Below are 56,193 nucleotides of genomic sequence, written 5' to 3' on the forward strand. Positions count from 1 at the left end.
GAAGCGGGCTGAAGCTGCGCGCTTCGCTCGCTGCGGGGCCGCGCTCACGGGACATCCCTGTCCCTTCGCGCGGGCGCGGTCTCCCTGACCGCGCCCTTCGGCCATCCTTGCTCGCTCCAGTGCTCGCCGGCATCCAAGGGGGTGGAAGAACTCGTGTCTCTTCCTCTTGCCCCGTAGCGCGAGCCGAGCATCGCAGCGAGCAAGCCAAGCCGAAGGGCGCCGCCAGGACGGCGGCGCCTTCACACGCGAGGCAGGGATGCCTCGTGTGTGAAGCTGCGCGGCGAGCGAGAAGCGCAAGGCAGGTGCCGCTTCGGCACCCCGCGCTCCGGGTGAGCGGTTTTGGCGACTTTTGCCAAGACAAAAGTCGCCCGCCGCCGGGAGGCGGCGGAACGGATTTGGACAGGGATGTCGTTTCTCTTAAGCACCCGCCATGAAGACGGCGCGCACGCCGTCCACCACGTATTGCACCGCCAGCGCCGCCAGTATCACGCCGAACAGGCGGTCCATCACGTTCGCGCCCGTCTCCCCCAGGAACTTCATCAGCTTGCCTGCCACCATCAGGCAGGCCAGCGTCAACGCCAGGATCGCGAGCAGCACGCCGATGAGCGCGCTGAAGTAGGCCGGGTTGCCACGGCCCTCCCCCACCATGAGCAGGATGGTGGTGAGCGCGCCCGGTCCCGCGATCAGCGGGAAGGCCAGCGGGAACACCGAAATGTCTTCCTTGTGACGCGCTTCTTCCTGCTCACGGCCGGTGGTGGAGCGCCCGCCGGAGTGGCGCGCGAACACCATGTCTAGCGCGATCAGGAACAGCAGGATGCCGCCGGCGATGCGGAAGGCCGGCAGCGTGATGCCGAGGGTGGTGAGCAGCCAGTCGCCGATGAACGCGAACACCAGCAGGATCGCGGCCGCCAGGGCCGTGCCCTTGAAGGCCATGCGCCGCCGGTACAGCTCTCCGCCGCCGCGGGTCAGGGCGCCGAACATGGGGGTGACGCCCACCGGGTCTATGACCACCAGCAGCACCACGAACATGTTGAGGATCTTGTCCAGCGTCATCCGCCCCCCTGGAATCTCGAACCATTACACCAAGCTACAGGGCTTTTGTGAACCGGGCCTGAGCGCCGCATCTGTCAAATGCGCGGGAGGCTTGCAAGGCGCGCATTCTGGTCCTATAACTTTAGCAAGTGCAGCACGCGCTGCGGCCGATAACCAACACCGAAAAAGAGACCGCACCCCGCGCACGTCATCAACAGCAGGTCGGGGCCGTGGAAAACATGATCGAACAGGAACCGGTGACACCGCCCACGGTGGGCGAGTGGTATGCCGATCCGCAGGGCACGCTCTTCGAGGTGGTCGCTGTGGACCAGGACGACGGCACCGTGGAGGTGCAGTACTTCGACGGCACCGTCGAGGAACTGGACGCGGACTCATGGGAGGAGATGCGTCCCAAGCCCAGCGATCCGCCGGAGGACTGGTCCGGCTCCATGGACGTGGAGCGCGAGGACTACGGCGTTGACCTGGACGACAGCGACCGCGGCCTGTGGGCGAACCCTCTCGACAATCTCGATCTCTGACAACCTGCGGGTCGTTCGCCGCATGCGGCGAACCCCTTGGACAACTGGATCGTTGAGCTAGGCCGGTTCCGGCCCGTACACCACCACTTCACCATCTTCCACCGCCGCCGGCAGCCGCTCCAGCGTCTGCCCCAGCGCCGCGCCCGCGACGCAATGCCCATCGGCAGGGTCGAACAGCGCGCCATGGCCGGCGCACATGATGAGCGTGCGGTCCTTGGTGAGGAACGCATCCTCCTTCCAGTTGAGGAAGCGCCCGGCATGCGGACAGAGGTTGCGGTAGGCATGCACTGCGGCGCCGTGGCGCACCAGGAACCACTCGTCCGGGATCGCCGCGCCGGGGAAGGAGAAGCCGCGCGCGCCCGGGTCCGGGATGTCCTCCAGGCGGCAGACGACGTGGCGTGAGGGGCGCGGGGTATCCATGGTCATGCGGTCACGCTATTGGCAGGGACGGCGCTTTCTTCTATCGTCGGCATCCTGCTCGCATCAGGGAGGCCGCGATGTTCGCCACCCCCGACGAGGCGGAGGAGGCATTCTACACCGCCTTCGCCAACACCAATCTCGACGCCATGATGGCGGTGTGGCTCGACAGCGACGCCATCACCTGCGTGCACCCGGTGGGGCCGCGCATCGGCGGGGCGCAGGCGGTGCGCGCGAGTTGGGCTGAGATCTTCCGCAACAGCGGCGGCCTGCGCTTCAGGCTCGGCGAGGTGAACCGCACGCAGGACGCGCTGCTCGCGATACACGTGCTGCACGAGCACATCATCGTGCCCGGCGAGGCCGGCGAGCGGCCGCCGACGGTGGCCACCAACATCTACCAGCTCACCAAAGAGGGCTGGCGCATGATCCTGCACCACGCCTCGCCGGTGGCGACGGCTGCAGCTTCGCCAAAAGCGAAGCTGCACTGATCCGAATCCTGGAAATCCATCCCTGGATTTCCAGGATCGGCGGGTCCGGTACGGGCCCGTACCCGCTTTCTGTTCCGCATCCTGCTCCACAGAAAGTCCAGTCCCTACGTCCCTGTAGGGACGTTCGCGGCGGGCGCACTGCTCACCCGCCGAACCGAGCACCCCGTGCTCGGTTCGCGCGCGATGCTTCCCTGCATCGCGTCTCTCCATCATGAATTGTTGGATTCGGGCGCTGGCGCCGCAGGCACGGCCGGCCGGCGCAGCATCCACAGCACCAGCAGGAAAGCCGGCAGCCCGATGAGCGCGGTGTAGTAGAAGAACTGCCGGTATCCCAGCGCATCCACGATCTTCCCTGAGAACCCCGCCAGGCCCTTGGCGGGGAAACTCCACAGCGTGCCGAACAGCGCGTACTGGGTCGCGGTGTAGGCGCTGTTGGTGAGGGAGGACATGTAGGCGATGAAGGACGTGCCGGCGATGCCGTTGGCCACGTTGTCCAGGCTCACCGCCGCCGCGAACCAGGCCACGCCGGGCTGGATGCCGGCGATGTAGCCGTAGAAGAGGTTCGCCGCCGTCAGCAGGAAGAGGCCCAGCAGCATGGTGCGCAGGATGCCGATCTGCACCACCAGCACGCCGGCCGTGAGCGCGCCGATGAGGGTCATGATGATGCCGTAGAGCTTGGAGACCACGGCGATCTGTTCCAGGCTGAAGCCCATGTCGAGGTAGAAGGGGTTCGCCATCACGCCCATGGTCATGTAGTTCAGGCGATAGGTGACGATGAGCACCAGGATGGGCAGCGCAGCGCGCCAGCCGTTGCGGGCGAAGAAGTCCATGAACGGGCACACCACCGCGCCGATGAGCCAGGCCACCGCCTGGCGCGGCGCCTCGGGCCAATGGGCCGAGCGCGCCAGGAATTCCACCACCCGCTGCTCCCGCGCCAGCGTGCCCCGGTCCATGTGCGTCTCGGGTTCGGCGATCACGAACACCGTGACCATGCCCACCAGCACCAGCGCGGCCATCACGCAGTAGGCTGCGGTCCAGCCCGCCTGCGCGGCCGCGGTGAGCGCGCCGGCGCCGGCGCAGATGAGCGCGACCTGGTAGCCGGTCTGATAGGCCGCCGCCATGCCCGCCTGCTTGTCCGCCGCCACCGCCTCGATGCGGTAGGCGTCCACGGCGATGTCCTGGGTGGCGGCGAAGAAGGCGGTGCCCACGGCGAGCAGCGCCATGTGGGCCGGGCTCGCGGCGGGATCGGCGTAGGCCATGAGCAGGAGGCCCGCCATCACGCCGCACTGGGCTAACAGCATCCAGCTGCGGCGGCGCCCGAGGCGCGCGAGCAGCGGCAGCTGCAGCCGGTCCACGAAGGGCGACCAGAAGAACTTGAGGGAATAGGCGAAGCCGACCCAGGCGAAGTAGCCGATGGTGCTGCGGTCGATGCCCGCCTGCTTGAGGCGTGCCGCGAGGGTGGTGAGTACCAGCGCGAAGGGCAAGCCGGAAGAGAAGCCCAGGAACAGCATGGCGCGCACGCGGGGCTCGGCATAGATGGACAATGCCTCCCGCCAGCGCGCCACGAGCCCCATCACAGGTCGTAGTCCATGATGAGCGGCGCGTGGTCGGAGAAGCGCTGGTCCTTGTATATGGTGGCCTTGCGCACCTTGTCGCGCAGTCCCGTCGAGATCACCTGGTAGTCGATGCGCCAGCCCACGTTCTTGGCCCAGGCCTGGCCGCGGTTGGACCACCAGGTGTACTGCTCGGCGCGCAGGTCCACGACACGGAACGCATCCACGAAGCCGGCGGGACCGAACAGCTCGTCCAGCCAGGCGCGCTCATGGGGCAGGCAGCCGGAGTTCTTCTGGTTGCCCTTCCAGTTCCTGATGTCCTTCTCGGTATGCACGATGTTCCAGTCGGCGCAGATGACATACTCGCGCTTCTTCTTGCGCAGCGACTTGAGGTAGGGCATGAAGGCCTTGAGGAAGCGGTCCTTGGAGGCCTGGCGCTCGGGACCGGCGGAGCCGGAGGGCAGGTACAGCGAGACCACCGAGAGCTTGCCGAAGCGCGCCTCGAGGTAGCGGCCCTCGTCGTCGAACTCCTTCACGCCGAAGCCCTTGATCACCTCGTCCGGTTCCTCGCGCGCGTAGAGCGCGGTGCCGGCGTATCCCTTCTTCTTGGCGTCGAAGTAGAAACAGTGGTGGCCGTCGGGGCGGAACATGGGGTCGTCGAGCTGGTCTTCCTGGGCCTTGGTCTCCTGCAGGCAGACCACGTCAGCCTTCTGCTTGCGTAGCCAGTCGAAGACGCCCTTGCGGGAGGCGGAACGCACGCCGTTGACGTTGAGGGTGATGATGCGCATGGTTGGGCCCTGGAAAGCTCGGTGTATCATACCCGACCGAATTTCCCCGACGGATGCTCCATGAAGGATTACCAGCGAGAGTTCCTGGAGTTCGCCCTCGCGCGCGGCGTGCTGCGCTTCGGCGAGTTCACCCTCAAGTCCGGCCGCAAGAGCCCGTACTTCTTCAACGCCGGCCTGTTCAACAGCGGCGCGGCGCTCGCCGCCATCGGCCGGAGCTACGCCCAGGCGGTGGTGGATTCCGGCATCGGCTTCGACATGCTGTTCGGCCCGGCCTACAAGGGTATACCGCTCGCCACCGTCACGGCGGCGGCGCTCGCCGAACACCACGGGCTCGACCTGCCCTACTGCTTCAACCGCAAGGAGGCGAAGGACCACGGCGAGGGCGGCAACCTGGTGGGCGCGCCCTTGAAGGGCCGCGTGCTGATCGTGGACGACGTGATCACCGCCGGCACCGCGGTGCGCGAGGCGGTGTCCATCATCCGCGCCGCCGGCGCGGAGCCCGTGGGCCTCGTGATCGCGCTGGACCGCCAGGAGCGCGGCCAGGGGCAAGTCTCCGCGGTGCGGGAGGTGGAGCAGGAGCATGGCATGCGGGTGGCCGCCATCGTGCGCCTCGCGGAGTTGCGCGACTGGGTGGCGGCGCGGCCCGACATGTCCGCACCACTCGCGGCCATCGACGCCTACCGTCAACAATACGGGGCCTAAGGCGTTATACTTTTTCGCATGTCCCACGGGGATGACGCAGCCATGAAGACCTCACGCATCCTGCTCCTCGGCGCCGCCCTGCTCCTCGCGGCGGGCGCGGCCTACGCCGGCGGCAACTCCAAGACCAAGCTGTACAAGTGGGTGGACAAGAACGGCGTCACCCAGTACGGCAGCAGCATCCCGCCCGAGTACGCCTCGCAGGAGAGCCAGCAGCTCAACAGCCAGGGCATGGTGGTGAAAACGCAGGATGCGCAGAAGACGCCGGAGCAGCTCGCCGCCGAGGCCCAGGCGAAAGCCGAAGCCGACCGCCAGGCCGAAGCGCTCAAGGAGCAGAAGAAGCGCGACAAGGTGCTGCTGGACACCTACACCTCGGTGGGCGACATGGAGCGCGACCGCGACAGCAAGCTCTCCGCCATCGACGCCCAGATCAACGTGCTGAACGGCAGCATCACCAGCGTGCAGAACGCGCTGGCGGACTTCCAGGAACGCGCCAGCGAGCTCACCGCCAAGAACAAGCCGGTGCCGGCGGACCTGCAGAAGCACGTGGAGAGCTCCCGGCAGCAGCTCATCCTGAACCAGCAGCAACTCCTGCAGCAGCAGCAGTACAAGCAGCAGATGTCGGACCAGTTCAAGGCCGACATCGCCCGCTACAAGGAATTGACGGCACCCCAGCCCGGCGGCTGAACCGGACGTGTGAAAACAAAACGCCGCCTCAGGGCGGCGTTTTCGTCTCAGGCCTTGGGAAGCTCAGTGCTTGCCGGAGTGACCGAAACCACCTGCTCCGCGCTTCGATTCTTCGAACTCCGACACAACCTCGAACTGGGCATGGGCCACCGGCAGGATCACCATCTGCGCGATGCGCTCGCCCGGGTTCACGGTGAAAGCCTCCCTGCCGCGGTTCCAGCAGGACACCAGCACCTCGCCCTGGTAGTCGGAGTCGATGAGGCCCACTAGGTTGCCGAGCACGATGCCGTGCTTGTGGCCGAGCCCCGAGCGGGGCAACAGCACCGCGGCATAGCCCGGATCGCCGATGTGGATGGCGATGCCGGAGGGGATGAGCGCGCTGTCGCCGGGTTTGAGGGTGAGAGGCTCCTCGAGGCAGGCGCGGATGTCCATGCCGGCGGAGCCGGCGGTGGCGTGCTGCGGCAGCGGGAACTCCTTGCCGACCCGGGGGTCCAGGATCTTGAGCTTCACGATGGGCATGTCCGGTCCTACTTGCGTCGTTCGATGATGGTGCGCACGAGCTCGCGCGCCAGATCCAGTTTTGAAGCGGAACCGAGCTCCCGCTCACCGTCTTGCCAATAGAGGGTGAGCGTGTTGTCGTCCCGATCGAAACCCTTGTCCTTTCCGACCAGGTTAGCTGCGAGCAGGTCCAGCTTCTTTTTCTTCAGCTTCTCGCGGGCATGGGCCGCGAGTTTCTCGGTCTCCGCGGCGAAGCCCACGAGGTAAGGCCGCGATTTCAGCGCCGCCACCTCGCCCAGGATGTCCGAGGTGCGCGCGAGCCTGAGCTCCAGGGAGGCGCCCGTCTTCTTTATCTTCTGAGGCGCGGCGCGCTTCGGCGCGTAGTCGGCGACGGCGGCGGCGGCGATGAACACGTCCGCCTGCTTAACCCGCTGCATCACGGCGGCATGCATCTCGGCGGCGGTCTCCACGTCCACGCGCCGCACGTCGCGAGGCGTCACGAGGTGTACCGGCCCCGCCACCAGCGTGACCTCCGCGCCTGCCTCGGCGGCGGCACGCGCCACCGCGAAGCCCATCTTGCCGGAACTCCTGTTGGAGACGAAGCGCACCGGGTCCACCGGCTCGCGGGTGGGGCCGGCGGTGACCAGCACCTTCACGCCCTTGAGCGGCAACTCCGCGCCCGCGAGCGCGGCCACGATGTCGGCGGGCTCCAGCATGCGGCCCATACCCACCTCGCCTTCGGCGAGTTCGCCCGCCACCGGACCGAGCAGGCGCACGCCGCGCGCCTTCAATGCCGCGACGTTCTGCTGCGTGGCGGCGCTCTCCCACATGGCCCAGTTCATGGCCGGCGCCACCGTGAGCGGCGCCTGGGTGGCGAGGCAGAGGGTGGTGAGCAGGTCCGTGGCGAGGCCCTGGGCGAGGTGCGCGATGCAGTCGGCGGTGGCGGGCGCGACGAGCACGGTATCGGCCCAGCGGCCGAGCTCGATGTGGCCCATGGCGTGCTCGGCCGCCATGTCCCACAGCTCCGAGCGCACCGGCCGGCCGGTGAGGGCCTGGAAGGTGAGCGGCGTGACGAAGCGCTGGGCGCCGGCGGTCATGACCACCTGCACTTCGGCGCCCGCCTCCTTCAGGCGGCGCGCGAGGTCGGCGCTCTTGTAGGCGGCGATGCCGCCGCTCACGCCGAGGAGGATCTTGCGGCCCTTGAGCGCGCCCACGTCAGCCCGCCTTGAGGGTGACACGCGCGAACTTGCGCTTGCCGACCTGGATCACGTGGGTCCCGCCCGCCTTGAGCTTCACGCTGCGGTCCGCGGCCTTCTCGCCATCCACCTTGACACCCCCCTGTTCCAGGAGCCGGTTCGCTTCGGAGCCGCTGGCCACGAGCTGCGCCTGCTTCAGGAGTTCCACGATGCCGATGCCATCGGCAGGCGCGGCCAAATGCAGCTCGGGCATGTCCTCCGGCAGCGCGCCCTTCTGGAAGCGCGCCACGAACTCCTCCTGCGCCGCCTTGCCAGCGGCGGCGCCGTGGAAGCGCGCCACGATCTCCTGGCCCAGCAGGAACTTGATGTCGCGCGGGTTCGCGCCGTCCGCGATCTGCTTCTTGAAGCCCTCGACCTCCGCCAGCGGGCGGAAGCTCAGGAGCTCGAAGTAGCGCCACATGAGGTCGTCGGAGATGGACATGAGCTTGCCGAACATCTCGTTGGGCGGCTCGTTGATGCCGATGTAGTTGCCGAGGGACTTGGACATCTTCTGCACGCCGTCCAGGCCCTCCAGGATCGGCATGGTGAGGATGACCTGCGGCTTCTGGCCGTAGTGCTCCTGCAGGTGGCGCCCCATCAGCAGGTTGAACTTCTGGTCGGTTCCGCCGAGCTCCACGTCGGACTTCAGCGCCACCGAGTCGTAGCCCTGCACCAGCGGATACAGGAACTCGTGCACGGAGATGGGTTCGCCGGCCGCGTAGCGCTTGCTGAAGTCGTCCCGCTCCAGCATGCGCGCCACCGTGTACTTGGCCGCGAGCTGCACCAGGCCCGCGGCGCCGAGTTCGTTCGTCCAGCGCGAGTTGAAGTCGATGCGCGTGCGCTTCGGGTCCAGGATCTTGAACACCTGCGCCTCGTAGGTGCGGGCGTTGGCCTGAATCTCCTCCGGCGAGAGCGGCTTGCGCGTCACGTTCTTGCCGGTGGGATCGCCGATGAGGCCGGTGAAGTCGCCGATCAGGAAGATGACCTCGTGGCCGAAGTCCTGGAAGCGGCGCATCTTGTTGAGCAGCACCGTGTGGCCGAGGTGCAGGTCCGGCGCGGTGGGGTCGAAGCCGGCCTTCACCCGCAGCGGACGCCCTTCCTTGAGCCGCGCGGCCAGCTCCGCCTCGGGCAGGATCTCGTCGGCGCCGCGGGCGAGTTCCGCGAGCTGTTCGGCGGGGGTCGGCATGGTCCCTTGGTTCCTCAAGGCCCCTGGGGGGCGCTTTACCAAAATTTTACAGTTCCCTGAGGCGCATTTCCCGCGTAATTCAGGCACTTAGGGCGGATTCGGGGATTGACCCTAAACACTTAAACAGGCTACTGTCAGAGTCCATTTTCCGAGGGATGCCGCGGTGGACCAGCAGTTTGAATCGGGCGCCGATTATAAGCCAGGCCTGAAGGCCAAGCTGCGCGCGCGCCGCCGCTATTGGGTGATGCTGGGCGTCACCCTCGCCGCCGCCGGCGTGTTCCCCTATTTCGCGCCGGTACCGGCCACCGCAAGCTTCACCCCGAGCATCGCGCTCAGCCCCGTGCCGGCCCCGGCCAGCCTGGCGCCGCCGCTGCCGACGCTCACCAGCGTGAGCTTCAAGGTCGCGAACGGCGACACCCTGGCCCAGCTCTTCGCCGACCGCAACCTGGACCGCGCCGACCTCGCCGCCATCATGGCCGCCGGCCGCGGCACCGAGCGCCTGAAGCGCATCCTGCCGGGCGACGTGATCCGCGTGCAGTACACACCGGACGCGCACATCCAGACGCTGCGCGTCCAGTACGACGAAGGCCACATGCTGAACGTGGCGCGTGACGAGGCCGGCAACTTCGTCCCCAACCTCGACGTGATTCCGACCACCTACATCGACTCGTACGCCCACGGCGTGATCGAGAACTCGCTGTTCGACGCCGCCGGCCGCGCCGGCCTCGCCGACGGCACCACCATGCAGCTCATCCAGCTGTTCGCCTGGGACGTGGACTTCGCCCACGACATCCAGAGCGGCGACAGCTTCACGGTGCTGTACCAGAAAGTGCAGCGCGCCGGCCACGCCACCGTGGATGGCCCGATCCTGGCGGCCGAGTTCAAGACCGGCGGCAAGGACTACCGCATCGTGCGCTTCACCGACCCCGCCGGCCACAGCGGCTACTACACGCCGGAAGGCAAGAGCATCCGCAAGGCGCTGATGCGCGCGCCGGTGAGCTACAGCCGCATCTCCTCCGGCTTCACCACCCATCGCAAGCACCCGATCCTGGGCTACAGCCGCGCCCACCAGGGCGTGGACTACGCCGCTCCCACCGGCACGCCGATCAAGGCCGCCGGCGACGGACGCGTGACCTTCGTCGGGCTCAAGGGCGGCTACGGCAAGTGCATCATGATCGACCACGGCGGCGGCTACAGCACGCTGTACGGCCACATGTCGCGCTTCAGGAAGGGCATGCACGCCGGCCTGCACGTGAGCCAGGAACAGGTCATCGGCTACGTGGGCATGACCGGCCTCGCCACCGGCCCGCACCTGCACTTCGAGGTGCACGTGAACGGGGCGCCGCGCAACCCGCGCACCGTGCAGCTGCCGAACGTGGCGCCGGTGACCACCCAGTACCTGGCCGACTTCAACGCCTCCACCAAGAGCCTGTTCGCCCAGCTCTCCGGCGGCGACACCCGCCTCGCCGGCGCGCCCGCCTCCGCCGGCGCCGAGACCGCCGTCGCCCACTGACGGGCGCGGCTGCATGGCCGACCTCTACATCGGGCTCATGTCCGGCACCAGCGCCGACGGCATCGACGCGGTGCTGATGGCCTTCGATCCCGCGCCGCGCCTCGTCGCCACCCATTTCACGCCCTACGCCGGCTCGGTGCGGGAGAAAGTGCGCGCGCTCTCCCAGGGCCGCCACGCGGGCGATCCTGTGGACGAGCTGGGCGCGCTGGACACCGAACTCGGCGAGCTCTTCGGCGCCGCGGTGCTGGCGCTGCTCGAGGATGCGAAGACCGAACCCAGGGCCGTGCGCGCCATCGGCAGCCACGGCCAGACCGTGCGCCACCGCCCGCGCATCGCACACCCCTTCACCGCCCAGATCGCCGACCCCAACATCATCGCCGCGCGCACCGGGATCACGGTGGTGGCGGACTTCCGCCGCCGCGACGTGGCCCTCGGCGGCCAGGGTGCGCCGCTCCTGCCGGCCTTCCACCAGGTAGCCTTCGGCAGCGCGGCGGAACAACGGGTGGTGGTGAACGTGGGCGGCATCGCTAACGTGACGCTGCTGCCGCCCGCGGGTCCGGTGCGCGGCTTCGACACCGGCCCCGGCAACGTGCTGATGGACTGGGTGTGCCGCGAACGGCTCGGCCAAGCCTACGACTCGGACGGCGCACATGCGGCCCGCGGCGAGATCGACCGGCCGTTGCTGGCGGTGCTGCTGGAAGATGCCTACTTCAGCCTGCCCATCCCCAAGAGCACGGGACCCGAGCACTTCAACCGGGAATGGCTGGAGAAGGCGCTCGGCGGCAGGGCGCTGAAGACGGAAGATCTCCTGGCCACGCTCACGGAACTCACGGCCCGCAGCGTGGCCGAGCAGGTGCACGAGCACGCACCGGAGGCGAGGCACGTCTACGTCTGTGGCGGCGGCGCCCACAACACCCAGCTCATGGCGCGCCTTGCCTCGCAGTTCCCCTCGGTGCCGGTAGAGAGCACCGCCGCCCTGGGGCTGGATCCGGACTGGGTGGAGGCGGCAGGCTTCGCGTGGCTGGCGCAGCGCACCCTCGCGGGACAACCCGGCAACCTGCCCACGGTCACGGGTGCGGCAAAGGCGACGATCCTCGGCGCGATCTATCCTGCTTGAAATAAAAAAGCCGCTCGAAGCGGCTTTTTTATTTGAATCTCTTTTCTTCTCAGACCGTGAAAGATGAGCCACAACCACAAGTGGTGGTGGCGTTGGGATTGCGGATCACGAATTGCGCTCCCTCCAGGCCTTCGCTGTAGTCGATCTCGGCGCCGGCCAGGTACTGGAAGCTCATGGGATCCACGAGCAGCGTCACGCCGGAGTTCTCCACCCGGGTGTCTCCGTCCTCGCTCTTCTCGTCGAAGGTGAAGCCGTACTGGAAGCCGGAGCAGCCGCCGCCGGTGACGAACACCCGCAGCTTGAGGGCCTGGTTGCCCTCCTCGTCGATGAGCTGCCGCACCTTGCGGGCCGCGGCGTCGGTGAAGATCAGGGTCTCGGTCTGGGTTTCCATGTGGCCAATTATAACTCAGCCGCGCTTGGCTTCGGGTTCGGCGGATTTCTTGGGGTTATGCACCGCCAGCGCCGGGCCGGCCGGCTTGTGCACCAGCTTGCCGTTGACGGTGGCGCCCACCGCGATCTGGATCAGGTTGTAGTACACATCGCCCGTGATGCGCGCCTCGGGGCCGAGCTCGAGCCGCTTGTCGGCGTGCACGTCGCCTTCCACGGTGCCGTTGACGACGAGCACCGGTACCTTCACCTCGCCGCGGATGGTGCCGTGCTGGCTCAGGCTCAGCATGGAATCGGAGCCTTCCTCGGCGTGCACGTTGCCGCGGATCTCGCCGTCCACGTGCAGCCCGCCCTTGTAGCGCAGGTCGCCGTCGATGCGGCTGTTCTTGCCGATGAGCGTGTCGATGCGCGCCCGGGTCTGCTTGTTGTCGCCGCTGCTGAACATGACTGCTTGCCTCGCTATGACGTGACGGCGCCGGAGCCGCCGGACCAATCGAAATTCTGCTGCACGGCCTGGTGGCCGCTCTCCTGGGCGGTGACCTCCACGCGCCCGGGCGTAAAGCCTTGCGGCAGCAGCACGTCGCCCTCCAGGCTCTGGAAGTACTGGAACGCGAAACTGGCCGGGCCCTTGCCGCTGGGGGAGATCTCGCGCGCGTCCAGGGTCACGGCCTTGCCGTCCTGCACGCCGTATATCTTCAGGTAGACGCTGCCGGCGATCTTGAGCTCGCGGGTGCGTACCTGGGTCAGCACCAGCCGGTAATGCCACAGCCGCGGTGCGCCACCGTTGCCGAAGCGCAGGCTCTGGACCCTGAGGCCCTGTTCGCCTTCACCCGGGGAGACGATGCCCTTGTAGAAGGCCACCTCCTCCTGCAGGTCGGACTGCTTGCGCTGCAGTTCCTCGAGGGTGGCCTGGATCTCTTGGCGTGCGCTCTGGTCCACGTCGCGCTGGCGTTGCAGCGCGGTGATCTGGTCGTTGAGCGCCTCGGCGCGCTCCTGCGCGTCGTCGAGCGAGTCCTGCAGCGCCACCGCCGCCTGGCGGTCGTAGCCGGCGCGGTACTCGCCGTAAGCGAACGCGCCCCACAGCGCCAGCAGCATGGCGGCCGACCCGCCGGTGACGGCGAGCCAGGTCCGGTGCGGACGGTGGTGCTTGACGACGAGTCTGGTCATGGACGGAATCCCCAGTCGAATGACCATGTTACGCGCGGCCCGGGGACGGCGCCAGCGCCCCGCGGTGCTAGGATTGGCGCGGCCCGCACCGGGCCGTCCGACGCCTGAGGCCCCGCATGCTCTGGGTCAAAGCCCTGCACCTGTTCTTCGTCATCTCCTGGTTCGCCGGCCTGTTCTACCTGCCGCGGCTGTTCGTGTACCACGCGGACACGCGCGACGCAGTGGGCCACGCGCGCTTCACGGTGATGGAGCGGCGCCTCTTCATGATGATGAGCCTGGGCGCGATCGGCAGCGTGGTGTTCGGACTGTGGCTGATGTTCGGCTGGTGGTGGCCTGCGCCGCTCTGGCTGCACGCGAAACTCGGTCTCGTGGCGCTGCTGCTCATCTACCACATGCTCTGCTTCAAGCTGATGCGCGACTTCCGCGCCGGCAAGAATGCGAAGAGCGCGCGCTTCTACCGCATCTTCAACGAGGTGCCGGCGCTGATCCTGCTCGCGGTGCTGTTCCTGGTGGTACTGAAGCCCCTGTGAGGCGAGCGCTGCGCTGGACGGGCGTAGTCCACGCCGACGCCTCTCGTAGATAACGGTCCGGGGGCCGGGCGCGCGTAGAGTGATGGCGGCGCGCGGACGCCTTATATCGGCCCCCTCCGGACAACAGTCACGAGTGAGAATCATTGTCATTTAGGTTCTCTTAGGGTAGACTACAAATGAGAATTAATCTCATTTGAAACGAACCAGGATGCCCGTCATGATCCGCCGCGCCGCCCTCGCCGCCGCCCTCTTCGCCTTCGCCGCCCTGCCGGCGCTCGCGGACGGGCCGATCCGCATCGAGATCAGGAACCAGGCCTTCGCGCCGGCGGAGATCCATATACCGGCGGGCGTGAAGGTGCAGCTCCTGATCGCGAACGGCGACGACCTGCCGGCGGAGTTCGAGAGCACCGACCTCTCGCGCGAGATCGTGGTGCCGGGGCACCGCGAGGTGAAGCTGTTCATCGGCCCGCTCGACCCGGGCCGCTACCGCTTCTTCAACGACTTCCACCAGCAGTCCGAGGGCTGGGTGATAGTGGACGCCAAGCGGTAGAGCTGCACCCTCATGCTCGCCACCGCCATCATCGTGTTCCGCGAGGTCATCGAGGCCGCGCTCATCGTCGCGATAGTGATGGGCGCGAGCCGGGGCATCGCCGGGCGCGGCCGCTGGGTCAGCGCCGGCATCGGGCTCGGGCTCGCGGGCGCGGCGCTGGTGGCGGCCTTCGCCGACGTCATCACCGGCGCGTTCGAGGGCAACGGCCAGGCACTCCTCAACGCCGGGGTGCTGCTGGCGGCGGTCGGCATGCTGACCTGGCACAACGTCTGGATGAGCTCCCACGGGCGTGAGCTCGCGGCCGAGGTGAGGAGCGTGGGCCATGCGGTGCAGGCCGGCAACAAGCCGCTCACCGCGCTCATGGTGATCACCCTGGTCGCGGTCATGCGCGAGGGCTCCGAGGTGGTGCTGTTCCTGTGGGCGATCGGCACCGGCGGCTCCGACGGCAGCATGCTGCTCGGCGGGCTGGCCGGCCTCGCCGCCGGCGTGGCGGTGGGCACGCTGATGTACTTCGGGCTGCTGGGGATCCCGCTCAGGCATTTCTTCAGGGTCACGGGCTGGCTGGTGCTGCTCATCGCCGCTGGCCTGGCGGCCCAGGCGGCGGGCTTCCTGAACCAGGCGGGCCTCCTGCCGGCGCTCGGCACCAGCCTGTGGGACAGTTCACGTCTCCTGGACCAAGCCAGCACCGCGGGCAAGATGCTGCATACCCTCATCGGGTACACTGCGCGGCCTTCCGGCATCCAAATCTTGTTCTACCTGGGGACCGTGGTCCTCATCCTGGCGCTCATGCGCTGGGCCAGCCGGCGTCATGACGGCGCCGCGCGTCCGGCCTGAAGCCGCGAAGTCACGCACTAAAAGGTCTTGTCTTGGGGAAACGCATGTTCAACCGACCGCTACTGACCGCCCTGCTCGCCGCCGCCGCACTGTCCGGTGCCGCCGCGGCGCGGGCCGACGACTTCATCGTCTACTCCGCCTACGTCTCCGACGGACAGAGCGAGGTGGAGGTGCGCGGCCACCAGCAGTACGACGGCGACCCGGCGCTGGACACCGAGCGTGCCTACAACGTAGCGCTGGCCCATGCCTTCACGCCCTGGTGGCATGCCGAGGTGTATCTCGGCAGCTACGAGCGCGCGCCCGGCGGCGCCAACACGCTGGAAGGCTACGAGTTCGAGAACATCTTCCAGCTCACCACCCAGGGCCAGTACTGGGCGGACCTGGGGTTCATCGCCTCCTACGAGTACAACGCGCTGCCGGGTGAGCCGGGCGTGGTGGAGTTCGGCCCGCTGTTCGAGAAGCAGGCCGGCCCCTTCAACCACCGGCTCAACCTCATCTGGGAGAAGCAGGTGGGCGGCGGCGCCGAGGGACGCTACGAGTTCCGCGCCACCTACGCCGGCATCTACCGCACGGAGTCACACCTGGCGCCTGCCGTGGAGGCGTACTACCGCCCGGCGGACGACAGCCGCCAGATCGGACCGGCGCTGTACGGCGAGATCCCGACCGCCGGCGGCGACGAATTCGAGTTCAGCGCCGCATTCCTGGTGGGCCTGAACCGCGGCGCCGCGGACCGGACGCTGGTTTTCCGCATCGAGTACGAATTCAACTGATTTATACGGAAAAGCCTTTCTCGCTGCGCAGTCCTGCTCCGCGAGAAAGCCCTGAGCAGCCTTCCTGGCCGCTCGCCCGGCGCGATGCGCCGGCCCCTGGCTTTTCCTTGCACGCTCGTCGCGGAGTTAATCCGCGACGAGCGAGTCTTCTTCTCGTCGTGAGTCTTCTTCAAAGAAGGCAAAATCCCTTTACCTAACTTGCAGGCAGTCTTCTTTCGCCTGGCCTACCCACATTGATACATCTGGCCCGAGGCTTCATGCCGCCGAGGGTGGATAATGGCGTCCTGTTCGAGGAGAGTGCCATGTCCGACACCACCTGCATCCGTCCCGCCACCGCGGCCGACGTGCCGCTGATCCTCTCCCTCATCCGGGAGCTGGCTGAGTACGAGAAGCTGCTGCATGAGGTCACGGCCACCGAGGCGGACCTCAAGGCTGCGCTGTTCGGCGCCCGTCCCTCGGCGGAATGCGTGATCGCCGAGCATGCCGGCAAACCCGCCGGCTTCGCGCTGTTCTTCCACAACTTCTCCACCTTCCTCGGCAAGCCCGGCATCTACCTCGAGGACCTGTACGTGAAGCCGGAGCTGCGCGGCAAAGGCATCGGCCGCCGGCTGCTCGCGCACCTCGCCGCGCTCACGCTGCAACGCGGCTGCGGACGCTTCGAGTGGGCGGTGCTGGACTGGAACGCGCCGGCCATCAAGTTCTACCAGGGCCTGGGCGCGAAGATGATGGAGAGCTGGAAGATAAACAGACTGACTGGAGAACCACTGAAACGCCTAGCGGCAGAAGACGGTGCAGGGACGCACCGTGCGTGAATCAAGCACGTAGTGCTTGATTCAACGGAGGCGAGTCCGGGCCTGTACCGGACTCGCCGAGTCTGCAAACGCTACATGGAAGTGGCGTTTGCAGAGATAAATACGGATCAACCGGCTCACGGGCGAGCCGCTCAAGAAGCTGGCAGCGGAAGTCTAGCGCTTGCTGCGCCGGCGGCGCGCGACGCGCCGCACCACCGGAGCCGGCGGCGCTCCCTGGGGGAACAGCGCGGGCGCGAGTTCCGTGAGCGCATCCCGGTATACCGCGCGCTTGAAGAAGATCACCTCGCTCAGGGGGTGCCAGTAGTCCACCCAGCGCCAGTCGTCGAACTCGGGTTCGGGGCCCGCGTCGAAGCGCACCTTCGGCTCCGGGTCACGGAAGCGCAGCAGGAACCAGCGCTGCTTCTGGCCGATGCATTTGGGCTCGGTGTCATGGCGCTGGTAGCGCGGCGGCAGGCGATAGTGCAGCCAGTCGCGGGTGGCGCCGATGAGCTGCACCTGTTCGGGCTTCACGCCCACCTCCTCCTCCAGCTCGCGGTACAGCGCCTGCTCCGGCGTCTCGCCGGCGTGGATGCCCCCCTGCGGGAACTGCCAGCCGGCGCGCCCCACACGCCGCGCCCAGAACAGGCGGCCGTCGGCATGGCAGAGGATGATGCCGACGTTGGCGCGGAAGCCCTCCGCGTCGATCACCGTCCCGTCCGCATGCTGCTGGATGCCCATGGGCGTGAGTCTTCCACAAAGCCGCAGCTCCGGCAAAGCCGCACGGGGCCTTACGCTACAATCCGCCCGTGAAACTCGCGCTCTTCGACCTCGACCACACGCTGCTGGACGGCGATAGCGACGCCCTGTGGGGCCGCTTCCTGGTGGGCGAGGGCGCGGTGGACCCGGAGGAGTACCGGCGCGAGGGTGCGCGCTACATGGCCGAGTACCGCGCCGGCCGGCTCGACATCCATGAGTTCCTGGCCTTCGGCCTCAAGCCCCTGCGCGACAACACGCCGGAACGGCTGGAGGGATGGCGCACACGGTTCCTCGGCGAATGGGTGCGCCCGCGCATCCCCGAGGCGGCGCGCGCGCTGCTGGCGCACCACCGCGAGGCGGGCCACGTGCTCGCCATCATCACCGCCACCAACAGCTTCATCACCGCTCCCGTCGCCGCCGAGCTCGGCGTGCCGCACCTCATCGCCACCGAACCTGAGCGGGACGGCCCGCGCTTCACCGGCCGGGTGGCGGGTCCACCCTGCTTCCGCGAAGGCAAGGTCGCCAAGCTCGAGGCCTGGCTCGCGCACTCCGGCGCGGCGGCGCAGGAGACCTGGTTCTACTCCGACTCGCACAACGACCTGCCGCTGCTGGAGCGGGTGGACCATCCGGTGGCGGTGAACCCGGACGAAGTGCTCACGCGCGTGGCCGACGAGCGCGGCTGGCCCGTGCTCACGTTGCGGCGCGCGGCGGCCTGACATGCAGCAGCGTGCCGCGCTCCTCGCCTGGCTGCCCGCGCTGCTGGCGCTCGTGCTCGTGGCCTTCGGCGTCTCGCTCGCGGTGGGCAGCACCTCTCTCTCCTGGCATGAGCTATGGACCGTACTCACGGGCGGCGGCGATGACCTGAGCCGCACCGTGGTGATGGAGCTGCGCCTGCCGCGCGCGCTCAGCGCATTCGCGGTGGGCGGGCTGCTCGCGCTCGCCGGCACGCTCATGCAGGTGCTGCTGCGCAACCCGCTGGCGGACCCCTACATCCTCGGCGTCTCCGGCGGCGCCGCGGTGGGCGCACTCGGCGCCTTCCTGCTGGGCCTCGCGGGACTCTGGGTGAACGGCGGCGCCTTCGCGGGAGCGCTGCTCTCGACGCTGCTGGTGTTCGCGCTCGCCCATGGCCGCGGCGGCTGGACGCCGACCCGGCTCCTGCTCACGGGCATCGCCGTGGCGGCCGGCTGGGGTGCGGCCATCAGCCTGCTGCTGGTGATGGGCAGCGACGCCAGCCTGCACAGCATGATCTTCTGGCTGATGGGCGACTTCTCCTACCAGCCCGGCGGCAGGCTCGCGCTCGCCATGCTCGCGCTCGGCCTCGCGGTGTGCTGGCCGTTCGCGCGGCAGCTCAACGTGCTCGCGCGCGGCGAGACGCTGGCCGAGGCGCTAGGGATCGCGGTGCGCCCCTTGAGCCTCGCCATCTACACCGGTGCCTCGCTGTTCACCGCCGTGGCAGTGACGGAAGCGGGCGCCATCGGCTTCGTGGGCCTGGTGGTGCCGCACATGTTCCGCATGCTGGCCGGCGGCGACCACAGGCGCCTGCTGCCAGGCGCGGTGCTGCTGGGCGGCTGCCTGCTGATGCTCGCCGACACGCTCGCCCGCACCGTGGCCGCGCCGCGCCAGCTGCCGGTGGGGGTGGTGACCGCGGCGCTCGGCGTGCCGCTGTTCCTGTACCTGCTCAACCGCGCGCGGGGCCCGTTGTGAGTGCGCCGTTCCTTCAGGCACGCGGCCTCACGGTGGAGATCGCCGGCAAGCAGGTGTGCCGCGGCCTCGACTTCAGCCTCGCCGCCGGCGAGTGCATCGGCCTCCTGGGCGGCAACGGCGTGGGCAAGACCACGCTGCTGCACACCCTCGCGGGACTGAGGGTGCCCGCGGCCGGCGAGGTGCTGTTGGACGGCGCGCCGCTCACGGGCCAGCCGCGCAGGCGCGTGGCGCAAAAGCTCGGCTTGCTGATGCAACAGCCGGAGGACAGCCTGCCGGCCACGGTGCTGGAGACCGCGCTCATCGGCCGGCATCCGCACCTCGACTTCTGGCGCTGGGAATCCCACCGCGATGTCGCCATCGCGCGGCGCGCGCTCAAGAGCGCCGGGCTCGAGGGCCTGGAGCAGCGGGCGCAGACCGCGCTCTCCGGCGGCGAGCGGCGCCGGCTCGACATCGCCACCGTGCTGACGCAGGACCCGCAGGTGTTCCTGCTGGACGAGCCGGCCCACCAGCTCGACCTGCAGCACCAGATGGCGCTGCTCGGCCTGCTGCGGCGCCTCGCCGGGAACGAAGGCCGCGCGGTGCTGATGAGCCTGCACGACATCAACCTGGCGGCGCGCTTCTGCAGCGGCATCCTGATGCTGTTCGGCGGCGGAGAGGCGCTGTTCGACAGCTCGGAACGGGCGCTCACCGCCGAGAACCTGACCCGCCTCTACCGCACCCCGGTCACGGCGCTGCCCTGGGCCGGCGGGCGGGCCTTCATCGCGGGCTGATTCAGGCGGCCCGATACGGTATCCTTGGCCGCTGTCCTAGGGGCTTTCCTTCCATCCAGACCATGAGGCCTGAACGATGACCCGACTCCTCCGCACCCTGCCGTGGCTCACGGCCGCCGCCCTGCTCGCCGCCGGCTGCTCGCCGGACTCCGCTCCCAACCCGGACGTGAAGAAGGCCGTCGCGGCCTGCTACGCGGCGGGTGGCGAGGAGGTCTCCGCCATCCTCGGCGGCACGGTGGAGGCGAACCGCATGTCCGCCGACAGCGCGCCCAAGACCATCTGCGCGTACAAGGACGCCAAGAACACCACCGTGGCCCTGCTGCAGATCGAGAAGGGCGACAAGTACCCCGACACCGGCAAGGCGCTGGCGGACGACCAGAAGCAGGCCAAGAACCTGTTCTCCGGCAACATCAAGCAGCCGCAGTTCCACCCGGCCGACGGCTTCATGCCAGGCTCGTTCTACGGCGACATCACCCCGCGCTTCGACTCGCTGGAGGTGATGCTCGGCACCTTCGAGGGCGGCTACAAGCTCAACGTGGTGATCAACAACCCGAAGGACTTCGCCACCGGCGAGAAGCAGGCGGCGGACATCGCCCACAAAGTGTTCGAGAACATCCAGAGCGGGAAGGCCTACGCGACGCTGTAGGCATCCGCTCCGAATGCCGACAGGAAGCCCTGCCACTGGCAGGGCTTTTTGTTTGGTGCTTGACTCTTTCCCTCTCCCTCCCTAGAGTTCCTTCGCCTTCAGGCGTCCGCTTCACGGCGGCGTCGGGAAGCCGGTGCATCCTTCGGGATAATTCCGGCGCTGCCCCCGCAACGGTAGGCGAGACAAGGTGCCCCATGAAGCCACTGCGCTCTCGAGCGCGGGAAGGCGGGACACCCAGGGATGCAAATCCCGCTCGCGAGCCCGGAGACCGGCCTGCAGGAGGGAGCCACAAGCTCCCAAGTCCGGCATTGCGGTGGGCGATGCGCGCGGGTCGCGCCATCGCTCCCTCGCCTTCTCTCCCCACGACGCCGGTTTCCTCTGAAGCGTTTCGCGCAGCGGGCGTGCTGCGTGGGAGAGACACATGCAAACTTCGCTCAAGCTGGGCGGCGCCGTGGCGCTGCTCCTGTCCCTGTCCGTCACCGCCTTCGCCGATGGCTCACCGGATACGGTGAGCCCGGACACCGTGCAGCTCGGCACCGTCAGCACCACCGCCACCCGCACCCCGCTGATCGCGGACGAACAGGTGGCGCCGGTGATCGTCATCGGCCCCGAGCAGCTGGAACTGGCCCAGGGCCAGGACGTGGGCGCGGTGCTGCGCCAGTACGCGGGCCTGGACGTGGCCCAGAACGGCGGCCCCGGCCAGCCCCAGTCGCTGTTCCTGCGGGGCACCAACAGCTTCCATACGCTGGTCATGATCGACGGCGTGAAGATCAACCCGGACAGCGGCTTCGGCTCGGCGCTGCAGAACATCCGCCTTAGCGACGTGGAGCGCATCGAGATCGTGAAGGGCCCGCGCTCGGCGCTGTACGGCTCCGACGCCATCGGCGGCGTCGTCAACATCATCACCCGCAAGGCCGCCCAGGGCCTGCACTACGACGCGCACCTGGGCGGCGGGCGCTACAGCACCTACGACGCCGGCGGCGGCGTGAGCTACGGCGAGGGCGGATCGAGCCTTGGCATCAGCGCCGACGACTACCACACCACCGGCTTCCCGGCGGTGGCGGGCACCGCGTTCGACAGCGGCAACCGGGACCGTACCCTGAAGCTCGACGGCCGCACCCAGCTCGGCGGCGTGAAGCTCTCGCTGGACCACTGGCAGAGCAAGGGCGACACCCAGTACACCAGCTTCGACCCGAACGATTTCACCTTCCCCTTCGACCTCATCCCGTTCGATGAGGGCTTCCAGGACGCCGTCACGGACGCGGGCCTGAGCGGCCATCCCACGGAGGCCTGGCTGAGCCAGCTGCACGTGAACCACATGCTGGACGAGATCGACCAGCGCCAGGTGGACCCGTTCAACTTCCCGGCGGCGCCGGACTTCGTGCACACCCAGCGCAATGCGGTGGACTGGCAGAACGACCTCAGCGTGTCGGACGATCAGCTACTGACGCTGGGCCTCTACACCGAGGCGGAGCATACCTCCACCCTCTCGTTCGGCACTCCCTACGACGAGAGCCATCGCGTGAACGCGCTCTACGCCGAGGACGACCTCGGCCTCGGCGCCCACCGCCTCGTGCTGGCGGGCCGCGACACCCACGACCAGGAGTTCGGCAACCACTTCACCTGGAACGTGGACTACGGCTACGATCTCTCCGCCGCCACCAAGCTCACCGCCGGCGCCGGCACCGCCTTCCGCGCGCCCACCGCGGCGGAGCGCTTCGGCTTCGGCGGCAATACGGGCCTTCAGCCCGAGACCTCCCGCAACCTGGAGACGGGCCTGCGCCAGAAGTTCGGCGCTTCCCAGGAGCTCGACGTGAGCCTCTTCCAGGACACGCTTGAGGACCTGATCCTGTTCGTGCCCAGCGGGACCTTCGGCGGCGCGCTGCAGAACGTGGGCCACGTCCGCGTGCGCGGCGTGGAACTGACCTACTTGCTGGACTTCGGTGCCTGGAACTGGCGCAGCGACGCCATCATCCAGGACCCGCGCAACACCGACACGGGCACCACGTTGCCGCGCCGCGCCAAGCGCACGCTCACCTCGAGCCTCGCCTGGCACGACGGCGTGACCAGCGCAGGCCTGAACCTCCTGCTCACGGGCCCGCGCCCGGACGGCGACTTCAATTTCGGCTTGCCGGTGACGGACGGCGGCTATGGGCTGCTGGGCGCGAGCGTGCGCCGGAACTTGGGGTCCGGCTTCGGCCTGCTGCTGCGGGTGGACAACCTGCTGGACAAGCAATACCAGACCGCCAACGGCTACAACACCGCCGGGCGCTCACTGTTCCTGCAGTTGGAATACAGCAGCCACTGAGCGGGGATCGGCGTGGAACCGGTACTGATGTCCTGGAGCGGCGGCAAGGACAGCTGCATGGCGCTCCGGGAGCTGCAGCGCTCGGGGAAGCGGCGCGTGGAAGCCCTGCTGACCACCGTGACCCGCGACTACGGACGGATCAGCATGCATGGCGTGAGATGTGAACTGCTGCAGCGGCAGGCCGAGGCTCTCGGCTTGCCGCTGCAGCAAGTGGGGATATCCAGGGGCGCAGACAATTCCCAATATGAAGCGGAGATGGGGCGCGCCCTCGCCTACTACCAGTCCCGCGGAGTGAACGAAGTCGCCTTCGGCGACCTGTTCCTGGAGGACATCCGCGCTTACCGGGAGAAGATGCTGGCCACCCAAGGCATGCATGGCGTCTACCCGATATGGGGCCGTGACACGTGCGAGTTGATCCGGGAGTTCATCGCCCTCGGCTTCCGCACCGTGGTGGTGTGCGTGGATCCCGCCAAGCTCGACCCGAGCTTCGCCGGCCGGGTCATGGACGAGCGGTTCCTGGAGGAACTGCCTCCAGGCGTCGATCCCTGCGGGGAGAACGGCGAGTTCCATACCTTCGTGTTCGACGGGCCGGCGTTCAGGCATCCGGTGCGCTTCTCCCCGGGCGAGACGGTGTGCCGCGACGGCTTCTGGTTCCATGACCTGTTGCCTGCATGAAGGAGCTGCACATGTTGAAACCAAGACATGAGGTGTTGGCCGCCATGATCCTGGCGGCGGCCATGAGCCGGCTGGTGCCGCACCCTTACAACTTCGCTCCCATCGGGGCGCTGGCCCTGTTCGGCGGCGCGCAGTTCGCGGACCGCCGCCTGGCCTTCCTGATGCCGTGCGCGGCGCTGCTGCTCAGCGACCTGGTGCTGGGCTTGTACGCGGGCATGGGTTGGATCTACGGGAGCTTCGCGCTGATCGTGGCCATGGGGCGGCTGTTGCGCCGCCGCCGCACGGCCTGGCATATCGCTGGGGCGAGCGTCTCGGCCTCGCTGCTGTTCTTCGCCGTCACCAACTTCGCTGTCTGGCCTGGTAGCACGAAGTATCCGCAGAGCTTGGCGGGCCTGATGGACTGCTACGCGGCCGGCCTGCCCTTCTTCTGGAACACGCTGCTGGGCGACGGGTTCTACTGCCTGGTGCTGTTCGGCGGATTTGCGCTATTGGAACAGCGGTTCCAAGTGTTGCGGGAGGACGGCGTCCCAAGCCCGGCCTGAGCTGCAAAAGAAAAACCCCGCACTGGCCGACGCCGATGCGGGGTCTTCTTCGTCTGGATTCTTAGTGCACTTCCGCCGTGCCGATGCCCCTCGGGTCAGAAGCCGCAACCACCTTCCCTGACTTGTAGTCCCAGGTGATGGCCTGCATGTTGCCCCAGCTGCCATGGTCGGCGAGGCTGTAGCCCATCTTCTGCAGCGCCGAGACCTCCGCATCGCTGAGCGCGCCGTGCTCGTACTCCACCTGGTCCGGCAGGTATTGGTGGTGGAAGCGCGGCAGGGACACGATGTCCTTGGCGTCGCCGCCGTCGTAGAAGTCCAGCGCGCCCAAGAGCACCATGGTGATGATGCGGCTGCCGCCGGGGGTACCCAAGATGGCGACGCCGTCCTTGGTCTCCAGGAAGCTCGGCGTCATGCTGGAGAGCGGACGCTTGTGGGGCGCGATGGCGTTGGCGGAGTTGCCGACCAGGCCGTAGCCGTTGGGCGTGCCGGGCTTGGAGGAGAAGTCGTCCATCTCGTCGTTCAGTACCACGCCGGTGCCCGGCGCCATGAAGCTGGAGCCGAAGCTGAAGTTCACCGTCACGGTACCGGAGACGCGGTTGCCGTCCTTGTCCAGCACCGAGTAGTGGGTGGTATTGTTGCCGAGCTGCGGCATGCTCACGGAGGTGAGCGCACTGGAGGGTGTGACCTTGTCCGGCAGGATGGTGGCGCGCAGGCCCGCGGCGTAGTCCGGGCTCATGAGCAGGCGCAGCGGCATCTGCACGAAGTCCGGGTCGCCGAGGTAATCGGCGCGGTCGTGGTAGGCGTAGCGCATGGCCTCGAGGACATAGTGGTCACGCGCGGTGCGGTCCAGGTGCCCCAGGTCATAGCCCGCGAGGATGTTGAGGATCTCGATCAGCACCACGCCGCCGGAGGACGGCGGCGGCGGCGAAACCACGTGCATGCCGTGGTAGTCGCCCACGAGCGGCTTGCGCTCCACCACCTTGTATCCCTTCAGGTCATCCAGGCTCCAGATGCCGCCGGCCGCGCGCACGCCATCCACCATCTGTCGTGCACGCTTGCCCTGGTAGAAACCCGCATCGCCGTCCTTCGCCAGGAGCTCGAAGGTCTCAGCGAGGTCGGGCTGCTTCAGCAGCCAGCCCACCGCCGGCACCTCACCGTCGTCCAGGAACACCGCCGCGGCGGCGGGCCAGCGCTTGAGCACGTCCTGCTTGCCCTGCAACCGGTCATGGAAACGCTGGTCCAGGGGGAAACCCTCCCGCGCGAGCTTGATGGCGGGCGCGAGGTCCGCGGCGAGGCCGAGCTTGCCGTACTTCTTGGCCATGTAGACCAGCGCCGCCGGCATGCCGGGGATGGCGGCGGAGAGCGGGCCGTCCATGGAGGCACGCGGGATGACGTCGCCATCCTTGTCCTGGTACATCTTCTCGCTGGCGGCGCCCGGCGCGCACTCGCGCCCGTCCACCAGGGTCTCGAAACCGTCGCTGTCCCGGTGCAGCAGCCACAGGCCGCCGCCGCCGATGCCGGAGCTGTAGGGCTCCACCACCGAGAGCGCCGCGCTCACGGCCACCGCCGCGTCGAAGGCGTTGCCTCCCTGCGCCAGGATCTCCATGCCGGCGCGGGTGGCGAGCGGATGGGCGCTGGCCACCGCCGCCTGGGGCGGCTTGGGGCCGGCGAAGGCCGGCAGCGCGACGAGGATGAGTGACAGCAGGGCGAGACGAATTTTCATGACTTACCCGATAGTTGTAAGTTGACAAATTTCCTTAAAAGCGTCGCGAGCGAAGGCAGGGCGAGGCGCGCGAGGCGAGCAGGAGGGAGCGTACTCTTAATGTACGTGACCGAGTGCGAGTCCGAAGCGCAACAAAGCCATGCCGAGCGCAGCAGCTTTTAAGGCTTACCGGTAAGACTGCGGTACTTCATCATCAATTCCTCGCGAGTCTCCGGGTGTTCCGGGTCCAGAGGAATGCAGTCCACCGGGCAGACCTGAACGCACTGGGGCTGCTCGAAGTGGCCGACGCACTCGGTGCAGCGCTTGGGGTCGATGACGTAGATCTCGGGACCCTGGGAGATGGCGTCGTTCGGGCACTCCGGCTCGCACACGTCGCAGTTGATGCAGGCGTCGGTGATCTTGAGGGCCATGGACTTCAGCGTTTCTTGAGGTGCTTCAACTCGGTCTGCACCGCGGGATGGACGAACTGCGACACGTCGCCGCCCAGCATGGCGATCTCGCGCACCAGGCTCGAGGAGATGAAGGTGTACTGCTCGGCGGGCGTCATGAAGATGGTCTCCACCTCCGGCCCCAGGTGCCGGTTCATGGCCGCCATCTGGAACTCGAACTCGAAGTCCGAGACGGCGCGCAGGCCGCGCAGGATGGCGATGAGCTTGTGCTTGCGGGCGAACTCCACCGTGAGCTCGGTGAAACCGACGACTTCGAGGTTCTTGACGTCGCCCAGCACCTCCTTGGCGAGACGCACGCGGGTCTCCAGCGGGAAGGCGGGTGCCTTGCCGGGGTTGGCGGCGATCGCCACCACCACCCGCTCGAACATGCGCGCGGCGCGGCGCACGATGTCGGCGTGGCCGTTGGTGATGGGATCGAAGGTGCCGGGATAGAGGATGCTCGCCATGCGGGTCTCCGTGATTCCTTAATATACACCGGCCTCAGGGCCCGGCTGACCACAGCGCATACGCGACGCGGCCTGCGCGGCTCGCGCGCAGCACGCGCCATCCCTCCGGCGGCTGCACCTCGCGCTCCGCCGCGTGCTCCACGTACACGCAGGCACCGGGCTTGAGCCAGCCCTCGGCGAGACGCGCGCACACTGCCGGCAGCAGGTCCGCATCGAACGGCGGATCCAGGAACACGAGGTCGAAGGGTACGGGTTCACGTGCGAGCCAGACGAGCGCCTCGGCGTGTTCCACCGTGCCGCCCGCGGCGCCGAGCAGGGCGAGGTGCTCGCGGATCGCCGCCGCCGCCGCGCGCTCCTGGTCCACGAACACCACTTGGGCGGCGCCCCGCGACAGGGCCTCAAGGCCCAGCGCGCCGCTGCCGGCGAACAGGTCCAGGCAACGGGCGCCCTCCACCCGGCCCTGCAGCCAGTTGAACAGGGTCTCGCGCACACGGTCCGGGGAGGGGCGGATGCCGGGCAGGTCCGGGAAATGCAGCCTGCGCCGCCGCCATTGGCCGGCGATGATGCGGAACTCGTTGCGGTACCCCCGCCCGGGGTTGTGCCTGCTGGTGGGCATTGGTGGGGGCCTGCCTAGGGGGTTGCCTGTCTTGCCAGTCCGAGGGAGGGCAGCGTACCCTAACCTTTCCGTTTGGGGAGAAAAAACCTGTGAAAATCCGCCGTCTTGCCGCGTTCCTCGCCGTCGTCGCGCCGCTGACCGCCTGCGTGTCCAGCAGCGACTCCACCACGCCCAGCCCGAACCCGAATGCTGGGTTCCAGGCCCGCTTCACGCCGCTCGGCGGCATGATGCCCTTCCCGAACGACCTGTACTTCAACGGCAGCACCGACGGCACGCTCAACATCCCGGGTGACACCGCGGTGAGCCAGAACGGCCCGCTGCTGGAGCTGAACCACCTGGACGGCTACGGCACCCAGTCCGACATCAACATCTACTTCACCGCCAAGGTGAAGGAGAGCACCCTCTCCGCTAACGTGTCCGTGTTCAAGGTGGACAGCGACGTCTCCACCAAGGCGGTGAAGACCACCGGCACGGTCACGAAGCTGCAGGAAGGCACCGACTACAGCGTCGGCCTCTCTCCCGGCATCGATGCCGGCGGCGAGATCGTCACCATCAAGCCGCTGCATCCGCTCGCGGCCAGCGCCATCAACGGCAGCACGCCGGTGCCCGCCACCTACCTCGTGGTGGTCACGGACGGCGTCACCGACACCAGCGGCAAGCACGTGAGTGCGAGCGCGGACTATTCCGCGATCCTGCAGGCGGACCTGCCGGTGCTGACCGGCGGATCCATGGGCACCACAGGCAACGCGCAGCTCGACCAGGTCGCGCTGTTCACGCTGCCGCAGCTGGCGGTTGCTGCCCAGCAGGGTATCGATCCGAAGAAGATCGCCGTGAGCTTCAGTTTCAGCACCCAGTACGCGGGCGTGAGCCTCGCGCTGCTGGCAGCCCAAGCCCAGGCCACCACCCAGAGCGGCACCGCCATCGTGGATACGGGCCTGACCGTGTGCCAGGTGTTGGTGGCTGCCGGCCAGATGGCCGACGCCGCCACCTGCACCGCCTCGGTGCCTGGCGGTGACCTGGTGGAGGTCTTCGCCGGCGACGTGGCGCTGCCTTACTACCTCCCGATCCCGAACGCCGCGCATCCGACCGCGGCACTCACGGGCTCCTGGAAGAACGAGCTGAACGGCGGCGATACCGGCATCGGTGCCAGCTCTGCCAGCTTCCTGCCGCGCGAGACCCGCGCCCACAACGTGATCCCGATCCTGGTGGCCGTGCCCCTGGCGGGCAGCGGCTGCGCCATGCCCGGCAGCGGCTGGCCGGTAGCGATCTTCCAGCACGGCATCACCCGCAACCGTGAGGACATGCTGGCGATCGCTTCGGCCCTCGCGGTGGGCGGTGCCCCGACCTTCTGCAATGCCGTGATGGCCATCGACCTGCCGCTGCACGGCGTCACCGACAAGACCGATCCGTTCTACAAGAACCAGCTGTTCACCGGCACTGCGGCGGCGCCCCTGTTCACCGCTGCCGTGTCGGAACGCACCTTCGACATGGACCTGCAGGACAACGCCAGCGGCGCCTCCGGGGCGGACGGCGGCATCGACGGCTCCGGCGCCTGGTTCATCAACCTGAACAGTACCCTCACTTCCCGTGACAACCTGCGTGAGGGCGCAGCGGACCTCATCAACCTGGTGGCGACGCTGCCCAACCTGTCGGCGATCACGCCGCCCTCCACGGTCAACATCTTCGATGACAGCAAGGTGTTCTTCGTGGGCCACTCCCTGGGCGGCATCGTCGGCATCGATTTCCTCGGTGCGGACAGCGCCGCGGCCCAGTTGACCGCCACCGCCCCCAAGATATCGGCGGCGGTGCTCGCAGCGCCCGGCGGCCACATCGCCGAGCTCCTGCGCAAGTCGCCGACCTTCGGTCCGATCATCGACCAGGGCCTCGCCGAGCAGGGTCTGGTGCAGAACAGCCAGGCTTACTTCGATTTCTATTCCGAGGCCCAGGCGGTGGTGGAGGACGGCGACCCGGCCAACTACGCGGCTGCCGCGGCCGCCGGTCACCTGATCCACATGATCGAGGTGGTGGGTGGCGCCAATGCCTCCTCGCCGCCGGACACGGTGGTCCCGAACAGCGCTACCGACGTGCTGATCGCACAGATGGGGATCACGACGCCGGTGAGCGCCCTCGGCAACAATGCCATCGCGGCGGGCGCTCCGACCCTGGCTCAGTTCACCACGGGCGACCACGGCTCGATCCTCGACCCCACGCCGCCGGACGGCGTGGCCACTGCGGACAAGGCCGGGTTCGTGGCCGTCACCACCGAGATGCAGACGGAGACGGCGACCCTGTTCGTGACCACGCTGGCAGGCGCGCCTTCCACCGTGATCACCGACAACACGTTCCTCAGCACCACGCTGGTGAAGTGACATAGCGGAAATGAAAGGGGCGAGCCTCAGGGCTCGCCCCTTTTTCTTGTCCGTCATCCACCGCTGCGTTAACCTGCCCGCCTGCCCCGGACGCTGCGACCCGTGACGCCATCCGACTCCAAGCCCGGCCTCTTCGCCCGCCTCAAGTCCCGCCTCAATCGCGGCGTGGGCTGGCTCGCCTCCTTCGCGGGTCCCGTGGACGAGGCGCTGCTGGAGGAGCTGGAGACGCGCCTCATCACCGGCGACGTGGGCGTCGAAACCAGCCGGCAGATCATGGAGAAGTTCCGTGCGCAACGCCTGCCCGACGCGGCGGCGCTGAAGACCGCGCTGATAGAAGAACTCACGGCGTTGCTGGTGCCGGTGGCCCAGCCCTTGGCGATACCGGCGGGCCATAAGCCCTTCGTGCTATTGGCCTTGGGCGTGAACGGGGTGGGCAAGACCACGACGCTCGGCAAGCTCGCGCAGCGCTACAAGGCGAAGAAGCTCAGCGTGATGCTGGCAGCGGGTGATACCTTCCGCGCCGCCGCGGTGGAGCAGCTGCAGCTCTGGGGCTCCGCCCAAGGCGTGCCGGTCATCGCTCAAGGGCCCGGCGCGGACCCGGCGGCGGTGGCCCACGATGCCTACCAGGCGGCCAAGTCGCGCGGCGCGGACCTGCTCATGGTGGACACCGCCGGGCGCCTGCACACCCAGGCCGGCCTCATGGACGAGCTCAAGAAGGTGAACCGGGTGCTGGGCAAGTTCGGCGACGGCGTGCCCCACGAGAAGCTGCTGGTGCTGGACGCGGGACTGGGCCAGAACGCGCTGCGCCAGATCGAGGAATTCCATGCGGCAGTGGGCGTCACCGGCCTCGCCGTCACCAAGCTGGACGGCACCGCCAAGGGCGGCGTGGTGCTGGCGGCCGCGGCCCGTTTCCACATCCCCATCCGCTTCATCGGCATCGGCGAGGCGGCGGAGGACCTTACGGAGTTCGATCCCAGGGCTTTCGCCGAAGCGCTGGTAGGATAAGCGGATGATAAGTTTCCAAGGGGTGGGCAAGCGCTACGCCGGGGGCAACGAAGCCCTGGCCGAGGTCTCGTTCGACGTGGAGCGCGGCGAGATGGCCTTCCTCACCGGCCCTTCCGGCGCCGGCAAGAGCACGCTCCTGAAACTCGTGGCGTTGATAGAGCGGCCGAGCCGCGGCCAGATCGTGGTGAACGGCCAGAACCTCGCGGGCATCAAGCGCCGCCAGCTGCCCTTCTACCGCCGCCAGATCGGCATGGTGTTCCAGGACCACAAGCTCCTGGACGACCGCAGCGTGTTCGACAACGTGGCGCTGCCGCTGGTCATCGCCGGCACCGACCTGCCGGAGATCCACAAGCGGGTGCGGGCAGCCCTGGACCTGGTGGGCCTCTTGCACAAGGAGCGGGCCTTGCCCATGACGCTCTCCACCGGCGAGCAGCAGCGGGTGGGCATCGCCCGCGCCGTGGTGTACCGCCCGCCCATCCTCATCGCCGACGAGCCCACCGGCAACCTGGACCCGGACCTTTCCCTCGAGATCATGCAACTCTTCAAGCGCATGAACCAGGTAGGGGTGACGGTGTTGGTGGCGAGCCACGACCGCGGCTTGGTGGAGCAGTTCGCGGCGCGCGTGTTCAACCTCAAGGGCGGCCACATCGCCGACACGGGGGAGGCCCATGGCATCGCCCCGTGAACCCCGCGGCGCCGCCGCGGCGGGCCTGAAGGCTGGCCTCAGGGCCTGGGGCCGGGACCACGCGCGCGTGGCGGTCACGAGCCTGGGGCGCCTCTACCGCAACGCCGGGACCAGCCTCATGACCGCGGCGGTGATCGGCATCGCCCTCTCCCTGCCCGCCGCCATGCAGGTACTGGTGGGCAACGCGCGGCAAGTGAGCGGCTCCTGGGAAGGCGCGGCGCGGGTCTCGGTCTACCTCAAGGCGAACGTGAGCGACGCGGATGCCCAGGCCCTGGCCGCGAAGGTACGGCGTATGGACGGCGTGGACCAAGTGGACTACATCAGCGCAGACCAGGCGCTCGGGGAGTTCAAGAAACTCTCAGGCTTCGGCGACGCGGTGGCGGTCCTCGACAAGAACCCGCTGCCGGCGGTGCTGGTGGTGCGGCCCAAGGATGCAAACCCGGAGGCCGCCGAGGCCCTGCAGCATCAGCTCGCGGGCAACCCGGCGGTGGACCAGGTGCGCCTGGACCTGCAGTGGCTGCGGCGGCTCACCGCCATCCTGGACATCGTGCGCCGGGTCACGGACATCCTGGCCGCTCTCCTGGCCTTGGCCGTGATGTTCGTGGTGGGTAACACCATCCGCCTTGAGATCGGCGGGCGGCGCACCGAGATAGAAGTGAGCAAACTGCTGGGGGCCACGGATCCCTTCATCCGCCGCCCATTCCTCTACCACGGGGCTTGGTATGGCTTCGCCGGAGGGCTCATCGCCTGCATATTGGTGGCCCTGGCGGTGAGCCTCGTGGCAGCCCCAGTCAGCCGCCTGGCGGGGCTTTACGGCAGTGCTTATGCACTCCAGGGCTTGGGGTTCCTGGGCGCCTTGGGGCTTATAGCCGGTGGAGCGGTGCTGGGCTGGATAGGCTCCTGGCTGGCTGTGGCCAGGCACCTGCGGGCTATCGAACCTAGCTGAATATCCTTTCCGTAACAGATACTTACAGCGCCTCTTTCCATGGAACTTCTGACTGGGTTAGCACTCTAATCCGGCGAGTGCTAATATGAAGTCCATGAAGAGGAGGCCCAAGATGGCTACGAATACCGCCACTCTCGTCCCGGTCCGCCAGGAGCTGGCAGTCAGCCCCGTGGGCAGCCTGGATGCCTATGTCCAGGCCGTGCACGGTATCCCCGTGCTCACCCCGGAGCAGGAGAAGGAACTGGCCGTGCGCTTCCACGACGAACAGGACGTGGAGGCGGCCCGCCAGCTGGTGCTGCACCACCTGCGCTTCGTCGTGCACGTGGCCCGGGGCTACCTGGGCTACGGCCTGCCCCTGGGCGACCTCATCCAGGAAGGCAACATCGGCCTCATGAAGGCCGTGAAGCGCTTCGACCCCAAGGTGGGCGTGCGCCTCGTGTCCTTCGCCGTGCACTGGATCAAGGCCGAGATGCACGAATACATCCTGAAGAACTGGCGCATCGTGAAGGTGGCCACCACCAAGGCCCAGCGCAAGCTGTTCTTCAACCTGCGCAAGTCCAAGAAGCGCCTGGGCTGGCTGAACGCCGCCGAGGTGGAAGCCATCGCCAAGGACCTGAAGGTCTCGCCCGAGGAAGTGCTGGAGATGGAGTCGCGCCTGGCGGGCCAGGACATCGGCTTCGACCTCACTCCCGAGAGCGAGGATGAGGACAGCGTGAGCGTGGCGCCGGTGACTTACCTTGCGGACGAGGCGTCCGATCCGGCAGCGTCCATCGAGCGGCAGGACTTCGAGGACCGCAGCGAGGCGCGTCTCGAGCACGCCCTCACGGGCCTGGACGAGCGCAGCCGCCATATCCTGCAGCGACGCTGGCTGGACGAGGACAAGGCCACGCTCCAGGAGCTGGCGGACAAGTACCACATCTCCGCGGAGCGGGTGCGCCAGCTCGAGAACAACGCCATCAAGAAGCTACGGACGGTGATGGCCTGACGTCCCGGAATATGGAACACTTAAAGCCCGGCTTCCGCCGGGCTTTTTGTTATGTAGGAAAGGGGGATGTCATGAAGAAACTGCATTACCTGTTGCTCGTCATACTATCGGCGCCCGCGCTGGCGGACCCCAGCATGACCCAACAGTACGAGACCCTGCGGCAGGGGTATTACCAGTTCGATCCGCACGCCTACAAGAGCTTCACCTGCCATGTGTCCGCCAGCACCGTGAACGCATCAGTGGCTTACGTGAAGCAGATCCTGCTAGGCCATGAGGGTTCACTTCAGCTCAAGGAAGACGTGGACAGCTACAGCCTGACGGTGGATCCGGATAAGGGCCTGTCCATCCACAATCCCATAATGGACATCACGATGCTGAGCGAAGAAGGCCTCGCCGATCCCGCCCAGGTCAAGCAAGGCATCGCGGAAATGAAGGCCGGGTTCGACAAGCAAGTGCAGGGCGTGGACCAGATGATCTCTGGCTTGTTCAACGAATACATGGACACCACGCCCGAACTCACCAGCGTGACCCACGACGGGAAAAAGTGGATCGTCCGCTACCGGCTGGGCGGGGTTGACACCACAGACACCATCGACGGCCGCCGGACCCACCAGGAAGCCAACATCAACGGCACCAGCATCGTCTCGGATGCGGACTACGCGCCCCTGCCCGGCGGGAAGCTGACTGTTCAGGGCAGCAAGACGCGGATGACCCAGGGGCCCCAGCACTTCGACTCGAGCATGTCAGTGACCTATCAGAAACTGGGTTCCCTACAGGTCCCCGCAACCATGGTGAACAAGATCACCCTGAACATGCCCGGGGTCGCCCAATCCACTGCATCGACCACGATCGCGTTCCAGAATTGCAAGATCGTTAACTGAGAGGTACCTGTCCGAAGCAAAAGCCCAGCATGAGCCGGGCTTTTTCATTACTACTGGGGTCGGCGCGAGAGTCGAGATCCTAGAGCGGCATGACTTGAGCAAAGCACATCTCGAGCACGCCCGAGCGCAGCCGCACATCCTGCAGCGCTGCTGGCTGGACGAGGGCAAGGCCACGCTCGAGGAGCTGGCGGACAAGTACCACATCTCCGCGGAGCGGGTGCGGCGGATCGAGAACAACGCCATCAAGAGGCTACGGACGGTGATGGCTTAAGAAGCCTGAACGGAGTCAGAAAAAGAAAGCCCGGCAAGAGCCAGGCTTTTTAGCGAGACCTGCTTGGTGCTAACAGTTTATTAACGACAGCCAGACACCGACATGATTCCTGTATTGGATGGTTAGATGCGGATATAAAATATCGTTTATCTTCATGTCCGGTAGTATGAAATTGAATGCCGTAGGAATGGAGTCATGTAATTTTAGTTCGATTCGATACAAGGAAGTATTGGAAATAGGATCAACATGCAAACTACCATCCAATACTTGTCCGTCATTAAATGGTAAGAACCCGCCTTTATCAAATTCATAGACGGCTGGTTTATCAAGCACTATGGCAGATTGATTTAGGCTATTAATCGCAGAGAACTGGCTATAGTCGAACTCGACCCTTGCTTTGTTAGCTATCCACAACTGGATAACAATAAAATCCTGGCCAACACCGCGATTAATTGGAGTGACGACCACGCGGACTAAGTCGCGTTTAATCTCTAAGGATTCCGGTGGCCCTGCAGTTCCATTGCACATGTTACCTATCGGATGTCCTTCTGAAGCCACGGCATGATAGTAACCTCCAATGCCCGGAACGCAACCACTTAGGAGCATAAGGAGGCTAACCCCCGCTGAAGAAAGCCATCGATGCATGTCGTAGTTCCTATTAAGGCCCGCCATCGCCTGAGTTGCGGCGCCATTCTTGATCACCGGCTATCCCCGCGCCTATACCGTTAGTAGTCACCATACTTCCGTACGTCACCGCGGCAGCCACGGGCATCGTGAGCAACCTAAACCACATTGGGTATGCGCCACCATTGGCGGCCTGATATAAATCTCCCCAAGCATCATGTAGCGTCGCAACTGCATTCATGCCTGGATAAGAATCGGCTATTTGACTGAAGGTACCACCCTCGCAACCGCCACATGGATTGAGGACAGCATCACCTACCTGCACACCTGGCGGAGCATTAGGATCCGTAATGGTATTTGCACCGCTGAAGTTGTTGTTAGCCTGAGTTTCGTCAGCAACATTGCCATCCTGCTTGTAGACTGACCCCTTCCCGCTTTCCCACCGCGGCTTTTCTCCATTAACGGCCTTCTGAAAAGCCCACTGGCCAGCATATGCCAGCCCGCCGAACTCGGCCCCCTTGCCAAATTTGCCACCTGCGGCGACTGCGGATAAACCGCCTGCAGCTGCATGTGAACCAACCCCCACAGCGAAGTTATTACCAGAATATGCCGTTACTGCGTTAGCTCCGTACATCAATCCAGCAGAAATTGCACCATTCTCTCCACCTTTGAGCATCGCATGCAGAACCTGATTCGGCGAACCCCCATTCAAAGCTACGATGGTCCCGCCGAAGACAGCGCCCGAAACGGCTCCTGCCGCCACCTGCGCCCAGAAGGCGTCCGCACCCATCTCTGCCATCAAAGTCAGGCTTGCACCACCTGTCTCAACTGCCAAGGCGATGGCAATGACGAGCTGGATGTTCTGATTGTGCTCGATCTCATACACAGAATGATCGAGTGCGCCGTGCTCCCACGGGGTCATTCCCGTAGCAAGCATGACGGTTAGATTCGACTGGTTATCAAGCAGCTTAAGGGGCGCATTGGGTTGCCAGAAACAGCCCATCCAACAGAAGCCACTGGCATCAGTGCGTGATAGAGGGTTGTTACCCACATAGTCATACCGGTTGCCTCCCATCACCGGGTCCGCGCTTATGAAACGTCCGATGGTGGGGTCGTACACGCGGCCGTTCATGTGCACTAATGCGACACCATCCAACTGCTCCTGAGCGGTGAAGCCGCTATCCGTATAGTCCTTAAGCATGGACGACTGGATATTGGTATAGGACCAGTCTGCGGGATTCCGGCGCATACCGAAAGCATCGAAACTCATCACTTGTTGCTGCTGGGTCACCGCATCGGTGACGATCTGTCCCTGATCATCAGTGATCGCATCGATGCTATTCAGGCTGTCCGAATGCAGATATGCGGTCCTCACCGTGCCCAATTGATCAATGCTGTGTACCGCTACCACTATGCCCCCCGCCATGATGTTGTGGCGGTACTGTGTTGTGGAACCGTTCGAGACCACTTCGAACAGACCTCCCAGGTAGAGCGTCGTGGTACTACCAGCGACCTGCCGGTATCGCTGCTGGTCAGGGCTATAGTCGAACGTGCTGCTACCGGTGACGGTGGCGATACCGTTCTTGGTGCTGGAACTACTGATGCTAGTAGGCAGATTGTCGCCGTTCCAGACTATGGTCCTGCCGTTGCCGGACACCATGTTGCCGTTAGCATCATAGCTGTAGGTGCCGGTCATGCTGGTGATGCCGGTTACCGCATAGGGATGGCTCGAATCGCTGTAGGTGTAGGTATCGTTTATGCCGATGCCCGTATTGCTGCGGGTAACGATGTTGCCCATCCCGTCATAGGTCATGGTCATCACGGCACCTGTCGTGCCACCCGTGCAGTCATTGACGTTGGCCCCACTGTGGACAGTCGACGTCGCCAAGCGATTGAGGTTGTCGTAGGTGAACGCCTCCGTCAAACCGCGATTGTTGTCGCACCTCTGAGACAGATTTCCGAACCCATCCCAAGTGTAGGTCATCTGCTGCACTGTGGAATTTTGGCCGATGCCAGCGCTGATGCCCGTAATGGCCCCCGTGGCATCATCATATGTACTTACCGTACCTACGTTGTTCCCATCCACGTAACCGATGACGTGACCGAACGCGTCGACTGGCGCCACGCCACTGTCAGTGGCGGCGCGCCAATAGATAAACCCCGTATCCGCATTCGATACCGCCATGAGCGCGCCGCTGGCGGGATCATAGTTGTACTGCACCACGAACCGGAACGGCGTGCCGCCAGCGGTCTCGTGTTTTGTACCGGCATAGGCCGCATAGACCGGCGGTGCGAAGGCGAGCTGCTGCTGGACCGGCCTCGCATGCAGGTCCAGCGCCAGAGCCTGGGGCAGTCTCGGGTTAAGGCGGTCGAATCGCGCTTGCAGCGTGTTCTCATCAGGCTGCAGGGGCTGGTTGGCGACGAGCGCCTCACGCCTGGTGTGCAATGCCTGTAGCGTGCTAACTACTCCTTCACTGGTCTGGATTTTCGGTCCAGCCACCGCTGGCAAGACCTGCTCTCTTACATCCACCGGCTCAATTTCGGCGAGTTCATCCACATCCGGGGCCTCTCCTTCCGGAGCTTCCTCAGCGTAAAGGGTCGGCCGATCCGTCGGATCAACCGATTGCGGCATCACGAAACCGCTACCAAAATTCACGGTGACACCCACCACGTTGCTCCAGGTGCCGCAACCCACGACATTGCAGGCCTGCACGCGATAGTACTTCGTACCCGGCGGACTGACGGTGGTGCTCGTAGCCAGCCCTTCATTGACCGGCGTTGACATGGAAAAGTCCGTGGACGAGAACGAACCCTCGAAATTGTAGTTACTGATGGGGCTGCTGTTGGCAGACCATGAGAGCGTAGAACTGCCCCCATCGTTTATGGTGCTCGGACTCGGTGTATCCATGGTCGGGGCAGCGGGCTTGTTCATGACCTTCACGCTGTCCACATTACTCCAGACGCTGCAGGCGGTCGGAAGATTGCCGTTGCAGGCATGGGCACGGTAGTAGTAGGTGCCTGTGGACGTCTGGCTACGCGTCTTGCTGTGGGTTGGCGCAGTGATGGTGAACGTTGACGGGCTGCTGAAGGCGCTGTTGTTATCCTCCTGCAGTTCGTACTTCGTGACCGTACCCGAGGTGGGCGCGGTCCATGAGACCGAGTAATTGGTGCTCGGCAGGACATTGGCCACCGATACGTTGAGGCTGGTGGGTTTGCCCGGTGGAAGAGTCACCACCAAAGCACTGGAGGCGTTGCTCGTGTCCCCCAGCACACCACCGGCGACGGCTGCGACCTTGAAATAGTAAGTGCCGTTCACGAGCCCTGTCACGGCAGGTGCGGTCGTGCCAGTCACGCCGGTCTTCACGGCAGTATACGTGCCGTTGAGCGCGGTGGATTGATAAACGTTATAGCTGCTTGCACCTGCAACCGCCGTCCAGCTCACGGTGACGCTTCCATCACTGCTGGTGTCTGTGTCGGTGCCCGTATCGGTGGTCAGGCTGGGCACACCTGCGGGCGGCAACGGCGCGACATTGACGGTGGCCGTTTGGGCGCTACTCTGGGCCGAATTGCTCTCGATGACCTTCAGTTCAAAGGTATAGACACCACCCAGGGGCGGCGTGAAAATTATGCTGGCAGCTGCGGAGTCGAAAGCGCCCGCGGACAGCATCACTGGACCGCCGTTCTGGGTCCACTGGTATTGGAGGGCCGGATCCGTATCCGTGCTGCTACCGGAGAGAGTGACTGAAACACCTTGCGTTCCGCTGGCGGGATTCGGCGAGACCGAAGGAGTGGCTGGCGCGGGATTGCCAGCGGTTGGAGTCACACCTGAGGCGGGATAGGTTACCGTCGCTACCCGACCGAAGTCATCGTAGGTGGTGGATACCGTGTACGACTTCGCGTCTTCGCCAGTGCCTATGGTGGTCGTGACATCGCTGGGACGTGCCAAGCCGTCGTAACTGTAGATGCGTGTGAAATCGCCACTGCCGTCAGTGGAATCGCTGACGGATGCGGGAAGTCCCAATGCCCCTGCCTGATCATAGGTCCAATAGCTCTTGGTACCATCGGATGCGCTGCAACCAGCGGAAGGAGCAGTCTCAAGCTTGGTGATGAGGCGGCTGATTCCATCGTAGGCCATAATGGTTGATTGGCCCTTTGCATCGGTCTGACAGGTGACCTTGCCCAAGGCATCCACGGCATAGGTCCAGCTGCCCATGTTCGGGTCGGTCATACTGACCTTGTGACCAAGACCGTCAAAGCCAACAGCGGTCGATTTCCCGTTGGTGTCCAGTGTGTTTACCAGGTCGCCGAAGGCATCGTAGGTGAAGAGAGTGCTTCCGCTGTTGTTGTCCTCCGTCTTGACCGTCTCGCCCAAGGCGTCGGTGTATTTCGACGTGGTCTGGCTGAGGCCATTGGCGGTCTTGGTGCTGGTGGTCTGGAATCCGATGCCAGGCACCAAGTTGTAACCCAAGGTGATCTTACTGAGGCAGGCAGGTGAGCAATCATCGCTCGCATCCAGCGGTTCATCCACTTCAGTCAGACGACCGAAGGCGTTGTCATATTGATAACTGGTTACATAGATTTGGTTGCCCTGACTCTGGATATAGGGGGCAGTGACGCTCATCGTCCGGCCGGCACTGTCATACGTGGTATCCACCACTGACATGAGGCCGCCCAAAAGCACGCTTCCACGCCGCACGACCCGGCCCTTTGAATCATAAGCGCTGAAACCGGCGGTGATCAGCGCTCCGCCTGCGCTCTTCAACTGAGTAGTGACTTCATATACCGCAACACTGGGGCATATCGCAGCAGTCGACTGCGTACACCAAGCATAGTTGGTCAGAACTTGGCTGTTGTCCGGTCGGGTAACCCTCTTCGGCCTACCGAAAGCATCATAAGCATAGGAAGTCATATTCCCATTTACGTCGGTCGCCGAGCTCTGGAGACCAAGGCTGTAATCCCATGTCGAATGGGTTACCAGACTGATCGTTGGTGAGACCACCGTCGTCGTCGCCACGGGAAACTCCCCGTTGCCTCCAGCGAAGCTGTATTGCGTCACATGGGCGACTGCGAGCCCGGGTCCCGATATGTCTGTCTCACTCAGATTGCCTAAGGAATCGTATTGATAACTCGTCGTCAACGAAGGAGTCCCATCGTTCGTTTGTCCCGAAGAGACCGTCTGGGAGTCCAGGCGACAATGAGCGGTGTCCACATCACCGGCCGGTGTGCTGGTCAAACGGCTAACCGCAATTGGATACGAGGGAGATGCCCTCGACACGGTACCGCCGGTGTTCAGGCCATAGCAGTAGGTGCCTGAATCGGAGCTATATGAAGCCGCGGTAGCGGAAGTGAACGATTGGCCGGTCGCGCCGTCCAGAGTCGTGACGGTTTCGCTGAGGGTGTTGCCGTGCGTATCGAAGTCACTCGCCGTGTGCTGGCTGGTGACGGTGGTTAGCGTCTGAGTAACGCCACTCGCGACATTGTAGGTTTTCGCCGCCGTGCTATCGAAGAACGGAAAATATCGCTTCGAGTAGCCGCTACCGTAAGTCACGTCATCAGGACCAGTGTTATCGGTCCGCCGTACCGGCTTTCCATCGCTCGTACGGGTCAATACATCCGAAAGCTGCGCACCGATCCAAGGGAAAACCAAATTGTAGGTGATGGTATCGGTGACGTTGCTACGGCTATCCTGGATTGTGCGTTGAGTGAAGCCCAAAAAGCCCCGGCCATGCATGTCAGCCTGCGCCCCCGAGTAGGTATAGGTCAGGTTATAGGTCCCGCCGATACCGTCACTTTCCTGATAAGACGACACGACCTGCATGGCAGGCTGCACGTCCTGCGCGGGATAGGCTGCACTGCTACCCTTGGTGTAGGTCGAGCCGCCAGACGCAAGCGAAGCGTAACTGAACTGAGACGCATTGCCGAAACCATCGGTGACGCTAGTGACCAGGTCCGGTGCGCCACCTCTGTGCAGCCGGTAATGCCAGGTATATGTACTGCCGCTGACTACCGCGTATACGAGGTCGCTCAATCCATTGGCTTCGATATTTCCGATCCGCAGCGTGCCGGCGGCGTAGTTGCTCGGCAATACATCGCTCAAGCTAGCGGTGCTCAGGCTGAAACCACTGCCCGCCGTGTAGTCGACGTTCAAGATGCTCCAGGCACCAGTGCCAGTCTGCACGATGGCCTCACGATTGCCATCAGCGTAATAGTCCGCGACTATAGGGTCTGCATTGGTCCAACCAGATTTGCTGAGGTCAAGCAGGTTGGTGGCCAAGGCAGCAGTGAAGCTATTACCCGTGCTGAGCGCCAATTCCCACTTGTAACCGGTAGCCATCGGCGTCGTGAACAGCAGGTCGGTGAGACCATCCCCATTCACATCGGCGGGGACGGGCGGTACATCCGAGCCGAATACTGAATCCATCTCCGTATAACCGGGAGACTCCGTGGAGTTCAGGGCGTCCCAGTAATAACTGGTCGGATTCTGCTGCTGGGTGCAGTCAATCTCTGGGTCAGGTATGCAATTGAAGACCACGGTATCCAGTTGCAGGGCCCCGCCCCTGCCAGAGCCGTCGAAATTGAAAGGGGTATCAGAGTACGTGCTGGTGGTCGTCGTGCTCAGGAAACCACCACCACCGCTCGGTGCAGTGCTAGGCGGCGTATAGATGGTCTGACGAGGCGAGAATGAGCTGCCATTATTGGGATAGCGATAGGTATGTGCCCCATCGCTATATATAAAATCGGACGCGCCACTGGCTGAGAAATCCACCGCCCACGCGCTGCCGGATTCGGTAGAGGACACCGTCAGGTTCGGCAGGTTGTTACCTGGCGTTCTGAAAGGAGTAGTGCGGCTGCCGTTGGATATCATGACCAGGTAACCGCGCCCCGTGCCATCACTATTGTTGGCAATCGGTACCGCCAGGTCCATGAGTCCGTCACCGTTGTAATCCATCTCCAATGCATAGGATATGCCGTAGAAGGTCGCCGACGAGATGCCCGTATCTACGATGGGCGTCGTGAAACCTCCGTTGGTATCGCCGAACATCACGTGCCAATGCCCGTCCGCGGTAGGATCGGGATAGACCAGATCCATCACGCCATCCCCGTCCACATCCATAAGCTTCGCGGCGGCGGCGGCAGCAGCAGTCGAAGTCGAAGCAGTGGTGGCGGTACCGGTATTCCAGCCGTTCAATGCGCTCTGCCATGCGATAGTAGTGGCCGGAAGGCAACTGCCATCGGCGCCGCATTCGGTCACAGACTTGAGCTGGCTACGCGAATTGGCGGCATCCAACTGGTAGGCAAGCGTGTAGGTGTAAGTGGCGTTGCCGGCGTACTTCACCTTAATGGTGGTCAGTCTCTGCGTCCTCGCGACGATGCCACCGTGAATATAACCAGCGACGATGACCGGCCTCGCCTCATAGTCGAACTCCACTTCATGATCAGGAGTAGTGCTGCCGTTGCCCGTGTAGTCAATCAATGTAGGCCAGTAGTCACCATCAGCAGTATCCTGCTGATAGGTGTAAGTCATGTAATTGCCGTTCAGGTCCGTGACCTTATCCAGCGCCCAGACCCGCACCACGGTGTTGCCGGTACCTTGGGCATAGATCTTCGAGCTGGTGGTGTGGCCGTATTCATAGATACGCCCGTCTTTCGTATACACCTCAAACCAGCCGGGATTGCTGCCGTTGCTGCCTTGGTGGGAAATAACCTTCGAGAAACCTTCAATCTCGGTGCCGTAGACAGTACCGTCACCGCCATAGTTGCCACTTCCATTGACGCGCAGGCGCTTTCCATCCCAGCAGATATCATCGTAATTCGCGCCCGGCGTCGTAGTGTATTGGATCGCGCGCGTCTGCCCATCAGACGCAATCGTCCACAAGCACCTCTCAAAAGAAGACAAGCCGACCAGGTTCCAGCCGTATCCAGCAAGCCCTTCGCCACTTTGGCTGTTATAGCTCAGCGCCAGCGAAGGGTGCATGCCATGAGTACCTGCCGGAAGCGTGATAGGAATGTTATAGGTGGCGGCGCCATTGGCATCGACGCCAGCGGCGCCTGCAAGAGTACCCACAGCAGCTGTCGCATGCGCGTTGGTCGCGGCAAATCCACTCAACGCCGCCAGGGCGAACACCGCTGCTGCAGTGTCCAGCCTGATACGGCGAACATCGTGGTGGTGGGATTTGAAAGCCAAAAGAGCACGCAGACCGCGCGCGATCGAGATGACGCCCATGAGTCCCCTTCCCTTATTGTTCCCTGGAGACTACCCCGTCTCCTATGGCTGGAATATAGACGCGCACCTGACGCCACGCAACAATTTTTCAGATTGAGGTACCATAAATCTCTACCCGAGATGCCAGATAAGTCTCCTCGTGAAGCGACACATCCATCCTGTTGATTTCTTTAACTCTTCTCATCTGAGACATGGTCTCTCGTGTCTGTTCGTCATCATCTCCTTCACCATCGTATGGGCGATGTTCAGGCACCCTGCAAAGATCGAGTCTGTGACGCAACCTGCTCCACCCATCGGACGAGAAGACGGCTGGTCAGTGGCACAACGCGTGGCTGGGCATCATCTGCTGGGAGATCTGGCGGCGGTGACGGACGGAAATACAGCTGCCAGCGGCTTGCCCGACGTCGAATTGCATGGCTTGATCTATTCCGATGAAAAGAGCGCTGCTTTGGCGATAGTCGAGGTCTCGGGGACGAGCGGCTACTTCAGGTTGGGTGACGCCCTCCCTGACGGCGAGGAAGTCACGGATGTGACACCGAGTTCCATCGAACTGAGAGTCGGCTCGACCAGCCGGGTCATAATCTTGGAACAGCGTTACGGCGGGCCCACCTCCGGGATCATGCTCGCCGGAGACCCCGATGTGCTCAACTCCCTACGCGGTCTTCAAGGTGGCGGCGGCGCCCCCAACTACGCACCTGTCCTCCGCCCCGTGTCGCTTCCACGCGGTGGATCGACCTTGTCGCGCTTGCGGGCCTTGCGACAACAATTGATAAAGCATTGAATACATCTAGACAGAAGTGGCGTTGTGGCTAAGCGTCACAGCCATTGCCCTCTCAGGCTAAGCGCCAGAGTGTGTAGTTAATCCGACTTTCGCGGTTTCGAGCCAGCCTGGTTTCCGGCTCGCCGCGGTGGCAGCGTCTCAAGCTTGCACCACTGGTAGGGATAGCTGCCTGCACCCACGTGCGCCTGGTAGACCGTGCATGCCTGGGGATCCAGCTGGAAACCGTAATGATCCAGTATCCGCTGGGCGGCCGACAACGAAGCGTCATTCAGGGACTGTGCGTCCGCGACGTCCTGATCGCGGGCCACGAGCACGCAACGGGCGCCCTGTTCCGTGGCGGCTTCCTGCACGTTGGCGTGGGTATGGGTCTTCTGCACGAGCCAGCGCAACACGCTGCAGCCTCTCGACCCCCGGGTGAGGCCAAGGTGCCTGGCGATGGCGTTCCTGCCGGCGATGTATCCGGCGACGCCCGCGACCATGTCGTTGTCCATGTAGGAACTGGGATGGCCGTCGACGACGGCATAAGTCTCGCCGCCGCGGGTGCGCACCAGCTCACGCAGGCGCTTTATGTACCCCGACGACTCGGGGAAGCTGTTGTGCACGCCGACGAAGGCGACCTCCGGCGGCAACACCGCCGGCAGCCAGCCATGCGGGACGGTCCCGGCCCCGCCCACGAGGATGGCGGTGGTGGATGCCGGCTCCGCCAACACCGGCACTTCAGCCTGCACCATCGGGGAAGACCAGTCCTCATGCCCCCAGCTGCGCACTCCCAGCAGGCCGACGACGATGGCGATGGACAAGGTCCACCCCGCGACCCGGCGGGCCTTGCCATATGGGAGGATGCGCATGAAGAGCAGATAAGCCGCCAGGGGGGCGACCAACTCTATGGTAACGATGTAGCGATAGATGCTGAAGACATGCATCCATAGCAGGAACCCGACCGCCACATAGGCCAGTATGCAAGTCTGCCGCGGATCCTTCTCGCCGGCCACGCCGTTCCGCCTTCCCCGCCAGGCCACCACCGCCCACCAAACGAAGAGCACGTAGAGCACCGACCATATGAGCTGAGGCAGATACAGCTGGCCGACCCGATGCGGATTGAAGGAGAAGATGAAAGGCCAGAGCAGATGCTCGGCCACTCCCTGGGGCAGCCAGTGGGCGTCGGTCACCACGATGCTCTTGGTGAGCGGGCCGGGGAAGGCGGCGCTGAACTGCGGGAACAACGGGTTGCCGTACCTGTGCCACATCTCGGCCAGCCAGAAGCCATCCAGCAGCGCGAACCCCAGCAGCATGCCCACGCCCAGCAGGCCGGCGAGCCGCATGCGCGCAGCCCATGCCAGGGGCAGCACCAGGAAACCGGTGCACAGGGCCGCTGCATAGGGCGCATTGGTGAGCTTGAGGCCCACACCCATGCCTGCGAGCACCCCGGCCAGCAGCAGCAAGGACATGCCGCGGCGGGACCATGCGATCAGGCTCTCCCAGCCCGCGACGACGGTGAAGAGCGCGCCGAGTTCGAGCAGCGCGCTGGTGTCGTCCCCCATGCTGTTGCCCAACTCGGACAGGAAGTTGGCGGTCAAGCAGCCGGCGGCAGCCAGGAGCAAGGGCACCCGCCGGCGATCCTCGGCCGGCAGTCCCGGGAGCGCCTTGCAGGCGATGCCGAGCAGCAGCACGAAGTTCAGCCCATGCAGGAAGCCCATGATGAATCCCGTGAGCGGACCCGGCAGGTGCATGAGCAGGCCGTAGTAGAAAAGATCCATCAGCGGGTTGAAGTAGCTCTGCATCCCTGCCGGCGCCAGGTCCACGTCCAGCCTGCCGTGCAGGAAGCTGTAGGGGTTGTACAGGTGGTAGTTGAAGAAATCGTAGTTGGTATCGGTGCCGAGCCATACCGATATGAGGCCGAACGCGATCGGCACGCACAGCGATGCGTGGAACAGGGCCCGCTCGCCGCTAAGGGCGCGGTTCATGGCCGCAGCTGCCGCTCTCATCAACTTCATGAAGGACCTGCCTGCATCGGATGGCATGGAGATGGGACGGTCATCCGCCGGGCGGCCGGAAGACCCAGAACTTGGAGGTGAGGAAGTTGACCATCAGGCCCGCGATCGAGCCGGCGGCGACGGCCACGGCCGGCAGCAGGCCGGTCTTCGGGAAGCTCGCGACGATCACGGTGTAACAGGCGTAGTTCACCGCTCCGCCGCCGAGCATGGCCGTTAGGTACCTGAACCACTCGGAGTGCAGGCGCAGGGTCCGCGTGGCGGAGAAGGTGTAGCGCCGGTTGAGTTGCCAGGTCACGGCCACGGCGACCAGGAACGAACATGCCCGCCCGGCGTAATAACCCAGGCCCGCCCAGAGTGCGGCATAGAGCACGGCCACATCCACCACGAATCCGATGCAGCCCGCCAACGCGAAGCGCAGGAACTGGCCGTACATCTAGCGGGCCTTGCCCGCCATGGGACCTGGCACCGCCAGATAGGCGAACCGCTTCGCCTCGATGCGGCCATGGGTCACGGTGTCCAGCACCAGGCCGCAGGCCAGCAGGATCACGCCCAGGAGGACGAGCCCGGTGCACAGCAAGGCGGTCGGCACACGCGGCACCAGCCCGGTCTCGAGATAGAACTGGAAGATGGGCACGGCCAGCGCCACCGCGGTGACGGTGCAGGCCGCGAACCCCAATGAGAAGAACGCCAAGGGGCGCTCTGACTTGAACAGGGTGATGATGGTGAGCAGGACCCGGAACCCGTCCCGCCAGGTATTGAGCTTGCTCACCGATCCTTCCTGCCTGGCCCCGTACCGGGTGGGCACCTCCATCACCGGCATGCGCAGCTGCAAGGCGTGGACGGTGAGCTCCGTCTCGATCTCGAAGCCGGCGGCGTTGGCGGGAAAAGACTTCGCGTAACGCCGGGAGAAGGCCCGGTAGCCGGACAGCATGTCGGTAAACGTGCTGCCGAACAGGAACCCGGTGAAGCGGGTGAGCAGGAGGTTGCCGAAGCGGTGTCCCATGCGATAGGCGGCCGCATCCTCGCTGACCCTGCTGCCCACCACCATGTCCAGCCCTTCGTCGCGCACTTTCCCGACGAGCGCTCCGGCCTTGCCGGCATCGTAGGTGCCGTCTCCATCCGCCATCAGGTAGACGTCGGCGTCCACGTCGGCGAACATCCGGCGCACCACGTTGCCCTTGCCCTTCAGCCGCACGCTCCGGACATCCGCGCCCGCCTCCCGGGCCACGCGAGCCGTGTCATCGGTGGAGGCGTTGTCGAAGACGAAGATGTCCGCCTTGGGTAAGGCTTCCTTGAAGGAACGCACGACCGAACTTATGGACGCCGCTTCGTTGTAGCAAGGCAGGATGACCGCGACGCGGCCGGGAGCTTCGTCATTCATGCGCGTGTCCTGAGGATCCCCGGCAAATATTATAGGGGGCCGCCGCCGCCATCTCTTCCGGGCCGTCGATATTTATCCGGGTGGCGGCATGCCGGCAGTCATGCTGGTCAGGGATCGGGTCTCCTGCCCGGATAGCACGCGCTGGGCGGCGCATCACCTTCCGGCGCCTGGATCATGGGTCCCTTCGCGTCCGGGTCCTGGACCACGTCGAACGTCAGGGTGAACTTCGCGAGCCTGCCGGCCTGCCACTGGATGTCGGTGAAGGCCATGGTCACGGCCATGCCCCGCAGCCGGAAGTGGCGCGCGGTGCTGTACTCGGGATAGTCCAGGCAGTCGCCCTGGAACTGGCGCGCCAGCACCCGGCCCCGGTTCCACCAGTCGTGGTCCTGCTCGGCATGGGTCTCGGTGGCCAAGAGGTTCACCAGGGTCACCGTGTCGCCCTTGAACGGGAACAGCGCGCACTGGAAGTCCCCCGAGAAGTGCATCTCGTAGTCGTCGGCGTAGTTGCCGCTGTGGCACTCGAACTTGTAGAGCGGCGTCTCCTTCGCACCCTTGAGGTACACGATGAACGGCGTGTCCCCATCCGGCTGCGCCGGGCGCAGGTAGGCATACTCTGCGTGCAACGGCTGGATCGGAGGCCAACCGGCAGCCGCTGCTGCGGCAGGCGGCAGCACGCGGGTCGCCACCGGATTGGTAAGCATGGGAAGACCGGCCCCGAGTCCGGCGAAGAGGTACGGCAGCATGCCCCGAGTATAGACCGGGGTGGCAACTCAGGCGGCGCGGAACAGCAGGGGCACGTAGTGGTCCAGGAGCAATGCGGCGAACAGGAGCGACAGGTACCAGATGGACCAGTGGAAGGTGCGCATCGGCAAGGTCTCATCATCCGTCTGCTTCAGGCGCCAGGCGTACCAGAGGAACACGCCGCCCAACACCAGCGCCGAGACCAGGTACAGGAAGCCGCTCATGCGGATGGCGAAGGGCAGGAGGCTAACCGCCAGCAGGAGCAGCGTGTAGAGCAGGATCTGCAGCTTGGTGTACTCCACGCCGTGGGTGACGGGCAGCATGGGGATGCCCACCTTGGCGTAGTCCTCGCGCCTATGGATCGCCAGCGCCCAGAAGTGCGGCGGCGTCCATATGAAGATGATGAGGAACAGCAGGAACGCGCCGGCCCCGGCGTGGCCGGTGACCGCGGTCCAGCCCAAGAGCGGCGGCGCGGCGCCGGCGGCGCCCCCGATGACGATGTTCTGGGGCGAGGCACGCTTCAGGAACACGGTGTAGATCACCGCATAGCCGATGAGGGAGATGAACGTGAGCACCGCCGTGAGGGTGTTCACCAGCGCCGTCAGGATAAGCATGGAGAGCATGGTGAGGGTGAGCGCGAACAGCACCACCTGCCGCTCCGTCACCTGCCCCGTCGGCAGCGGCCGATGGCGGGTGCGGAACATCACCGCGTCCACCTTCTGGTCCAGGAGGTGGTTCACCGCCGCGGCGCCGGAGGCCGCGAGGCCGATGCCGAGCGTGCCGAAGATGAGCTCGCTCAAGGGCGGCCAGCCGGGCACCGCCAGGAACATGCCCACCACCGCGGTGAAGACGATGAGCGACACGACCCTCGGTTTACCGAGTTCGTAGAAGTCTCGCCAAGTGGTGCCCGCTTCGCTCGCGCTCGTATTCATCTTTTGCCCGCGTTACGCTTTCGCTTCGCGAAAGCTGTCTATATACGCCTTCTGCAAAATACATCTGTATTTTGCAGACCGCCGAGCCCGGCGCATGTCCGGACTCGACGTCACGGCGCTTCCTGCGCCGTCCACTCTATTTCGCGTTAACTGACCAATTCAATGTCACGACTGCGCCCAGCAGCAGCGCCGCCACGCCATTGTGCAGGTCAGCCAGGGGCAGGGGCCAGCCGAACTTCACGAGGCTGATGCCGAGCGCGATCTGGGTGAGCAGCAGCGCGCCCACCAGGGCCGCCAGCCAGCGCAGCGCCGGGGCCCGCGCCCGCAGCATGAGGTCGAAGCTGGTGAAGCCCACCACCAGGAAGGTGACGAGCGCGCCCAGCCGGTGCATCACGTGGATGGCCATGCGCGCCGCATTGCCGAGGATGCCGCCCTGGTAGTCGGGCCCGAGGCCATGCCAGCTGAAGCCGGCGGCGAAGTCCATGCCTTCGGGCCAGAAGCTGCCCTGGCAGGTGGGGAAGTCCGGGCAGGCGATGGCTGCGTAGTTGCTGCTGACCCAGCCGCCCAGCGCGATCTGGCAGGCCAGCACCACGAGACTCAGGAGCGCGAGCCGGCGGAAGATCGGGCCAGATTCGGTGCCGTGCCTCAGCCAGCCGCCGCTCTGCAGCACCAAGAGCACCAGGAGCGCGAAGGTGGCGAGGCCGCCCAGGAGGTGGGCCGTGACCACCGGCGGGAACAGGAGCAGCGTCACCGTCCACATGCCGAGCAGCGCCTGGAACACCACCAGGCCCAGGAGCAGCGCCGGCAGGAGCTTGGGCTGCTCCGGGTCGCGGCGGCGCCAGAAGGCGAGCCCCGCCATCACCAGGATCAGCGTGGCCAGGCCTCCCACGAAATAACGGTGGATCATCTCCTTCCAGGCCCGCGCCGGCTCCAGCGGCCGCGCCGCGAGCATGGCCGGGTCCACTTCCGTGTGGCTCGGCACTGCCATGTGGCCGTAGCAGCCCGGCCAGTCCGGGCACCCCAAGCCCGCCTGCGACAAGCGTACGTAGGCACCCAGCATCACCACGCCGAAGGCGAGCACCGCAGCGGCGATGGCGATATACAAGAAATACTTTTTCATAACTTAAAAGGACTCCGGTCAAAAGCGTCGCGAGCGAAGGCAGGACGAGGCGCGCAAGGCGAGCACGAGGGAGCGTACTTTTGGCGTACGTGACCGAGTGCGAGTCCGAAGCGCAACAAAGTCATGCCGAGCGCAGCAGCTTTTGACATCAGCCTTCGCTCACGCCGAGCAGATGGCGGAGGTCCTGAAGGATATGCTTCGGGTCTTCGCTCAAGGGATAACGCAGCACCACGTAGCCCTTCGGGTCCACCAGGTACACGTACTTGGGTGCATCCGCCCCGTCGAAGGCGGCGAGCGCGGCGCGGCCGGTGCCGTCCACTGCCGTGAGGCCGGTGTCCTGCTTCGCTTCCGCGTCCGGCGCACCCGAGGCGAGATAGAGCCGCTGCACCTGCCGGCTGTTCTCACCGAGCGCGAGCTCGCTCACCTGCATCGCCTGCAGCGCGCCGCGGCAGTCCGCGCCGCAGCCAGCGCCGCCCACGTAGACGAGGGTGAGGTGGTGCAGGAAGTAGTCCGCCGGCAGCGGCAGGCCCGTGGCGTCCACCGGGCGCGGCGGCTGCACGAACTCGCCCTTGTTGGTGGTGCCGAGGTGCACCTTGTCCAGGTTCGCATACAGGAGCCAGGAGCCCAGCGCCGGCGCCAGGAACACCGCCAGCAGCACCAGCAGGACCCAGCGGTTCTTGTTCGCGGCCTTCTGTGTCTCGTCGTTCATGCCTGTCTCCTCGTGCGGCGCAGGTTCACCACCAGCCACACCGTGAACACCGCCAGGGCCAGCATCAGCCACTGGAACGCGTAACCCTGGTGCCGCGCGGGGGTGAGCCCCACGTCCAGCACCGCCTGCCGCGCGTAGCCGTCGGGCTGCGCGGGATCCAGCTTCAGCACCGGCGTCATGAGCCTGGGACCGTACAGGGTCAGGAGCGCGTGGCTGTCCGGATAGAACATGAGCTTGGGCCAGCCTGCCGCGGGGGATGCCGGTGTCCCCAGCTTGATGCCCGGCACCGGCAGCGTGCCGATGCTGGCCTCGATGCGGCGCGGCGCCGTGCTTACGGCGACGTCCGGCGCCCTGCCCTGGGTGTCCGCCGGCACCCAACCCCGATCCACCATCGCGATCACTTGGCCCTGCATCAGGAACGGCGTCAGCACCTCGTAGCCGACTCCTGCGTCGCGGGGAATGTCCTGCAGCAACACCTGGCGCGCGCTGTCGTAGCTCCCGGTGGCGCTGACCTTGAGGTAGGCCGGGAAGCTCTCGAGCGTGGGATCCGCCAGCAGCGCATCCAGCGATACCGGTGGGCGCTTCGCCTGCTCTGCATAGCCCGCCAGGAGCTCGCGCTTGTACTCGCCCCGCTGCCACTGCCACCAGGACAGGCGCAGGAACAGGGCGCAGAGGACCAGCATGGCCAGGGTCGGCCACAGGCCCGGACGGAAGGATTTGCCGAGGCTCAGGCGCAAGTGCTAACGTGCCCCGCTGCCGCGGAGAACACCATGCTGCCACGCCTCATCATCGTCGCCATCCTGCTTGCCATCCTCGCCAGCCTGTTCTCGGGCATGTACTTCATGCTGAAGGACCGGGGCCAGTCCCAGCGCAACGTGAAGGCGCTCTCGATCCGCATCGGCCTGTCGCTGCTCTTGTTCGCCCTGCTCATCGCCGCGTACTTCATGGGCTGGATCCAGCCTAATTCGGTGCATCCTTAGAAAAAGAAGCGCCGCGTTTTGAGGCGCGGCGCTTCTTGTTGTCTTTCCGCTGTATCGCTTAGAGCCAGTACACGAAGATGTACAGGCCCAACCACACCACGTCCACGAAGTGCCAGTACCAGCTCACCGCCTCGAACGCGAAGTGGTGGTGCGGCTCGAAGTGGCCGCGCATGGAACGGCCCAGGATCACCGTCAGCATGATGGCGCCGATGGTGACGTGCAGGCCGTGGAAGCCGGTCAGCATGAAGAAGGTCGAGCCGTAGATACCCGAACCCAGGGTCAGGTTCTGCTTGTTGTAGGCATCGATGTACTCGTGCGCCTGCATGAACACGAAGGTGAAGCCCAGCAGCACCGTGAACAGCAGGAACAGCTTGAGCTTGCCGCGCTGGCCGGCCTTGAGGCCCCAGTGGGCGATGGTCACGGTCAGGCCCGAGGTGAGCAGGATGGCGGTGTTGAGCGCCGGGATGCCGAGCGCCTCCATGGCCTTGAACGCGCCGCCGACGCCGGCGGGGCCGTTGGTGGGCCAAGCCGGCTCGTAGCCGTGCCACAGCAGGAGGTTGGTGAAGAGGTTCTTGCCCACGCCGCCGAGCCAGGGCAGCGAGAACTGCCGGGCGTAGAACAGCGCGCCGAAGAAGGCGGCGAAGAACATGACCTCGGAGAAGATGAACCAGGTCATGCCCCAGCGGAAGGAGCGGTCCACCTGCTCGTTGTAGGCGCCGCCCTCGCTCTCGCGGATCACGGTGCCGAACCAGCCGAACATCATCACCAGGATGATGAGCAGGCCCACCGGGAACAGCATCTCGCCGAACGCCACGTCCTCCATCCACAGCGCCGCGCCCGCCAGCGTGGTGAACAGGCCGATGGAGCCGACGATCGGCCAATGGCTGCCGTGCGGCACGTAGTAGTGGCTCTTGTCATAGCCGGCGGTGACATGGACTGACATGGCGTCTTCCTTCTCTGGTTACGCCCCGGGCGCGTGCCCGGGCGTCACGTTGTAATACGTATAGGAGATGGTCACGGTGCCGATGTCCTTGGGCAGCGCCGGGTCGATGTAGAAACGCACCGGCATGTGCCTGGACTCATGGGGCCCGAAACTCTCCTTGCTGAAACAGAAACACTCCGTCTTGTGCACGTACTTGGCCGCCTCGCCCGGGGCGTAGGTGGCCACCGCCTGGGCCGTCACGTCCGCGCCGCTGCGGTTCTCGGCGTAGAACGAGGCCCCGTACAGCTCGCCCGGGTGCACCTCGAGCGCGCCCGCGTCCGGGTGGAACTCGAACGGCAGCTTGCTGTTCACCGTGGACAGGAACTGCACCTTCACGCTGCGTCCCTCGTCCACCTCGCCGGCGTAGGCCGACGCCACCGTCTCCACGCCCCGCCCGTTCAATCCCGTCAGCCGGCACACCACGTTGTAGAGCGGCACCAGCGCGAAGCCGAAGGCGAACATGCCGGCCAGCATCCCGCCCAGGCTCAGCAGCAGCTTGCGGTGGCGCCGGGGCGAGGCGCTCACGGGCCGCGCTGCCCCATCACGACCATGATGCCCACGTAGAACGCCAGCGCCACCAGCGCCAGGAGCACCGCGTTACGCACCACCTTCTTACGCTCCGGCGTCATGGTCCCGTCCGCTCAGTCCCGGTAAGGATGCGTCCAGATCTCGGCATCCGGCGGCGTGGTGAAGCTGTGGTACGGGGGCGGCGAGGACAGGTGCCACTCGAGGCCCTTGGCGCCATCCCACGGCTTGGCGGGCGCCTTCGCGCCGCCGCGGATGCAGCTGATCACCACGTACAGGAAGATGAGCTGCGAGGCGCCGAACATGAAGCCGCCGATGGACGACAGCATGTTGAGGTCCGTGAACTGCACCGGGTAATCCGGGATGCGGCGCGGCATGCCGGCCAGGCCCAGGAAGTGCTGCGGGAAGAACAGCACGTTGACCCAGATCGCGCTCATCCAGAAATGCCACTTGCCGAGCGTCTCGTTGTACATGTGGCCGGTCCACTTGGGCAGCCAGTAGTAGGCCGCGCCCATGATGGCGAAGGCCGCGCCGGTCACCAGCACGTAGTGGAAGTGCGCCACCACGAAGTAGCTGTCCTGGTACTGGAAGTCCACCGGCACGATGGCGCACATCACGCCGGAGAAGCCGCCGATGGTGAACAGGAACAGGAACGCCAGCGCGAACAGCATCGGCGTCTCGAAGGTCAGGGAACCCTTCCACAGCGTGGCGGTCCAGTTGAACACCTTCACGCCGGTCGGCACCGCGATGAGCATGGTGGTGAACATGAAGAACAGCTCGCCGGCGAGCGGCATGCCCACCGTGAACATGTGGTGCGCCCACACGATGAACGAGAGGAACGCGATCGAGGCCACTGCGTACACCATGGACTCGTAGCCGAACAGCGGCTTGCGCGCGAAGGTCGGGATGATCTCCGAGACGATGCCGAAGGCCGGCAGGATCATGATGTAGACCTCGGGGTGCCCGAAGAACCAGAAGATGTGCTGGAACATCACCGGGTCGCCGCCGCCGGCGGCGCTGAAGAAGCTGGTGCCGAAGTACTTGTCGGTGAGCAGCATGGTCACCGCACCGGCCAGCACCGGCATCACCGCGATCAGCAGGTAGGCGGTGATGAACCAGGACCACACGAACAGCGGCATCTTCAGCAGCGTCATCTTGGGCGCGCGCAGGTTGAGGATGGTCACCACGATGTTGATGGCGCCCATCACCGAGCTGATGCCCATCATGTGCACGGCGAAGATCACGAACGGGAAGCCGGTGCCGAGCTGCAGGGAGAGCGGCGGGTACAGGGTCCAGCCGCCGGCCGGGCCGCCGCCGGGCATCAGCAGCGTGCCGAGCAGCAGGGTGAAGGCGAACGGCAGGATCCAGAAGCTCCAGTTGTTCATGCGCGGCAGCGCCATGTCCGGCGCGCCGATCATGATCGGGATCATCCAGTTCGCCAGGCCCACGAACGCCGGCATGATCGCACCGAAGATCATCACCAGCGCGTGCATGGTGGTCATCTCGTTGAAGAACATGGGGTCCACGAGCTGCATGCCGGGCTTGAACAGCTCGGCGCGGATCACCATGGCGAAGCTGCCGCCGACGAAGAACATGAACAGGCTGAACAGGAGGTACAGCGTGCCGATGTCCTTGTGGTTGGTGGTCGTCACCCAGCGCCACAGGCCGCTCGGGTGGTGCTCGCCATGGGTGTCGTGGGCGGTGGAAACTGCGCTCATGTGCTTCTCTCCGGATCCGTATGTTTCAGCGTGCGGCCTTGACGTCATCCGGCCTCACCAGGTCGCCCTTGTGGTTGCCGAATGAGTTGCGCTCGAAGGTGATCACCGCGGCCAGGTCCGCGTCGCTCAGCATGTTCTGCCACGCGGGCATGATGCCCTTGCCCTTCATGACGGTCTGCAGGTGCAGGGCCAGCGGGCCGTTCGCGATGGGGCTGCCCGCGATGGGCTTGGCGCCCAGCGCCGGGTTGCCCTTGCCGTCCGGCATGTGGCAGCTGGCGCAGTTCGCGGCGTAGACCTGCTTGCCCTTGTCCATGGCGGTGGCCATATCCCAGGCCGGGGCCGGAGGCGCCGCGGGCGTCCTGGCGGGGGCCTTGTCCAGCACCGGAGTCGAGACGGTGGTGCCGGCGGGCACCGGCGCGCCGGCCGGGGTGCCCATCACGTCGTTGTAGCTGGTGGCGCCGAACACCACCGGGCTGCCGTTGTCCTCGAGGGAGCCGTCATAGGGGCTCACGTACTTGCCACCGGCGGCCTTCATGGCGCCGACCCACTTGGCGTAGTCCTCGGGGGACTTGGCCACCACCACGATCGGCATGAAGCCGTGCCAGCGGCCGCAGAGCTCGGCGCAGGCGCCGCGGTACACGCCGGGCTCCTCCACCTTGATCCAGGTGAGGTTCACGAAGCCGGGGTTCGCATCGGTCTTGCCGCCGAAGTCCGGCATCCACCAGGAGTGGATCACGTCGTCGGAGGTGAGCAGCAGGCGGATCTTCTCGCCGGTCGGCACCACCAGCGGGTGGTCCACGTCGCGCAGGTAGTTGTCGACGCTCTTCGGGTCGATGCCGGAATCGAGCTGGCTCGCCTCGTCGCTGGTCTTGGCCAGCATGCTGAAGAAGCTGAAGCCGTCCTGCAGGTAGTCGTACTGCCACT

The 56,193-nt window shown here is 65.5% G+C and carries 56 protein-coding genes and 1 riboswitch (1 of these 57 only partly in view); of the genes, 27 read left to right on the top strand and 29 right to left on the bottom strand.

All coding sequences use genetic code 11. The features are described 5' to 3' along the window. Positions 1-417: 417 nt before the first annotated feature. Positions 418-1,053: a MarC family protein gene (locus tag VF651_00970; GenBank protein ID HEX7964259.1), complete on the bottom strand. Its 636-nt coding sequence runs from the start codon at positions 1,051-1,053 to the stop codon at positions 418-420. 218 nt (positions 1,054-1,271) lie between these two features. Here VF651_00970 and VF651_00975 point away from each other — a divergent pair, with 218 nt between their 5' ends. Beyond that, positions 1,272-1,571, top strand: coding sequence for a DUF6763 family protein (locus VF651_00975; protein ID HEX7964260.1), 300 nt, complete (start codon positions 1,272-1,274; stop codon positions 1,569-1,571). 57 nt (positions 1,572-1,628) lie between these two features. Here VF651_00975 and VF651_00980 read toward each other — a convergent pair whose 3' ends face one another. After that, positions 1,629-1,997, bottom strand: coding sequence for a Rieske 2Fe-2S domain-containing protein (locus tag VF651_00980; protein ID HEX7964261.1), 369 nt, complete (start codon positions 1,995-1,997; stop codon positions 1,629-1,631). 71 nt (positions 1,998-2,068) lie between these two features. On the opposite strand from VF651_00980, the gene VF651_00985 reads away from it, so the two are divergent. After that, positions 2,069-2,476 carry a nuclear transport factor 2 family protein gene (locus tag VF651_00985; GenBank protein HEX7964262.1) on the top strand — a complete coding sequence of 136 codons (408 nt, stop codon included), beginning with the start codon at positions 2,069-2,071 and terminating at the stop codon, positions 2,474-2,476. A 209-nt stretch (positions 2,477-2,685) separates the two neighbouring features. Here VF651_00985 and VF651_00990 read toward each other — a convergent pair whose 3' ends face one another. Together VF651_00990 and VF651_00995 are read right to left on the bottom strand one after the other, a co-directional pair. Further along, positions 2,686-4,050 carry an MFS transporter gene (locus VF651_00990; protein HEX7964263.1) on the bottom strand — a complete coding sequence of 455 codons (1,365 nt, stop codon included), beginning with the start codon at positions 4,048-4,050 and terminating at the stop codon, positions 2,686-2,688. After that, positions 4,050-4,817 carry an exodeoxyribonuclease III gene (locus tag VF651_00995; protein HEX7964264.1) on the bottom strand — a complete coding sequence of 256 codons (768 nt, stop codon included), beginning with the start codon at positions 4,815-4,817 and terminating at the stop codon, positions 4,050-4,052. The genes VF651_00990 and VF651_00995 overlap by 1 nt, the downstream gene beginning before the upstream one ends. A 60-nt stretch (positions 4,818-4,877) precedes the next feature. Here VF651_00995 and pyrE point away from each other — a divergent pair, with 60 nt between their 5' ends. Next, entirely contained in the window at positions 4,878-5,519 is a 642-nt protein-coding gene (gene pyrE / locus VF651_01000; GenBank protein HEX7964265.1) for an orotate phosphoribosyltransferase, read from the top strand. A gap of 42 nt (positions 5,520-5,561) precedes the next feature. Continuing rightward, the gene (locus tag VF651_01005) at positions 5,562-6,203 is read left to right on the top strand and encodes a DUF4124 domain-containing protein (protein ID HEX7964266.1); all 642 of its coding nucleotides are present in this window, start codon (positions 5,562-5,564) and stop codon (positions 6,201-6,203) included. A gap of 63 nt (positions 6,204-6,266) precedes the next feature. On the opposite strand, the gene dut is transcribed toward VF651_01005, so the two are convergent. Genes dut through tyrS form a run of 3 tightly spaced genes read right to left on the bottom strand, consistent with a single transcriptional unit; the run spans position 6,267 to position 9,122 of the window. Further along, positions 6,267-6,722, bottom strand: a complete 456-nt coding sequence (gene dut / locus VF651_01010) for a dUTP diphosphatase (protein HEX7964267.1) — start codon at positions 6,720-6,722, stop codon at positions 6,267-6,269. An 8-nt stretch (positions 6,723-6,730) separates the two neighbouring features. Next, entirely contained in the window at positions 6,731-7,915 is a 1,185-nt protein-coding gene (gene coaBC, locus VF651_01015) for a bifunctional phosphopantothenoylcysteine decarboxylase/phosphopantothenate--cysteine ligase CoaBC (protein HEX7964268.1), read from the bottom strand. Between the two features lies 1 nt (position 7,916). After that, positions 7,917-9,122 carry a tyrosine--tRNA ligase gene (gene tyrS / locus VF651_01020; GenBank protein ID HEX7964269.1) on the bottom strand — a complete coding sequence of 402 codons (1,206 nt, stop codon included), beginning with the start codon at positions 9,120-9,122 and terminating at the stop codon, positions 7,917-7,919. A 163-nt stretch (positions 9,123-9,285) separates the two neighbouring features. On the opposite strand from tyrS, the gene VF651_01025 reads away from it, so the two are divergent. Then, positions 9,286-10,635: a peptidoglycan DD-metalloendopeptidase family protein gene (locus tag VF651_01025; GenBank protein HEX7964270.1), complete on the top strand. Its 1,350-nt coding sequence runs from the start codon at positions 9,286-9,288 to the stop codon at positions 10,633-10,635. A gap of 13 nt (positions 10,636-10,648) precedes the next feature. Next, positions 10,649-11,752, top strand: a complete 1,104-nt coding sequence (locus tag VF651_01030; GenBank protein HEX7964271.1) for an anhydro-N-acetylmuramic acid kinase — start codon at positions 10,649-10,651, stop codon at positions 11,750-11,752. A gap of 49 nt (positions 11,753-11,801) precedes the next feature. Here the strand turns inward: VF651_01030 and erpA are convergent, their stop codons facing one another. From erpA to VF651_01045, 3 genes are read right to left on the bottom strand one after another with little or no spacing between them, the layout of a single operon-like run. Then, complete coding sequence (gene erpA / locus VF651_01035; protein HEX7964272.1) at positions 11,802-12,143, bottom strand: iron-sulfur cluster insertion protein ErpA; 342 nt, start codon at positions 12,141-12,143, stop codon at positions 11,802-11,804. A gap of 15 nt (positions 12,144-12,158) precedes the next feature. After that, the gene (locus VF651_01040) at positions 12,159-12,584 is read right to left on the bottom strand and encodes a polymer-forming cytoskeletal protein (GenBank protein ID HEX7964273.1); all 426 of its coding nucleotides are present in this window, start codon (positions 12,582-12,584) and stop codon (positions 12,159-12,161) included. A gap of 14 nt (positions 12,585-12,598) precedes the next feature. Then, on the bottom strand, positions 12,599-13,306 hold the full coding sequence (locus tag VF651_01045) for a DUF6776 family protein (protein ID HEX7964274.1): 708 nt from the start codon (positions 13,304-13,306) through the stop codon (positions 12,599-12,601). Between the two features lie 116 nt (positions 13,307-13,422). Between VF651_01045 and VF651_01050 the strand changes: the two genes are divergently transcribed. The 5 genes from VF651_01050 (at position 13,423) to VF651_01070 (ending at position 16,802) form a co-directional block, all read left to right on the top strand. Then, complete coding sequence (locus tag VF651_01050) at positions 13,423-13,836, top strand: CopD family protein (GenBank protein HEX7964275.1); 414 nt, start codon at positions 13,423-13,425, stop codon at positions 13,834-13,836. A gap of 217 nt (positions 13,837-14,053) precedes the next feature. Continuing rightward, positions 14,054-14,386, top strand: coding sequence for a cupredoxin domain-containing protein (locus tag VF651_01055; protein ID HEX7964276.1), 333 nt, complete (start codon positions 14,054-14,056; stop codon positions 14,384-14,386). 12 nt (positions 14,387-14,398) lie between these two features. Beyond that, entirely contained in the window at positions 14,399-15,220 is an 822-nt protein-coding gene (locus VF651_01060) for an FTR1 family protein (protein ID HEX7964277.1), read from the top strand. A 44-nt stretch (positions 15,221-15,264) separates the two neighbouring features. Further along, positions 15,265-15,990, top strand: a complete 726-nt coding sequence (locus VF651_01065) for a hypothetical protein (protein HEX7964278.1) — start codon at positions 15,265-15,267, stop codon at positions 15,988-15,990. A 302-nt stretch (positions 15,991-16,292) separates the two neighbouring features. Continuing rightward, on the top strand, positions 16,293-16,802 hold the full coding sequence (locus VF651_01070; protein ID HEX7964279.1) for a GNAT family N-acetyltransferase: 510 nt from the start codon (positions 16,293-16,295) through the stop codon (positions 16,800-16,802). 153 nt (positions 16,803-16,955) lie between these two features. On the opposite strand, the gene VF651_01075 is transcribed toward VF651_01070, so the two are convergent. Further along, positions 16,956-17,519 carry an RNA pyrophosphohydrolase gene (locus tag VF651_01075; GenBank protein ID HEX7964280.1) on the bottom strand — a complete coding sequence of 188 codons (564 nt, stop codon included), beginning with the start codon at positions 17,517-17,519 and terminating at the stop codon, positions 16,956-16,958. A gap of 68 nt (positions 17,520-17,587) precedes the next feature. Between VF651_01075 and VF651_01080 the strand changes: the two genes are divergently transcribed. The 7 genes from VF651_01080 (at position 17,588) to VF651_01110 (ending at position 24,182) form a co-directional block, all read left to right on the top strand. Next, positions 17,588-18,253 carry an HAD family hydrolase gene (locus tag VF651_01080; GenBank protein HEX7964281.1) on the top strand — a complete coding sequence of 222 codons (666 nt, stop codon included), beginning with the start codon at positions 17,588-17,590 and terminating at the stop codon, positions 18,251-18,253. 1 nt (position 18,254) lies between these two features. Then, positions 18,255-19,241, top strand: a complete 987-nt coding sequence (locus VF651_01085) for an iron ABC transporter permease (GenBank protein ID HEX7964282.1) — start codon at positions 18,255-18,257, stop codon at positions 19,239-19,241. Next, positions 19,238-20,011, top strand: coding sequence for an ABC transporter ATP-binding protein (locus tag VF651_01090; protein ID HEX7964283.1), 774 nt, complete (start codon positions 19,238-19,240; stop codon positions 20,009-20,011). Before VF651_01085 ends, VF651_01090 begins: the two co-directional genes overlap by 4 nt. A gap of 76 nt (positions 20,012-20,087) precedes the next feature. Continuing rightward, positions 20,088-20,657 carry a hypothetical protein gene (locus VF651_01095; protein ID HEX7964284.1) on the top strand — a complete coding sequence of 190 codons (570 nt, stop codon included), beginning with the start codon at positions 20,088-20,090 and terminating at the stop codon, positions 20,655-20,657. A gap of 83 nt (positions 20,658-20,740) precedes the next feature. After that, positions 20,741-20,949: riboswitch (cobalamin riboswitch) on the top strand. A gap of 129 nt (positions 20,950-21,078) precedes the next feature. Next, positions 21,079-22,965: a TonB-dependent receptor gene (locus VF651_01100; protein HEX7964285.1), complete on the top strand. Its 1,887-nt coding sequence runs from the start codon at positions 21,079-21,081 to the stop codon at positions 22,963-22,965. A 12-nt stretch (positions 22,966-22,977) separates the two neighbouring features. Then, positions 22,978-23,640, top strand: a complete 663-nt coding sequence (locus VF651_01105) for an ATP-binding protein (protein HEX7964286.1) — start codon at positions 22,978-22,980, stop codon at positions 23,638-23,640. 11 nt (positions 23,641-23,651) lie between these two features. Beyond that, entirely contained in the window at positions 23,652-24,182 is a 531-nt protein-coding gene (locus VF651_01110; GenBank protein HEX7964287.1) for a DUF6580 family putative transport protein, read from the top strand. Positions 24,183-24,243: 61 nt separating this feature from the next. Here the strand turns inward: VF651_01110 and ggt are convergent, their stop codons facing one another. The 4 genes from ggt to rsmD form a co-directional block, all read right to left on the bottom strand. Beyond that, positions 24,244-25,905, bottom strand: coding sequence for a gamma-glutamyltransferase (gene ggt, locus VF651_01115; protein HEX7964288.1), 1,662 nt, complete (start codon positions 25,903-25,905; stop codon positions 24,244-24,246). Between the two features lie 158 nt (positions 25,906-26,063). Next, a complete protein-coding gene (locus tag VF651_01120; protein ID HEX7964289.1) occupies positions 26,064-26,315 on the bottom strand; it encodes a YfhL family 4Fe-4S dicluster ferredoxin in 252 nt (83 codons plus the stop codon). A gap of 5 nt (positions 26,316-26,320) precedes the next feature. Beyond that, positions 26,321-26,800, bottom strand: a complete 480-nt coding sequence (gene coaD, locus VF651_01125; protein HEX7964290.1) for a pantetheine-phosphate adenylyltransferase — start codon at positions 26,798-26,800, stop codon at positions 26,321-26,323. Between the two features lie 34 nt (positions 26,801-26,834). Further along, the gene (gene rsmD / locus VF651_01130; GenBank protein ID HEX7964291.1) at positions 26,835-27,416 is read right to left on the bottom strand and encodes a 16S rRNA (guanine(966)-N(2))-methyltransferase RsmD; all 582 of its coding nucleotides are present in this window, start codon (positions 27,414-27,416) and stop codon (positions 26,835-26,837) included. A gap of 89 nt (positions 27,417-27,505) precedes the next feature. Here rsmD and VF651_01135 point away from each other — a divergent pair, with 89 nt between their 5' ends. The 7 genes from VF651_01135 to VF651_01165 all read left to right on the top strand — a co-directional run bounded on the left by VF651_01135 (position 27,506) and on the right by VF651_01165 (position 34,558). Beyond that, complete coding sequence (locus tag VF651_01135; protein HEX7964292.1) at positions 27,506-29,785, top strand: hypothetical protein; 2,280 nt, start codon at positions 27,506-27,508, stop codon at positions 29,783-29,785. Positions 29,786-29,887: 102 nt separating this feature from the next. Beyond that, the gene (gene ftsY, locus VF651_01140; protein HEX7964293.1) at positions 29,888-30,790 is read left to right on the top strand and encodes a signal recognition particle-docking protein FtsY; all 903 of its coding nucleotides are present in this window, start codon (positions 29,888-29,890) and stop codon (positions 30,788-30,790) included. 4 nt (positions 30,791-30,794) lie between these two features. Then, positions 30,795-31,475, top strand: coding sequence for a cell division ATP-binding protein FtsE (ftsE, locus tag VF651_01145; GenBank protein ID HEX7964294.1), 681 nt, complete (start codon positions 30,795-30,797; stop codon positions 31,473-31,475). Beyond that, positions 31,459-32,421 carry a permease-like cell division protein FtsX gene (ftsX, locus tag VF651_01150; GenBank protein HEX7964295.1) on the top strand — a complete coding sequence of 321 codons (963 nt, stop codon included), beginning with the start codon at positions 31,459-31,461 and terminating at the stop codon, positions 32,419-32,421. Before ftsE ends, ftsX begins: the two co-directional genes overlap by 17 nt. Positions 32,422-32,533: 112 nt before the next feature. Next, positions 32,534-33,406, top strand: a complete 873-nt coding sequence (gene rpoH / locus VF651_01155) for an RNA polymerase sigma factor RpoH (GenBank protein HEX7964296.1) — start codon at positions 32,534-32,536, stop codon at positions 33,404-33,406. 71 nt (positions 33,407-33,477) lie between these two features. Next, a complete protein-coding gene (locus VF651_01160; GenBank protein HEX7964297.1) occupies positions 33,478-34,287 on the top strand; it encodes a hypothetical protein in 810 nt (269 codons plus the stop codon). Positions 34,288-34,381: 94 nt separating this feature from the next. Beyond that, positions 34,382-34,558: a sigma factor-like helix-turn-helix DNA-binding protein gene (locus VF651_01165; protein HEX7964298.1), complete on the top strand. Its 177-nt coding sequence runs from the start codon at positions 34,382-34,384 to the stop codon at positions 34,556-34,558. Between the two features lie 69 nt (positions 34,559-34,627). Here VF651_01165 and VF651_01170 read toward each other — a convergent pair whose 3' ends face one another. Both VF651_01170 and VF651_01175 read right to left on the bottom strand, forming a co-directional pair. After that, positions 34,628-35,260 carry a hypothetical protein gene (locus VF651_01170; GenBank protein HEX7964299.1) on the bottom strand — a complete coding sequence of 211 codons (633 nt, stop codon included), beginning with the start codon at positions 35,258-35,260 and terminating at the stop codon, positions 34,628-34,630. After that, positions 35,217-43,367, bottom strand: a complete 8,151-nt coding sequence (locus tag VF651_01175; protein HEX7964300.1) for a SpvB/TcaC N-terminal domain-containing protein — start codon at positions 43,365-43,367, stop codon at positions 35,217-35,219. The genes VF651_01170 and VF651_01175 overlap by 44 nt, the downstream gene beginning before the upstream one ends. A 178-nt stretch (positions 43,368-43,545) precedes the next feature. Between VF651_01175 and VF651_01180 the strand changes: the two genes are divergently transcribed. Then, on the top strand, positions 43,546-44,187 hold the full coding sequence (locus tag VF651_01180; GenBank protein HEX7964301.1) for a type II secretion system protein N: 642 nt from the start codon (positions 43,546-43,548) through the stop codon (positions 44,185-44,187). Between the two features lie 77 nt (positions 44,188-44,264). Here the strand turns inward: VF651_01180 and VF651_01185 are convergent, their stop codons facing one another. From VF651_01185 to VF651_01220, 8 genes are all read right to left on the bottom strand, one after another. Beyond that, complete coding sequence (locus VF651_01185) at positions 44,265-46,151, bottom strand: hypothetical protein (GenBank protein HEX7964302.1); 1,887 nt, start codon at positions 46,149-46,151, stop codon at positions 44,265-44,267. Positions 46,152-46,221: 70 nt separating this feature from the next. Then, positions 46,222-46,614, bottom strand: coding sequence for a GtrA family protein (locus VF651_01190; protein ID HEX7964303.1), 393 nt, complete (start codon positions 46,612-46,614; stop codon positions 46,222-46,224). Continuing rightward, complete coding sequence (locus tag VF651_01195; protein ID HEX7964304.1) at positions 46,615-47,562, bottom strand: glycosyltransferase; 948 nt, start codon at positions 47,560-47,562, stop codon at positions 46,615-46,617. Between the two features lie 107 nt (positions 47,563-47,669). Beyond that, positions 47,670-48,263, bottom strand: a complete 594-nt coding sequence (locus VF651_01200; GenBank protein HEX7964305.1) for a hypothetical protein — start codon at positions 48,261-48,263, stop codon at positions 47,670-47,672. 69 nt (positions 48,264-48,332) lie between these two features. Beyond that, entirely contained in the window at positions 48,333-49,235 is a 903-nt protein-coding gene (locus VF651_01205) for a heme o synthase (protein ID HEX7964306.1), read from the bottom strand. 136 nt (positions 49,236-49,371) lie between these two features. Next, the gene (locus tag VF651_01210) at positions 49,372-50,355 is read right to left on the bottom strand and encodes a COX15/CtaA family protein (GenBank protein HEX7964307.1); all 984 of its coding nucleotides are present in this window, start codon (positions 50,353-50,355) and stop codon (positions 49,372-49,374) included. 148 nt (positions 50,356-50,503) lie between these two features. After that, positions 50,504-51,064, bottom strand: a complete 561-nt coding sequence (locus VF651_01215; GenBank protein HEX7964308.1) for a hypothetical protein — start codon at positions 51,062-51,064, stop codon at positions 50,504-50,506. Then, positions 51,061-51,801 carry an SURF1 family protein gene (locus VF651_01220; protein ID HEX7964309.1) on the bottom strand — a complete coding sequence of 247 codons (741 nt, stop codon included), beginning with the start codon at positions 51,799-51,801 and terminating at the stop codon, positions 51,061-51,063. The genes VF651_01215 and VF651_01220 overlap by 4 nt, the downstream gene beginning before the upstream one ends. 33 nt (positions 51,802-51,834) lie before the next feature. Between VF651_01220 and VF651_01225 the strand changes: the two genes are divergently transcribed. Then, entirely contained in the window at positions 51,835-52,044 is a 210-nt protein-coding gene (locus VF651_01225) for a twin transmembrane helix small protein (protein ID HEX7964310.1), read from the top strand. A 58-nt stretch (positions 52,045-52,102) separates the two neighbouring features. Here VF651_01225 and VF651_01230 read toward each other — a convergent pair whose 3' ends face one another. The 4 genes from VF651_01230 to coxB form a co-directional block, all read right to left on the bottom strand. Beyond that, the gene (locus VF651_01230; GenBank protein HEX7964311.1) at positions 52,103-52,987 is read right to left on the bottom strand and encodes a cytochrome c oxidase subunit 3; all 885 of its coding nucleotides are present in this window, start codon (positions 52,985-52,987) and stop codon (positions 52,103-52,105) included. A gap of 18 nt (positions 52,988-53,005) precedes the next feature. After that, positions 53,006-53,551, bottom strand: a complete 546-nt coding sequence (locus tag VF651_01235) for a cytochrome c oxidase assembly protein (GenBank protein ID HEX7964312.1) — start codon at positions 53,549-53,551, stop codon at positions 53,006-53,008. A 116-nt stretch (positions 53,552-53,667) separates the two neighbouring features. Further along, positions 53,668-55,269 carry a cytochrome c oxidase subunit I gene (ctaD, locus tag VF651_01240; protein HEX7964313.1) on the bottom strand — a complete coding sequence of 534 codons (1,602 nt, stop codon included), beginning with the start codon at positions 55,267-55,269 and terminating at the stop codon, positions 53,668-53,670. 25 nt (positions 55,270-55,294) lie between these two features. Continuing rightward, positions 55,295-56,193, bottom strand: partial view of a cytochrome c oxidase subunit II gene (gene coxB / locus VF651_01245; protein HEX7964314.1) — the 3' portion only. Its footprint extends 409 nt past the window's final position; only the last 899 of its 1,308 coding nucleotides appear in the window; its start codon lies beyond the right edge, outside the window; it ends in the stop codon at positions 55,295-55,297.

This window comes from Gammaproteobacteria bacterium (assembly GCA_036383255.1).
Lineage (GTDB): Bacteria > Pseudomonadota > Gammaproteobacteria > Natronospirales > REEB76 > DASUBN01.

What these genes read in the sequence shown, in the direction of transcription:
- VF651_00970 (HEX7964259.1), bottom strand. Translation starts at nt 1,053, where the DNA reads ATGACGCTGGACAAGATCCTCAACATGTTCGTGGTGCTGCTGGTGGTC.
- VF651_00975 (HEX7964260.1), top strand. Translation starts at nt 1,272, where the DNA reads ATGATCGAACAGGAACCGGTGACACCGCCCACGGTGGGCGAGTGGTAT.
- VF651_00980 (HEX7964261.1), bottom strand. Translation starts at nt 1,997, where the DNA reads ATGACCATGGATACCCCGCGCCCCTCACGCCACGTCGTCTGCCGCCTG.
- VF651_00985 (HEX7964262.1), top strand. Translation starts at nt 2,069, where the DNA reads ATGTTCGCCACCCCCGACGAGGCGGAGGAGGCATTCTACACCGCCTTC.
- VF651_00990 (HEX7964263.1), bottom strand. Translation starts at nt 4,050, where the DNA reads ATGGGGCTCGTGGCGCGCTGGCGGGAGGCATTGTCCATCTATGCCGAG.
- VF651_00995 (HEX7964264.1), bottom strand. Translation starts at nt 4,817, where the DNA reads ATGCGCATCATCACCCTCAACGTCAACGGCGTGCGTTCCGCCTCCCGC.
- pyrE (HEX7964265.1), top strand. Translation starts at nt 4,878, where the DNA reads ATGAAGGATTACCAGCGAGAGTTCCTGGAGTTCGCCCTCGCGCGCGGC.
- VF651_01005 (HEX7964266.1), top strand. Translation starts at nt 5,562, where the DNA reads ATGAAGACCTCACGCATCCTGCTCCTCGGCGCCGCCCTGCTCCTCGCG.
- dut (HEX7964267.1), bottom strand. Translation starts at nt 6,722, where the DNA reads ATGCCCATCGTGAAGCTCAAGATCCTGGACCCCCGGGTCGGCAAGGAG.
- tyrS (HEX7964269.1), bottom strand. Translation starts at nt 9,122, where the DNA reads ATGCCGACCCCCGCCGAACAGCTCGCGGAACTCGCCCGCGGCGCCGAC.
- VF651_01030 (HEX7964271.1), top strand. Translation starts at nt 10,649, where the DNA reads ATGGCCGACCTCTACATCGGGCTCATGTCCGGCACCAGCGCCGACGGC.
- erpA (HEX7964272.1), bottom strand. Translation starts at nt 12,143, where the DNA reads ATGGAAACCCAGACCGAGACCCTGATCTTCACCGACGCCGCGGCCCGC.
- VF651_01040 (HEX7964273.1), bottom strand. Translation starts at nt 12,584, where the DNA reads ATGTTCAGCAGCGGCGACAACAAGCAGACCCGGGCGCGCATCGACACG.
- VF651_01045 (HEX7964274.1), bottom strand. Translation starts at nt 13,306, where the DNA reads ATGACCAGACTCGTCGTCAAGCACCACCGTCCGCACCGGACCTGGCTC.
- VF651_01050 (HEX7964275.1), top strand. Translation starts at nt 13,423, where the DNA reads ATGCTCTGGGTCAAAGCCCTGCACCTGTTCTTCGTCATCTCCTGGTTC.
- VF651_01055 (HEX7964276.1), top strand. Translation starts at nt 14,054, where the DNA reads ATGATCCGCCGCGCCGCCCTCGCCGCCGCCCTCTTCGCCTTCGCCGCC.
- VF651_01060 (HEX7964277.1), top strand. Translation starts at nt 14,399, where the DNA reads ATGCTCGCCACCGCCATCATCGTGTTCCGCGAGGTCATCGAGGCCGCG.
- VF651_01065 (HEX7964278.1), top strand. Translation starts at nt 15,265, where the DNA reads ATGTTCAACCGACCGCTACTGACCGCCCTGCTCGCCGCCGCCGCACTG.
- VF651_01070 (HEX7964279.1), top strand. Translation starts at nt 16,293, where the DNA reads ATGTCCGACACCACCTGCATCCGTCCCGCCACCGCGGCCGACGTGCCG.
- VF651_01075 (HEX7964280.1), bottom strand. Translation starts at nt 17,519, where the DNA reads ATGGGCATCCAGCAGCATGCGGACGGGACGGTGATCGACGCGGAGGGC.
- VF651_01085 (HEX7964282.1), top strand. Translation starts at nt 18,255, where the DNA reads ATGCAGCAGCGTGCCGCGCTCCTCGCCTGGCTGCCCGCGCTGCTGGCG.
- VF651_01095 (HEX7964284.1), top strand. Translation starts at nt 20,088, where the DNA reads ATGACCCGACTCCTCCGCACCCTGCCGTGGCTCACGGCCGCCGCCCTG.
- VF651_01100 (HEX7964285.1), top strand. Translation starts at nt 21,079, where the DNA reads ATGCAAACTTCGCTCAAGCTGGGCGGCGCCGTGGCGCTGCTCCTGTCC.
- VF651_01110 (HEX7964287.1), top strand. Translation starts at nt 23,652, where the DNA reads ATGTTGAAACCAAGACATGAGGTGTTGGCCGCCATGATCCTGGCGGCG.
- ggt (HEX7964288.1), bottom strand. Translation starts at nt 25,905, where the DNA reads ATGAAAATTCGTCTCGCCCTGCTGTCACTCATCCTCGTCGCGCTGCCG.
- VF651_01120 (HEX7964289.1), bottom strand. Translation starts at nt 26,315, where the DNA reads ATGGCCCTCAAGATCACCGACGCCTGCATCAACTGCGACGTGTGCGAG.
- coaD (HEX7964290.1), bottom strand. Translation starts at nt 26,800, where the DNA reads ATGGCGAGCATCCTCTATCCCGGCACCTTCGATCCCATCACCAACGGC.
- rsmD (HEX7964291.1), bottom strand. Translation starts at nt 27,416, where the DNA reads ATGCCCACCAGCAGGCACAACCCCGGGCGGGGGTACCGCAACGAGTTC.
- ftsE (HEX7964294.1), top strand. Translation starts at nt 30,795, where the DNA reads ATGATAAGTTTCCAAGGGGTGGGCAAGCGCTACGCCGGGGGCAACGAA.
- ftsX (HEX7964295.1), top strand. Translation starts at nt 31,459, where the DNA reads ATGGCATCGCCCCGTGAACCCCGCGGCGCCGCCGCGGCGGGCCTGAAG.
- rpoH (HEX7964296.1), top strand. Translation starts at nt 32,534, where the DNA reads ATGGCTACGAATACCGCCACTCTCGTCCCGGTCCGCCAGGAGCTGGCA.
- VF651_01160 (HEX7964297.1), top strand. Translation starts at nt 33,478, where the DNA reads ATGAAGAAACTGCATTACCTGTTGCTCGTCATACTATCGGCGCCCGCG.
- VF651_01185 (HEX7964302.1), bottom strand. Translation starts at nt 46,151, where the DNA reads ATGAACCGCGCCCTTAGCGGCGAGCGGGCCCTGTTCCACGCATCGCTG.
- VF651_01190 (HEX7964303.1), bottom strand. Translation starts at nt 46,614, where the DNA reads ATGTACGGCCAGTTCCTGCGCTTCGCGTTGGCGGGCTGCATCGGATTC.
- VF651_01195 (HEX7964304.1), bottom strand. Translation starts at nt 47,562, where the DNA reads ATGAATGACGAAGCTCCCGGCCGCGTCGCGGTCATCCTGCCTTGCTAC.
- VF651_01200 (HEX7964305.1), bottom strand. Translation starts at nt 48,263, where the DNA reads ATGCTTACCAATCCGGTGGCGACCCGCGTGCTGCCGCCTGCCGCAGCA.
- VF651_01205 (HEX7964306.1), bottom strand. Translation starts at nt 49,235, where the DNA reads ATGAATACGAGCGCGAGCGAAGCGGGCACCACTTGGCGAGACTTCTAC.
- VF651_01210 (HEX7964307.1), bottom strand. Translation starts at nt 50,355, where the DNA reads ATGAAAAAGTATTTCTTGTATATCGCCATCGCCGCTGCGGTGCTCGCC.
- VF651_01215 (HEX7964308.1), bottom strand. Translation starts at nt 51,064, where the DNA reads ATGAACGACGAGACACAGAAGGCCGCGAACAAGAACCGCTGGGTCCTG.
- VF651_01225 (HEX7964310.1), top strand. Translation starts at nt 51,835, where the DNA reads ATGCTGCCACGCCTCATCATCGTCGCCATCCTGCTTGCCATCCTCGCC.
- VF651_01230 (HEX7964311.1), bottom strand. Translation starts at nt 52,987, where the DNA reads ATGTCAGTCCATGTCACCGCCGGCTATGACAAGAGCCACTACTACGTG.
- ctaD (HEX7964313.1), bottom strand. Translation starts at nt 55,269, where the DNA reads ATGAGCGCAGTTTCCACCGCCCACGACACCCATGGCGAGCACCACCCG.